50 protein-coding genes (1 of these 50 running past the window's edge) are annotated in these 57,671 nt (G+C 68.0%); 17 read left to right on the plus strand and 33 right to left on the minus strand.

Annotation, left to right across the window (positions count from 1 at the left end):
* The 5 genes from LW840_RS05400 to LW840_RS05420 form a co-directional block, all read right to left on the minus strand.
* Positions 1–299: DUF2281 domain-containing protein (locus LW840_RS05400; protein WP_291276555.1), on the minus strand; the 299-nt coding region annotated here is incomplete at its 3' end.
* Positions 300–338: 39 nt separating this feature from the next.
* Complete coding sequence (locus LW840_RS05405; protein ID WP_291267455.1) at positions 339–1,331, minus strand: D-Ala-D-Ala carboxypeptidase family metallohydrolase; 993 nt, start codon at positions 1,329–1,331, stop codon at positions 339–341.
* 25 nt (positions 1,332–1,356) lie between these two features.
* The gene (locus LW840_RS05410; RefSeq protein ID WP_291260754.1) at positions 1,357–2,358 is read right to left on the minus strand and encodes a D-Ala-D-Ala carboxypeptidase family metallohydrolase; all 1,002 of its coding nucleotides are present in this window, start codon (positions 2,356–2,358) and stop codon (positions 1,357–1,359) included.
* A 150-nt stretch (positions 2,359–2,508) separates the two neighbouring features.
* Positions 2,509–3,402: a L,D-transpeptidase gene (locus tag LW840_RS05415; RefSeq protein ID WP_291260753.1), complete on the minus strand. Its 894-nt coding sequence runs from the start codon at positions 3,400–3,402 to the stop codon at positions 2,509–2,511.
* Position 3,403: 1 nt separating this feature from the next.
* Positions 3,404–4,063 carry a hypothetical protein gene (locus LW840_RS05420; RefSeq protein WP_291276556.1) on the minus strand — a complete coding sequence of 220 codons (660 nt, stop codon included), beginning with the start codon at positions 4,061–4,063 and terminating at the stop codon, positions 3,404–3,406.
* Positions 4,064–4,192: 129 nt separating this feature from the next.
* Between LW840_RS05420 and gpmI the strand changes: the two genes are divergently transcribed.
* From gpmI to LW840_RS05455, 7 genes are all read left to right on the plus strand, one after another.
* Positions 4,193–5,752: a 2,3-bisphosphoglycerate-independent phosphoglycerate mutase gene (gpmI, locus tag LW840_RS05425; protein WP_291276557.1), complete on the plus strand. Its 1,560-nt coding sequence runs from the start codon at positions 4,193–4,195 to the stop codon at positions 5,750–5,752.
* Entirely contained in the window at positions 5,752–6,468 is a 717-nt protein-coding gene (locus tag LW840_RS05430; protein ID WP_291267453.1) for a hypothetical protein, read from the plus strand. Before gpmI ends, LW840_RS05430 begins: the two co-directional genes overlap by 1 nt.
* A 6-nt stretch (positions 6,469–6,474) precedes the next feature.
* Positions 6,475–6,903: a 6-carboxytetrahydropterin synthase gene (locus LW840_RS05435; protein ID WP_291260749.1), complete on the plus strand. Its 429-nt coding sequence runs from the start codon at positions 6,475–6,477 to the stop codon at positions 6,901–6,903.
* Positions 6,903–8,465: a D-alanyl-D-alanine carboxypeptidase/D-alanyl-D-alanine-endopeptidase gene (gene dacB, locus LW840_RS05440; RefSeq protein ID WP_291276558.1), complete on the plus strand. Its 1,563-nt coding sequence runs from the start codon at positions 6,903–6,905 to the stop codon at positions 8,463–8,465. The genes LW840_RS05435 and dacB overlap by 1 nt, the downstream gene beginning before the upstream one ends.
* On the plus strand, positions 8,462–9,787 hold the full coding sequence (gene glp, locus LW840_RS05445) for a gephyrin-like molybdotransferase Glp (protein ID WP_291276559.1): 1,326 nt from the start codon (positions 8,462–8,464) through the stop codon (positions 9,785–9,787). Before dacB ends, glp begins: the two co-directional genes overlap by 4 nt.
* Positions 9,784–10,500, plus strand: a complete 717-nt coding sequence (locus LW840_RS05450; protein WP_291276560.1) for a methyltransferase domain-containing protein — start codon at positions 9,784–9,786, stop codon at positions 10,498–10,500. The genes glp and LW840_RS05450 overlap by 4 nt, the downstream gene beginning before the upstream one ends.
* A 174-nt stretch (positions 10,501–10,674) precedes the next feature.
* On the plus strand, positions 10,675–10,920 hold the full coding sequence (locus LW840_RS05455) for a hypothetical protein (RefSeq protein WP_291260745.1): 246 nt from the start codon (positions 10,675–10,677) through the stop codon (positions 10,918–10,920).
* 9 nt (positions 10,921–10,929) lie between these two features.
* Here the strand turns inward: LW840_RS05455 and LW840_RS05460 are convergent, their stop codons facing one another.
* The 7 genes from LW840_RS05460 to LW840_RS05490 all read right to left on the minus strand — a co-directional run bounded on the left by LW840_RS05460 (position 10,930) and on the right by LW840_RS05490 (position 21,899).
* Complete coding sequence (locus LW840_RS05460) at positions 10,930–12,969, minus strand: (Fe-S)-binding protein (RefSeq protein WP_291276561.1); 2,040 nt, start codon at positions 12,967–12,969, stop codon at positions 10,930–10,932.
* Positions 12,970–13,111: 142 nt separating this feature from the next.
* Positions 13,112–14,101, minus strand: a complete 990-nt coding sequence (locus LW840_RS05465) for an electron transfer flavoprotein subunit alpha/FixB family protein (RefSeq protein WP_291267448.1) — start codon at positions 14,099–14,101, stop codon at positions 13,112–13,114.
* Between the two features lie 2 nt (positions 14,102–14,103).
* Positions 14,104–14,859 (minus strand): electron transfer flavoprotein subunit beta/FixA family protein, encoded by a 756-nt coding sequence (locus LW840_RS05470; RefSeq protein WP_291260742.1) that lies wholly within the window; start codon positions 14,857–14,859, stop codon positions 14,104–14,106.
* Between the two features lie 194 nt (positions 14,860–15,053).
* On the minus strand, positions 15,054–16,292 hold the full coding sequence (locus tag LW840_RS05475) for a RagB/SusD family nutrient uptake outer membrane protein (RefSeq protein ID WP_291276562.1): 1,239 nt from the start codon (positions 16,290–16,292) through the stop codon (positions 15,054–15,056).
* Positions 16,293–16,297: 5 nt separating this feature from the next.
* Positions 16,298–19,363 (minus strand): SusC/RagA family TonB-linked outer membrane protein, encoded by a 3,066-nt coding sequence (locus tag LW840_RS05480; RefSeq protein WP_291276563.1) that lies wholly within the window; start codon positions 19,361–19,363, stop codon positions 16,298–16,300.
* Between the two features lie 197 nt (positions 19,364–19,560).
* Entirely contained in the window at positions 19,561–20,535 is a 975-nt protein-coding gene (locus LW840_RS05485) for a hypothetical protein (protein WP_291276564.1), read from the minus strand.
* Positions 20,536–20,660: 125 nt separating this feature from the next.
* A complete protein-coding gene (locus LW840_RS05490; RefSeq protein ID WP_291276565.1) occupies positions 20,661–21,899 on the minus strand; it encodes an acyl-CoA dehydrogenase family protein in 1,239 nt (412 codons plus the stop codon).
* A 208-nt stretch (positions 21,900–22,107) separates the two neighbouring features.
* On the opposite strand from LW840_RS05490, the gene LW840_RS05495 reads away from it, so the two are divergent.
* A complete protein-coding gene (locus tag LW840_RS05495; RefSeq protein ID WP_291267774.1) occupies positions 22,108–22,623 on the plus strand; it encodes a hypothetical protein in 516 nt (171 codons plus the stop codon).
* A 198-nt stretch (positions 22,624–22,821) separates the two neighbouring features.
* Positions 22,822–25,029, plus strand: coding sequence for a hypothetical protein (locus tag LW840_RS05500; RefSeq protein ID WP_291276566.1), 2,208 nt, complete (start codon positions 22,822–22,824; stop codon positions 25,027–25,029).
* 46 nt (positions 25,030–25,075) lie between these two features.
* On the opposite strand, the gene LW840_RS05505 is transcribed toward LW840_RS05500, so the two are convergent.
* Positions 25,076–25,909 (minus strand): SprT-like domain-containing protein, encoded by an 834-nt coding sequence (locus LW840_RS05505; RefSeq protein WP_291276567.1) that lies wholly within the window; start codon positions 25,907–25,909, stop codon positions 25,076–25,078.
* Between the two features lie 111 nt (positions 25,910–26,020).
* On the opposite strand from LW840_RS05505, the gene LW840_RS05510 reads away from it, so the two are divergent.
* Entirely contained in the window at positions 26,021–27,895 is a 1,875-nt protein-coding gene (locus LW840_RS05510; protein WP_291276568.1) for a serine/threonine-protein kinase, read from the plus strand.
* Here LW840_RS05510 and LW840_RS05515 read toward each other — a convergent pair.
* Positions 27,852–28,718 carry a metallophosphoesterase gene (locus tag LW840_RS05515; RefSeq protein ID WP_291267778.1) on the minus strand — a complete coding sequence of 289 codons (867 nt, stop codon included), beginning with the start codon at positions 28,716–28,718 and terminating at the stop codon, positions 27,852–27,854. The two genes, LW840_RS05510 and LW840_RS05515, sit on opposite strands and share 44 nt — an antisense overlap.
* Positions 28,711–29,724 carry an isocitrate/isopropylmalate family dehydrogenase gene (locus LW840_RS05520; RefSeq protein ID WP_291276569.1) on the minus strand — a complete coding sequence of 338 codons (1,014 nt, stop codon included), beginning with the start codon at positions 29,722–29,724 and terminating at the stop codon, positions 28,711–28,713. The genes LW840_RS05515 and LW840_RS05520 overlap by 8 nt, the downstream gene beginning before the upstream one ends.
* A 148-nt stretch (positions 29,725–29,872) precedes the next feature.
* Between LW840_RS05520 and LW840_RS05525 the strand changes: the two genes are divergently transcribed.
* The gene (locus tag LW840_RS05525; protein WP_291267780.1) at positions 29,873–31,945 is read left to right on the plus strand and encodes a carbon starvation CstA family protein; all 2,073 of its coding nucleotides are present in this window, start codon (positions 29,873–29,875) and stop codon (positions 31,943–31,945) included.
* 25 nt (positions 31,946–31,970) lie between these two features.
* On the plus strand, positions 31,971–32,210 hold the full coding sequence (locus LW840_RS05530) for a YbdD/YjiX family protein (RefSeq protein ID WP_291262506.1): 240 nt from the start codon (positions 31,971–31,973) through the stop codon (positions 32,208–32,210).
* Here the strand turns inward: LW840_RS05530 and LW840_RS05535 are convergent.
* Complete coding sequence (locus tag LW840_RS05535) at positions 32,180–33,328, minus strand: MFS transporter (protein WP_291276570.1); 1,149 nt, start codon at positions 33,326–33,328, stop codon at positions 32,180–32,182. The two genes, LW840_RS05530 and LW840_RS05535, sit on opposite strands and share 31 nt — an antisense overlap.
* A 71-nt stretch (positions 33,329–33,399) precedes the next feature.
* On the opposite strand from LW840_RS05535, the gene LW840_RS05540 reads away from it, so the two are divergent.
* Positions 33,400–34,596: a M20/M25/M40 family metallo-hydrolase gene (locus LW840_RS05540; protein WP_291276571.1), complete on the plus strand. Its 1,197-nt coding sequence runs from the start codon at positions 33,400–33,402 to the stop codon at positions 34,594–34,596.
* A 3-nt stretch (positions 34,597–34,599) separates the two neighbouring features.
* Here the strand turns inward: LW840_RS05540 and LW840_RS05545 are convergent, their stop codons facing one another.
* The 11 genes from LW840_RS05545 to LW840_RS05595 all read right to left on the minus strand — a co-directional run bounded on the left by LW840_RS05545 (position 34,600) and on the right by LW840_RS05595 (position 43,125).
* A complete protein-coding gene (locus LW840_RS05545) occupies positions 34,600–35,988 on the minus strand; it encodes a galactokinase family protein (protein ID WP_291267783.1) in 1,389 nt (462 codons plus the stop codon).
* Position 35,989: 1 nt separating this feature from the next.
* The gene (locus LW840_RS05550; protein ID WP_291267784.1) at positions 35,990–36,799 is read right to left on the minus strand and encodes a nucleotidyltransferase family protein; all 810 of its coding nucleotides are present in this window, start codon (positions 36,797–36,799) and stop codon (positions 35,990–35,992) included.
* Positions 36,800–36,833: 34 nt separating this feature from the next.
* Positions 36,834–38,237, minus strand: a complete 1,404-nt coding sequence (locus LW840_RS05555) for a Gfo/Idh/MocA family oxidoreductase (protein WP_291262501.1) — start codon at positions 38,235–38,237, stop codon at positions 36,834–36,836.
* Entirely contained in the window at positions 38,234–39,223 is a 990-nt protein-coding gene (locus LW840_RS05560) for a sugar phosphate nucleotidyltransferase (RefSeq protein WP_291267785.1), read from the minus strand. The genes LW840_RS05555 and LW840_RS05560 overlap by 4 nt, the downstream gene beginning before the upstream one ends.
* Before the next feature lie 178 nt (positions 39,224–39,401).
* Entirely contained in the window at positions 39,402–39,779 is a 378-nt protein-coding gene (locus LW840_RS05565; RefSeq protein ID WP_291262499.1) for a cupin domain-containing protein, read from the minus strand.
* A gap of 44 nt (positions 39,780–39,823) precedes the next feature.
* Positions 39,824–40,381, minus strand: coding sequence for a F0F1 ATP synthase subunit delta (locus tag LW840_RS05570; protein ID WP_291269807.1), 558 nt, complete (start codon positions 40,379–40,381; stop codon positions 39,824–39,826).
* Positions 40,381–40,980, minus strand: coding sequence for a F0F1 ATP synthase subunit B (gene atpF, locus LW840_RS05575; protein WP_291262497.1), 600 nt, complete (start codon positions 40,978–40,980; stop codon positions 40,381–40,383). Before atpF ends, LW840_RS05570 begins: the two co-directional genes overlap by 1 nt.
* Positions 40,981–41,045: 65 nt before the next feature.
* Positions 41,046–41,315 carry an ATP synthase F0 subunit C gene (gene atpE / locus LW840_RS05580; RefSeq protein WP_291269806.1) on the minus strand — a complete coding sequence of 90 codons (270 nt, stop codon included), beginning with the start codon at positions 41,313–41,315 and terminating at the stop codon, positions 41,046–41,048.
* Between the two features lie 203 nt (positions 41,316–41,518).
* Positions 41,519–42,493, minus strand: a complete 975-nt coding sequence (gene atpB / locus LW840_RS05585; RefSeq protein WP_291267787.1) for a F0F1 ATP synthase subunit A — start codon at positions 42,491–42,493, stop codon at positions 41,519–41,521.
* A gap of 18 nt (positions 42,494–42,511) precedes the next feature.
* Entirely contained in the window at positions 42,512–42,868 is a 357-nt protein-coding gene (locus LW840_RS05590) for a hypothetical protein (protein ID WP_291276573.1), read from the minus strand.
* Positions 42,869–42,903: 35 nt separating this feature from the next.
* Positions 42,904–43,125 carry an AtpZ/AtpI family protein gene (locus tag LW840_RS05595; RefSeq protein ID WP_291276574.1) on the minus strand — a complete coding sequence of 74 codons (222 nt, stop codon included), beginning with the start codon at positions 43,123–43,125 and terminating at the stop codon, positions 42,904–42,906.
* A gap of 326 nt (positions 43,126–43,451) precedes the next feature.
* Between LW840_RS05595 and LW840_RS05600 the strand changes: the two genes are divergently transcribed.
* The 3 genes from LW840_RS05600 to LW840_RS05610 all read left to right on the plus strand — a co-directional run bounded on the left by LW840_RS05600 (position 43,452) and on the right by LW840_RS05610 (position 48,575).
* A complete protein-coding gene (locus LW840_RS05600) occupies positions 43,452–43,901 on the plus strand; it encodes a BsuPI-related putative proteinase inhibitor (protein ID WP_291262802.1) in 450 nt (149 codons plus the stop codon).
* Positions 43,902–44,016: 115 nt separating this feature from the next.
* Positions 44,017–45,015, plus strand: a complete 999-nt coding sequence (locus LW840_RS05605; protein ID WP_291269803.1) for a MoxR family ATPase — start codon at positions 44,017–44,019, stop codon at positions 45,013–45,015.
* A 302-nt stretch (positions 45,016–45,317) separates the two neighbouring features.
* Positions 45,318–48,575, plus strand: coding sequence for an AAA family ATPase (locus LW840_RS05610; protein WP_291276575.1), 3,258 nt, complete (start codon positions 45,318–45,320; stop codon positions 48,573–48,575).
* On the opposite strand, the gene LW840_RS05615 is transcribed toward LW840_RS05610, so the two are convergent.
* The 6 genes from LW840_RS05615 to argF form a co-directional block, all read right to left on the minus strand.
* Positions 48,572–49,903, minus strand: coding sequence for an HD-GYP domain-containing protein (locus LW840_RS05615; RefSeq protein ID WP_291267791.1), 1,332 nt, complete (start codon positions 49,901–49,903; stop codon positions 48,572–48,574). The two genes, LW840_RS05610 and LW840_RS05615, sit on opposite strands and share 4 nt — an antisense overlap.
* A 301-nt stretch (positions 49,904–50,204) precedes the next feature.
* Positions 50,205–51,125 (minus strand): hypothetical protein, encoded by a 921-nt coding sequence (locus LW840_RS05620; RefSeq protein ID WP_291269802.1) that lies wholly within the window; start codon positions 51,123–51,125, stop codon positions 50,205–50,207.
* Positions 51,126–51,285: 160 nt separating this feature from the next.
* The gene (locus LW840_RS05625) at positions 51,286–52,947 is read right to left on the minus strand and encodes a sigma-54 dependent transcriptional regulator (RefSeq protein WP_291276576.1); all 1,662 of its coding nucleotides are present in this window, start codon (positions 52,945–52,947) and stop codon (positions 51,286–51,288) included.
* Entirely contained in the window at positions 52,944–54,056 is a 1,113-nt protein-coding gene (gcvT, locus tag LW840_RS05630) for a glycine cleavage system aminomethyltransferase GcvT (protein ID WP_291276577.1), read from the minus strand. The genes LW840_RS05625 and gcvT overlap by 4 nt, the downstream gene beginning before the upstream one ends.
* Positions 54,057–54,159: 103 nt before the next feature.
* Entirely contained in the window at positions 54,160–54,624 is a 465-nt protein-coding gene (gene bcp / locus LW840_RS05635; RefSeq protein ID WP_291276578.1) for a thioredoxin-dependent thiol peroxidase, read from the minus strand.
* A gap of 17 nt (positions 54,625–54,641) precedes the next feature.
* Positions 54,642–55,580: an ornithine carbamoyltransferase gene (argF, locus tag LW840_RS05640; protein ID WP_291262746.1), complete on the minus strand. Its 939-nt coding sequence runs from the start codon at positions 55,578–55,580 to the stop codon at positions 54,642–54,644.
* 229 nt (positions 55,581–55,809) lie between these two features.
* On the opposite strand from argF, the gene LW840_RS05645 reads away from it, so the two are divergent.
* Positions 55,810–57,671 carry the 5' portion of a CocE/NonD family hydrolase gene (locus LW840_RS05645; protein WP_291276579.1) on the plus strand. The gene runs 223 nt beyond the window's last position, so the window shows 1,862 of its 2,085 coding nt (coding positions 1–1,862); its start codon is at positions 55,810–55,812; its stop codon lies beyond the right edge, outside the window.

Here is a 57,671-nt window from a genome sequence, read left to right on the forward strand (position 1 = left end):
CGCGCGGTGGAGACCACATCGGTGGCGACCGTCTTCGTGGTCTGCGCCACGTTGTTGAGCACGCCCATGGCCTTGTTGAGAAATCCCACGGCCTCGGTCACGGTACTGGCCGCGAGTCCGCCGGCCCGCAGCGTGTCCTCCACGCCGTCGGTGAATTTCTGGAACACGTTGGTCACCGCGGCGGGCTTCTCCGCGTACTTCGATTCGAGAAACTCCACGTAGTCGAGCACCTGATACAGGCGCTCGTCTGACAGGGTCTCGAGCTTGCGATTGATGCGATCGCGAACGTACGGATTCATGGGCTCCTCGTGGCGTGCCGTGTGGCGTGCCCTACGTGGTCATCCACGCCAACGTTTCCGCTCGCCACGCGCGTCGATGTGGCAGTAGGGCGTGGCATACCGGCGACTGCTGTACACGCCCAGACCGCCGGCCAGCTCGGGGTGCGCCCGCTCGACCCAATCCACCGCCTGCTCCACCCGGTACGCATCGAACAGGGTGAGCTCTCCGTCGCCGTCGGCATCAATGGCGACATCGGCAGCGTCTCCATACAAGTGGCGCGAGTCGCGCGCGGAGCCCTCCACCCCGGCGTTGTGCAACGGTGTGCGGAAGCCGCTGTGCACCTCCAGCATGAACGAGGCGCTCTCCTCACCACGACGCCGAGCCAATTCGCGCAGCACCAGTTCGATCTTGTCGAGCACGCGCGGATCGACGGCCACGTACTTGGGCCACATGGTCTGCCGGTCGTGCGTGACGAAGTCGCGCACGCGCAGGTGCTTGGTGAGCGGCAGGTCGAGGTGTTCCTCGTGCACTTCGGCGAAGCCCAGCGGCTTTTCCGCCGCTTCATCGCGCGACCACTCGGCGGGGTAGCGTCCAATCTGGTAGCCGTTGAGGGTGCTCCCCAGCTTGAGTTCGAAGGGCACCATCACCGCCAGCCGCGGCTCCTCGAGACGCTGCGTGACGCCATGGCGCGTGACCTCGAGCTCGTAAATGCCGGGGGTGAGCGGCGCGAGCAGCGTGTCGCCCTCGAGGGGACGCACGACGTCGCCCGACTCGCCACTGCCGACGGCCACCCACTGATACTCGAACCCGAGCGACCCCGACGCCCCGCGGATCTCGAGCGGCAGCGCAACCCGCTCGCCGGCGCGCACGAAGTGCATCTTGATTTCGCCACTCACCCCCCGCGCCGCGGCTCCCACTTCCACCCGGGGCACGGCGCGGCGGAAGCTCTCGGCCGACGAGTCGGCGAAGAGCTCACCGGGCGGCTGGTAGAGCACGGCCGCCGTGATGGCAATGAGACCGCTCAGCACGAGCGCTGTACGGCGCTGGATCATGGCGCACCTCCCAGGATGGCGCCGCTCACTGCGCCCCCCACCGCGCGCGACTGCCGCGCACATCGATGTGCACGAAGGGCCCGTGTGCACTCGTGGCCTTGTACACGCCAATGCCGCCCACCAGCTCCGGATGCGCGCGCTCCACCCGCTCGGCCGCCTGGGCCAGCACGCGGGCGTCGTGCGTATCGACACGCCCATCCGCATTGAGATCGCTCATCCAGTCGCGCGCGCCGTTCACGACGTACACATCGGCGGCATCACCGTACTGGTGGCGGCTGTCGTTGGCCCGACCGCCGGTCCCCACGCCCTGCTGGTTGTATTGCGGCGTACGGAAGCCGGACATGACCCGCAGGGTGGCCGCGTGCACGCCCATCGTGCGCAGCTCCTGCAAGACCAGTTCGAGCTTGTCCACGAGCGGCTCGCGCAGGACGAGGTACTTGGGCCACACGCCCGTCTGATCCTTGGTGAGGAAGTCGCGCAGACGGAAATGCTCGGAGATGGGCGTATCCGCGTTGCCGGCGGTGACTTCCAGGAACCCCTCAGGATTGCCGTAGCTGCCGCCGCGCGCCCGCTTTTCGGCCGGAAAGAAGCCAATGCGATAGGCGCCGATACGCCCGCGCACCTTGTCGGCGAAGGGGCGCATGGTGATGAAGTGAAAGGCGCCCGTTGAGTCGTTGGCGGCATATACCCCGGGCCGCGTGGCGGCCGAGTCCCCGAAGAGCTGACGCAGCACCGGAATGCTGGCGGCGCGATGCGGGGCGAGGAACCGGGCCCGAAGCTTGCGGCTCACCCCACGGAGGGTGTCGAGCCCCGGGAACGACGCGGCCCGCGGCACGTCCGCCCGGACAGTGGGCGACAGGTCGCGGGCTGTCGTGGCCGCCATGCCCGTGGGGCGCACGACCACCGCAAGCGCGGCAACGGTCAGGGCCACGACCAATGCCCCGCGGCGGCGCGGATGCGCGCCCCGCCCGACCGGTACGACGGGATTGGCTGAAGACGCCTGGGCGTCGGAGGATGTCTGAATCACGAGTTCGGAGATGGCGCCCGGTCACGAACGACGGCTGCCCCATGGCAGACGACCCAGCGCCCGTGCTGGAAATATACTCGACCCCGATCCGTCCGTTCACCCGGCGAGGATGAACGCCTACGGAAATCGCATCTGTAAGTGTGTGTGGCTTCAGTAGATGAAGACCGGGGTCCCAACGGCCACGCGGTGGTACAGCTCTGCAATGTCTTCGTTCCGCAGCCGCACGCATCCGTGGCTCACCGCCTGCCCCACCGACGCCGGGTTGTTGGTGCCGTGCAGGGCGTAGCCGTCCCCCAGATAGAGTCGGTAATGGCCAAGCACGTCCGCATACTTGCGCTGGTTTGTTCCGAATGGCGGAATAATGATCTGGCCATCGGCAACGATCTCACGGCCGTCCGTGGCCGCCAGCGGGCGGACTGCACCATCGGCGGTCACACGCACGACATCGTTCCCCTTCACGGTGATGAGCCCGCCGTCGCGCAGCGGCAGGGGCTTGCCGCGCACCAGCTGGGTGAGACCGAGCCGCCGCTTGTTGGCCTGCTCCTGATAGTGCCAGTCGGGCGGGATCCAGGCGGGGGCGGAGTCGCGACGCTGCACCACCAGCCGGCCGCGCGGCGTTTCGAAGCGCAGGACCTTGGTGCCGCCTCGTACGACCAACTGCTTCCCCGAACCGGTGGCCACCCGCGCCGTGAAGAGCACACTGTCGCCGCGCTTGTACCAGAGGCGACGGTCGGTGATGGACACCACGATGTACGAAGAGTCCGCCGGCACCGGGGGTGTGGCGGCCAATTCGGCACGCAGGCTGTCGGCGCTGAGTCCGGCCTGCAGGGTGAGCTGTTCGAGGGCCTCGGAATTGTCGTTGAACACCAGCCGTGCCACGTCGCGCTCGAAGCGCGTGCGCAGGGTGATGACGGTCAGCCACCCGGTGAACCCGAGGGTCAGTCCGGTAAGCGCCAGAAGCCAGAGCGGCGTGCCGCGCCAGCCACGTCGCAGCGCGCGTGACCGGGCCCGACCTTCCGCGGGGTGTACCGCGCGCGTGGTCATGTCAGTAGAAGTACACCCGGGTACCCGGGGTCAGGTTTTCGCGAATGGCCTGCAAGTCACCGGCATCGAGGCGCACGGAGCCGGGCATCACATAACTGCTGTCGGCAAGCGGCCCGATTCCGGGCACGGCGTACAACAGGGTTCCCCCCGTGGTCACGATCGCGTGCGTCCCGGTCCATCCGGGCGCCGCCCGCTCGGCCACAGGGGGCAGACCGCGGTCGGCCCACAGCCAGTCCGGCAGGGACCACGCGTCGGCCGCGCCAAGCAGGCGCTCGATGCGGCGCACCCCCCGGGGAACGACCACGCGAACGGTATCGGCGCCGCTTCCCACCCGCCGCTCCGGGCCAATGCGGGCGGGCATCGTGCGCAGCCGCGCGCCCCCCCGGTCGAGGGCCACGTAGCCCGAATCCGTGTTCACCGCCAGGTGGATGCCGCCGTCGCCCCGGGCCTGCCGCCGCATGATTTCGATCATGAGGGTGGCCTGGTCGACATTCGCCGCCATGATGGCATCGGCACGCTGCTGCTCGAGTTCCGACATGCCGGCCCGCAACCGCGCCGTCTCCTCCCGGTAGCGTGCGCGCCGCCACAGCAGCAAACCATCCAGGAGGAGCAACGTCACCAATGACAGGGCCAACAGCAACGTCCGACGACGAACACGCATGATCCGGCACGGTTTAGATTGCACCGGCTGACCCCACCGCCCTCGCGGTGGCCCCCGATGCCCGACGAACGTACCGCCCCGGCCGGCATGCGGCCTGAGCGGTCACCCTGAAGCATATCCCGGAGACCGATGTCTGCACGCGTAGATCGCGCGGTGGCGCTCATCATTCTAGATGGGTGGGGGTACCGCGAAGAATGTGAGGCGAACGCGATCTGCCTCGCCGACACGCCCAACTGGGACCGCATCTGGTCGCACGGCTCCCGCACGCTGCTGACCGCATCGGGGAAGGCGGTGGGGTTGCCCGAAGGCCAGATGGGCAACAGCGAAGTGGGGCACCTCAACCTCGGCGCGGGGCGCGTGGTGATGCAGGACCTCGTGCGCATCGGCAGCGCCATCGAGACCGGCCGCTTTTTCGAGAACCCCGCGCTGCTTCAGGCGTGCGCGCATGTGCGCTTCAATCACGGCACCCTGCACCTCCTGGGCCTGTTGGGCGACGGTGGGGTGCATGCGTTCCAGGCGCACCTGTATGCCCTGGTGGAGCTGGCGGTGCAGCAGCAGGTGCCGCGGGTGGTGCTGCACGCCCTGCTCGACGGACGCGATACCCCACCGCAAAGCGCGCTGGGGTTCCTGCGCGAGACGCTCGCCACGATTGCGGGCAAGGCCCAGTTGGCCAGTGTGTGCGGTCGCTACTACGGCATGGACCGCGACAACCGGTGGGAGCGCACGCAGCGCTGGTACGACGCGGCGGTGCGTGGCCAGGCCCCGGTGGAGCCGGACGCACTGGCCGCGCTCGAGCGCTCGTATGCGGCGGGGGTGCACGACGAGTTCGTGACGCCGTGGGTCATGCCGGGTCCGGACGGTAGCGCGCTGGCGCCCATGGTCGATGGCGATGCCCTCGTGAGCTTCAATTTCCGCAGCGACCGCATGCGCCAATCCCTGCGCGCGCTCGCGTTTCCCGACTTCGACGGGTTCGACACGGGGCCGCGGCCGCTGGTGCAGATCGTCACCATGACGCAGTACGACGACACGTTCCCGTTTCCGGTGGCGTTCGGCCCGCAATCGATGAACAACCTGGTGGGCGACGTCATTGCCAAGGCGGGGCTGACGCAGCTGCGCACGGCGGAGACGGAGAAGTACCCGCACGTGACGTTCTTCTTCAACGGCGGCCACGAGCAGCCGCTCCCCGGCGAAGACCGGCGCGTGGTGCCAAGCCCCAAGGTGGCCACCTACGACCTGCAGCCCGAGATGAGCGCCGGGGCGGTGTGCGCCGTGCTCTGTGACGCGCTGGCCAACCGCACGCATGACTTCATGCTGTGCAACTTCGCCAATACGGACATGGTGGGGCACACCGGGTCGCTCGAGGCGGCCATCACGGCCGTGGAAGCCGTGGATGCCTGCCTCGGTCAGGTGCTGGAGGCCGCAGCTGCCGGCGGCGCGCGGCTCATCATCACGGCCGATCATGGCAACGCGGATCTCATGATCGATCCGGTCACGCACCAGCCGCACACGGCACACACCACCAATCCGGTCCCCCTGGTCATCCTCGATCCCGACGAGACCGCGCCGCTGCGCAGCGGGGGCGCCTTGTGCGACGTGGGGCCCACGGCGCTGGCGCTGCTCGGGCTTCCCCTGCCTCCCGACATCACCGGTCGCGATCTTCGCGTCCGTCCTTCCGATTCTCCGTCCTGATGCGCTCCATGCATGTATTCCCCGTTCGTTCCGGTGCGGCGGTGGCAGCCGCCCTTGCCTTCCTGCTGCCCGTCGCGGGGAGTGCGCAAGTGGGATACCTGCCCGAGAAGAGTCCCTACGAAGACTTCAAGATCGGCCAGTCGGCGACACTCCTGGGCGGATGGCTGGCCGTGAGGCCCGATCCCGCCAATGTCGCCCCGGCGCCGAGTTGGCTGGCCGGCGTGCGGTACGACATCGGCGTGGGCGGCCCGGCCTCGCTGTTCGCGCGGTATGTGTTTTCGCCGAGTGAGCGCAACGTGCTGGTGCCGACCAATCCGCGGGCCACACGGGTCGTGGCCACGCCGGGCACCACGACGCACCTCATCGATGCCGGGCTCGATGTGTCACTCACGGGACGCAAGACCTGGCGGCATCTCATGCCATCGGTGAATGTGGGCGCGGGACTGGCCAGCGACTTCGCCCGCGCCGACACCGGCGGCTACCAGTTCGGCACCAAGTTCGCGTTCAACTACGGCTTCAGCCTGCGCTACCTGCCCCGCCGTGGCCCGCAGCTGCGCCTCGACGCCGTGAACTACCTGTGGCAGTACCAGTATCCCGACCGCTACTTCGTGAAGGCGGCCGACACCACGAGCATCCTCACCGACACCCGCCGACGCGAAGCGTGGCGTGCCAATTGGGCGCTCACCGCCGGTGTCACGTTCCCCCTGTTCCGGTAGGCCGGCATGCCCCGCACGTCGCTCACCCGTCGCGTGACCTTCGCCGCCGCCCATCGGTACCGTCGCCCCGACTGGAGCGACCAGGAGAACGCCGAGGTGTTTGGCGCCTGTGCCCACCCGCACTACCATGGGCACACGTATGTGTGTGACGTCACCGTGGCCGGACCGGTGGACGAGGAGACGGGATTTCTCGTGGATCTCGGCTTCCTCGACCACGTGCTGCAGCGGGAGGTGCGCGACCGGTTCGACCATCGCAACATCAATCTCGATGTGCCGGAGTTTGCCGACGGCAAGATGATCCCCACGGGAGAGTTGCTGTCGCGCTTCATCTGCGAGCGGGTGCAGGCCGCGCTGGCGCACACTACCGCCCGGGTGATCAAGGTGCATCTGGCCGAGGATGCCACGTTGAGCAGCTGCTACGAGGTGGACGCCTGATGCGGCGCCTGCTCGCCGTGACGCTGTGCGCCGGTGCCGCCACGGCCTGTGCGGCGCGACCGCCGCAGGCGGTGCTCGAGCCGCATCAGCCGGAGCCGGTGGCCCCCTACATGATGCCGGTGGCCACGGTGCCGGCCCCCACCCTGCGGGACCGGGTCCGCCATACCGTGGACTCCGTCGTGGCAGCCCCCATGTGGCGCAACGCCCGCCTGGGCATCCTGATTGTCGACCCCGAGTCGGGGGACACGCTCGCCAGCCACGATGCCGACCGGTTGTTCATGCCCGCCTCCAACCAGAAGCTGCTGACCGGCGCCATTGCGACGACGCTGCTGGGGCCCGACTTCCGGTGGCGCACGCCGGTGTTGCTGCACGGGGTGCAGCGCGGCGCCACGTGGCATGGCAACGTGTACTTGCAGGGAAGCGGTGATCCGAGCATCAGCGACGCCCTGCGCGGTGGTCGTGCCAGTTCGGCGTTCGACGCGGCCCTGGATGCGCTCTCGGCACGTGGGGTACGCCGCATCGCCGGACGCGTCCTCCCCGTGGGTGATGCGCTCCCCGGGCTGAGCACCGGCTTCGGGTGGGCCTGGGACGATTTCGACGCGGCCTACAGTGCGGCGATCGACGAACTGCTGTACAACGAAGGGGAGCTGTACGTCACCGTGCATGCCGGTCGTCGTGTGGGGGCTCCGGTACGGGTGCAGACCGCCCCCACGCGGCGCTACCCGGCGGTGGTGGTGGATGCCGTAACGCGCGACAGCGCCCCGCTCCCCGCCGGCACCCGCCCGCCGCGCCTGCAGGCGGCCTACGACAGTATCGGCCGGGCGCTGATCGTGTCGGGGACGCTCGCGCTGGGCGACAGCGCGCGGTTTACGGTGGCGTATCGTCACCCCAACGATGCCGTCGTGGCGGCCTTCACCGAATCGCTGGCCGAACGCGGCATCACGGTGCAGCAGAAGCGGCTGGCCAGGCGCGACACCGCGTCGCGGGCACTCGACACGCTGGCCGTGATCACCTCGCCGCCCTTTGCCGACGTGCTGCGACGCATGGAGAAACCCTCGCAGAACCAGATGGCCGAACTGTTCTTTCGCACGGTGGCCCTGCAGCAAACGGGCAACGGGTCGGCCGACAGTGCGCAAGCCGTCGGGGCACGCGCGCTGGCCGCGTGGGGGGTGACGGCGAACGACGCCGCGTATCGTGATGGCAGCGGGCTTTCGCGCCACGACTACGTGACGCCGCGCGCGATCGTGAAGGTGCTCGACGCCATGCGCCGTTCGCCGCACTTCACGCTCTTTCGTGACGCGCTCCCGATTGCCGGCGTGGACGGCACCATTCGGAGCCGCATGCGTGGCACGCCGGCCGAAGGCAATGTGCGCGCCAAGACCGGCACGCTCGACAAGGCGCGCGCGCTCAGTGGCTACGCGACCACCGCCAACGGGCGGGTGCTGCTCTTCTCCATGATGATGAACAACTTCACGGTGCCCACCCGTGAGGTGGAGCGCGTGCAGGATCTGCTCGCGGCGATGCTCGCGGGCGGCACGCTCGCGGCAGGACGCGGTTCGTGACGGCAGGCACGGGGATGGGTCCGGCGTCGGGGCTCTCCTTTGCCGACGCACTGGCGGCGGTGCTGGCCGCGGTGGGCGGGCGCGCCACTCCCACGGAGCGCGTGGGCGTGGCGGACGCGTTGGGCCGCGTGCTGGCCCAGGACATCACGAGTCGGCTGGCGCTCCCCGCGTGGGACAATGCCGGCATGGACGGCTATGCCGTGCAGCGTGCCGATGTGCTGGGCGCCACGGCTGCGTCACCGCGTGTCCTGCCGGTGATCGGCACCAGCGTGGCCGGCAGCGATCCCACCGGCCTGCCATGGGTGCAGCAGGGAACGGCCATGCGCATCATGACGGGCGCCCCGCTGCCGCCCGGCGCCGACGCGGTCGTTCGCCTCGAGGATTCGGACCGGGGTGAAGCCACGGTGTGCATCACGAGTGATCGCGATGTACAGGGGCGCGGCAATGTCCGCCCACGCGGCGAGGACATTGCGGCCAACGCGGTGCTGTTCGGGCGTGGCACGTCGTTGCGGGCCGCGCATCTGGGCGCCCTCGCGTCCATAGGCGCGGCAGCGCTCCCGGTGTTTCGGCAGCCGCGGGTCACGATCGTGTCGAGCGGCGATGAGCTGGTGCTGCTCGATCGCTTCGACGAGGTGCTGGCGGGGCACCGCCTGGTATCGTCGAGCAGCTATGCGCTGCCGGCGCTGCTGCGCGGAGCGGGGGCACAGGTGACCATGGCCCCGCTGGTCTCCGACTCGCTCGAGGCCCTCACGGCGGCACTCGCCGACGCGCTCGACACCGGATGCGACCTGCTGGTGACCACCGGCGGCGTGTCGGTGGGGGCGCACGATTACACGCGGGATGCGCTGGCGGCACTGGGAGGCACCCAACGGTTCTGGCGGGCCCGCATTCGCCCTGGCGGCCCAATTGGCACCGGCATGGTACGCGATGTGCCCTGGCTGGGGTTGCCGGGCAATCCGGTATCGACGCTGGTGACGGGGGTGCTGTTCGCGTGGCCGCTCATTCGGGCGCTGGGTGGGCACGCCGGTGTCCACCACGCACGCATCCCGGTCCGCATGACAGACCGGGCCGATACGCCGGCCGCGCTGCGCTACTTCCTGCGCGTGGCACTCGGCGTTGGCAGCGATGGGCTGCTGGAGGCTCGGCTCTCGGGCGCGCAGGGATCGAATCTGTTGCGGTCCATGGCGCTCGCCGACGCGCTGCTCGAGGTGCCCGAGGAAATGACCCGCGTGGAGGCCGGCACCATGATGCACGCCATCCTGCTTCCCGACGCGCCCCCGCTGTTGCCCACGGCCCCGGCCCCGCCGGACACCGCCTCGTGAGCGACGCCGCGCATCCCTTGCGCGCCTTGCACGGCGCGGCGCTCGACGCGGCCTTCACGCAGAAGTGGACGACCGACTTCGAGACGGTGCCGGTGGGGTCGGGCGCACAGGCCCGAACCTTCACCCTGTTCAAGCCGGCCAATGCCGATCACCTGATCAGCGAAGCCGACTACGTCATGGACGAGCGGCTCCCCTACTGGGCCGACCTCTGGCCATCGGCGCGCGTGCTGGCCGGCGCCCTGCTGTCCATGCGTGGCGAGGGGCGCACCCTGCTGGAACTGGGGTGCGGTCTTGGGCTCGACACCACGGCCGCCATGGCCGCCGGCTTCTCGGTCACCGCCACCGACTATTACGAGGACGCCATTCACATGGCGCGTGGCAATGCGGCGCGCAATCTCGGCCGGGAGCCGCAGGCGCGGCTGGTGAACTGGCGTGCCTGGCCCGACGACCTCGGCACGTTCGACGTGGTCATCGCGGCCGACGTGCTGTACGAGAAGGAGTACGCCTCGCTGGTGGGCGCGTGTGTGGCGCGCGCCCTCGCGCCGCAGGGCGAGGCGATCATCGCCGACCCCGGTCGGCTCGCTCTGCCCGCGTTTCTGGAGCACCTGCCGACGGTGGGGCTCGAACTGGTGCACCGGTCGCACACGCCCTACGAGAACGGGGCCGTGAAACAGGTGGTGCAACTGCTGCATCTGCGGCACATGGCGCGCTGACGGGCCCGGCGCCGGCCCCCCAGCCGTCGTCTACCGTCTCTCCCACCATGGCGCCTTGGGGCACCCCTGCGACAGTCCGTGTGGCGCCCCCCCCACGGTTTGCCCTGCCATGACGGCATTCCCGAGGCACATGACCGGGCGCTCCGTTGGCATCATCCTTCCGTACGGGAGGGCATGCGCCCAGACCGAATCTCGCCCTTCCGCGGCCCGCTCATCGTGGTCATGACCTTCCTGTGCGCGCTGCTCGCGCTGTACCCGGGCGCGGCACGGCGCGGGCGGCCGGCACCGACCGCAGCCCGCGCCGTGCCCCCGAACGACGGTGCCGTCGACCTGTCGTTCAAGCGCCCGCCACGCGACACACCCTCCCGCCCCTCCGGGACGGTCGCCAGGGCCACGACCAAGGAGCCGCCGGGGCGCTGAGGCCGGCGGTCAGCGCAACCGCGCGGCCACCACTTCGGAGATGTCCAGCACCGGCACCTCGCTGCCGGCCCCGGTCACGCCGTCGGTGATCATCGTCATGCAGAACGGGCACGCCACGGCAATCTGATCGGCGCCGGTGGCCAGCAGCTCTTCGCTGCGCTCGACGTTCACGCGCTTGCCCACGTTCTCCTCCATCCACATGCGCCCGCCGCCGGCGCCGCAGCACAGGCCGCGACTCTTCGTGCGCGCGGGCTCCACCAGCTCCATGATGGGGAGCGCCTTCTTGAGCGTGTTGCGCGGCGCATCGTACACCTCGTTGTAGCGCCCCAGATAGCAGGAATCGTGGTACGCCACCTTGAGCCGCTGCCCGTGCTCGGTGTCGAGCGGCACGCGCCCCTCGTTGAGCAGCCGCTCGATGTACTCGGTGTGGTGAATGACCTCGTAATGCCCGCCCAGATCGGGGAACTCCTTCCCCATCTGATGGAAGCAGTGCGGACAGAAGGTCACCACCGTCTTGATCTCGTAGCCATTGAGCGTTTCGATCACGCCCTTGGCCATCATCTGGTAGAGGTATTCGTTGCCCATGCGACGCGCCGGGTCGCCGTGGCAGGTTTCTTCCTGGCCGAGGATGGCGAACTTCACGTTGGCCGCCTGCAGAATGCGCGCGAACGCCACCGTGATCTTCTTGCTGCGATCGTCGAACGAGCCGGCGCAGCCCACCCAGAAGAGCAGATCGGGCTTCTCGCCGCTGGCCGCCATTTCGGCCATGGTGGGGATGTTCATTCCCTCGGCCCACTGCTCCCGATCGGCCGCGCTGAAGGCCCACGGGCTGCCGTTGCGCTCGAGGCTCGTGAGCGCGGGCTGCAGTTCGTCGGGGAAGCGCGACTCCATGAGCATGAGATCACGGCGCAGCTCGTTGATGATATCGAGCTGATCGATGCTCACCGGGCACTCCTGCACGCAGGCGCGGCAGCTGGTGCAGGCCCACAGCTCTTCCTCGGTGATCCAGCTGTCGAGCAGCTTCTTGTCCAGCACCGCCTGCTGTTCGGCGGTGGCGGTACCACCGCCGGCGGCCACGGCGTCGAGCACGGTGGCCTTCTCGGTGAGGCGCGCCCGCGTCTTGACCACGATCATGCGCGGCGACAGCACCTTGCCCGTGATGTTGGCCGGGCAGGCGGCAGTGCAGCGCCCGCACTCGGTGCACGAGTACCCATCGAGCAGGGCCTTCCAGCTCAGGTGCTCCACATCGCTCGCCCCGAACTGCTCGGCGTCCTCCGCCTCGAGGTCCATGGGCCGCATGGCCCCCACGCGTCCCGGCCCGTCGGTGTTGGAGAACCACACGTTGATGAGCGACGTGAGGACGTGCAGGTGCTTGGACTTGGGGAGATGATTGAGGAACCAGAGAATGCCGAGGGCGTGCAGCCACCAGGAGACCCGCGCCATGGTGTGCGCCGTCTCCACGCTCATCATGCCGGCGAAGAGCGGCAGGAAGCCGCGGGTGACGATGTGCCCCGATTGCGAGGCGCCGGGCTGCATCTGCTCCCCGATGTACAGCAGCAGCAGTGTGATCATGAGCCCGGCAATGACGCTCAGGATGAGCACGGCCTCGCCGCTGTGTACCGCATCGACCGTGAACCGGCGCGGGCGAATGACGAGGCGTCGGTACAACAGGTAGAACACGGGGAACAGCACGAACACCGCGAACAGCTCCTGCGACGCCACGAAGGCCGTGTAGAGCACGTCGGGGAGGAGCACGTTCCAGGTGAAGGGCGTGTAGAGCCCCTGGATCATGATCTCGATGGTGCCCAGCCCCAGCACGCAGAACCCCCAGAACACCAGGGCGTGCATCATGCCGCCCAGGGGGTCGCGCAGGATCTTGGTCTGCGCGAGGCCGATGAGCAGGAAGTTCTTCGTGCGGATATCCGGGTGATCGGTGCGATCCTCGGGCTTGGCCAGCTTGAGCCATCGAACGAGCCGCTGGGCCTGCTGGCTGAACATCCAGAGGGCGCCGGCGAGGATCACCGCGAAGACGTAGTTCTGCAGGGTCATGGCGCGAAGCTAGGCCGTGGAATGGGCCGCGACAAGCGCGGCGGGGAGGCACGGAAGGGAGGAGGCACGGGGAACGCAGCGGGCCCCACCGCCTTGATGGCGATGGGGCCCGTCCTGTCCGACTGCGCGTGCCAAGGGGACGTCAGCCCTGCGCGCGCGCCGCCTTGACCGCCGCAGTGAGGGCCGGCATGACCTCGAACACGTCCCCCACGATGCCGTAATCGGCAATCTTGAAGATCGGGGCGTCCTTGTCCTTGTTGATCGCCACGATGGTCTTGGAGGTGCGCATGCCGGCCAGATGCTGGATGGCCCCCGAGATGCCCACGGCGATGTAGAGGTTCGGACTCACGTTCCGGCCCGTCTGCCCGATCTGATCGGAGTGCGGCCGCCAGCCCTCGTCGGTCACCGCGCGCGTGGCCCCGACCGCCGCGTTGCCGAAGGCGTCGGCCAGCTCGTCGCACAGCGTGAAGTTTTCCGGCGCCTTGAGCCCGCGACCGCCGGCCACGATGACCGGCGCGTCGTTGAGGTCGATCTTGCCGGTGTTGCCCTGCTTGAGCTCGACCACCTTCACCCGTGAGGCCGACGGATCGGTGGCGCTCGTAATGGCTTCGGTGGCCAGCGGCTTCGCATTCGCCACCGGCTGGAAGGCGGCGGGACGCACCGACAGCACCGCCGGCGAGCCGGTGAGCGTGAGCGTGGCGATGGTCTTGCCGTTCATGTTGAAGTGCTGCCCCACCACGTTCCCGCCTTCCACCGTGAAGCCGGTGAGGTCGGGGGCGAGGCCGCTACCCAGCTTGGCGGCCACGCGCGGCGACAGGTCACGCCCCTGCGCGGTGGCGCTGAACACCGCGAAACCGTACGTGCCACCCGACAGCCGCTGCGCCAACGTGGCCGCCAGCGCCTCGGGGTTGTACTGCGCGAAGCCGGCATGTTCGAGCACGAGCACACTGTCAGCGCCGTGCTCAGCGAGCGCACCGGCCTTGCCACCAATGCCGGCCTCGCCGGCCAGCACCGCGTGCACGCTGCCGCCGCCGGACAGATCGGCGAGCTGACGCCCGGCCGTCACGGCCTCCAGCGCCACCTTGCGCAGGTCGCCCGCACGGACTTCGGCAAAAACAAGAACGTTGGCCATGGTCAGAGCACCTTCGCTTCAGTCTGGAGGAGACGGACGAGTTCGGGCACCGCCGCCGCGCTGTCGCCGAGAATACGGCCAGCGGCGCGCTCGGGCGGGAGCACCATCTTCGTGACCGACACCTTGATGTCACCCAACTGCGCCGGCTTCACATCGAGCGGCTTCTTCTTGGCCGCCATGATGCCCTTGAGGCTGGGCAGGCGCTCCTTGTTGAGCCCGTCGTCGATGGTGAGCAGCGCCGGGAGCGGGAACTCCACCACCTCGCTGGCGCCTTCGAGCTGACGCTCGGCGCGGCCGGTGCCGCCGCTGATCTCCAGCTTGCACACGTTGGTCACGCAGGGCAGGTCGAGCAGCTCGGCCACCATGGGCCCCGTCATCTGGTTCATGGAGTCGATGGCAATGCGCCCGAAGAGCACCAGATCGTAGCCACCCTCCCTGAGCTCGGCCGCCAGCGCGCGCGCCACGGCCAGGCCGTCGGCCGGCACCGCCGCCGCCTGCAACAGCACGCCGCGGTCGGCCCCCATGGCCAGCGCCTTGCGGATCTGCTCCTGCGCCGCATCGGGGCCGAGGCAGATGGCGACCACTTCGCCGGTGTTGTTGTTCTTCTCCTTGAGCTGCAACCCCGCCTCGATGGCCCAGAGGTCGAAGTCGTTCACGTCGTACTTGAGCCCCGCCTCGTCCACTCGCGTGCCGTCGGCCGCGATCGCGAACTTGGTTTCCATCACGGGGACGCGCTTGATGCACACGGCGATCTTCACCGCGGTCGCTCCGTTCGAATGTCAGGTAGGATTGGGAGACTACGTGTCCGCAAGCTAAGGGACGGGGACAGAGGGGGGCAATGCGCCGCGACCGTCCGAAAACAGCGCGGGTCGGACCCGCCCGCAGGCACGTCCGACCCGTCCGTCCCACGGGGCACCGGTACGGCGACCGGTTCCCGTTTACTCTGCCCGGCTCAGCGCCCGAAGTTCGGATTGGCCAGCTTTTCGGCGTCCGGCAACGGCCAGCAGCGCTGGTCGCCGTACACGCCGCCCTTGGCGTACAGCGCCCCGGCCGCCGGCACCTGCGGCAGGTTGAAGCGCTTCACGTCGAACCAGCGGTTCCCCTGCAGGAACAGCTCGCGCCGGCGCTCTTCCGCCACCGCGGCATCCACGTTGGCCGATTCCTGAGCGGTGAGCGGCGGCAGCGCCACGCCCGTACGGGCCCGCAGCGTGTTGAGAATGGCCACCCCGGCGGCCCCGCCCCGCGCTTCGGCCAGGATGAGCTGCGCCTCGAGACCCGTGGCAATCGGGTACGTGGCCACCAGGCTGCTGTACTTGTTCTGGTTCCAGAGCCGATTGATCTGGTCCGGCGCCGTACGGTTGAGGTCCGTGACCGACACGCGGGGATCGTTCAGCGTGCGATAGGCCGGCGCCACGCTGGTGGCGTTGGACTGGTTCACCTGCTGGAAGATGCGATTGTTGCGGCGGCCAATGGTGGCGTCGGCGGTGGCGTTGTACACGAAGCCCACCGGTACCCGGGCGGCATCGTCGGCCGCGCCGGGCTTCGCCCCCTTGTTGATGCGCGCGCGCGCCCGGCCCACGTAGGCCAGGTTGAGCACGTTGGCATCGCCGGCGGTGGTAGCGGCGGCAATGGCCCGCGTGAAACGCACCTCCGCCGAATCGAACAGCTGCGTGGGCGTGAGCGCACTGCCCAGACCAATGACGCCCTCACAGAAGCCTTCGCCGAGCAGCAGCAGGCTGAAGCCCGCCATGGCCGAGTTCAGGGCAATGAGCCGCTGCCGGTTGGGCACCTGCGCATCGGTCCACTCGGAGAGCCGCTGCACCGCCTGGTCGTTGGTGTACCGGGCCGTATTGATGGGCGTGTACACGCCAATGCCCTCGCAGCCGCTCGTGGAGTAGAGCGCATCCACGGCCTCCACGTTGCGGCGGTCGTAGTTCCAGCGCGCCGCCGTTTGCGTGGCGTCCACGAGCTCACCGGCGGCCAGGCCGCTGGCCACCACGTAGCCGCCCAGGGCGCATTCGTAGTCGGCCACGGCGCTGGCCGAAATGAGTGCCGCGTTGGCCGGCACCAGAAATGCTTCTTCGGCCAGACGGCTGGGGGTCTGTACCGTGAGCAGGCGATCGAAATTGCCGCAGGCGGCGGTGAGGCCGAGCGACGCGACCGCCGTCAGGACCTTCATCGTGTTTCGCATGATGGTCAGAAGTTGAAGTTGACGGTGGTCACGAACTGACGAAGCTGCGGCAGCACGTTCTGCTCCCACTGACCGAAGGCACCACCGCGGGTGCCGCCGTTGAACGACGCCTCGGGCTCGATGCCCGGGAAGTTCGTCCAGAGCCCCAGGTTGCGGCCGGCCACGGTGATGGACGCGCGCGTGGCGCCCACACGACGTGCGAAGTTGCCGGGCAGGGTGTACGTGGCCGAGAGCTCGCGGAAACGCGCGAAGCTGGCGTCGTGAATGAGGTGATGCGTGAACGCGGTACCCGCCTGCACGGCGGCCAGCTGCGCCCGATCGGTGACCTCGTCGGGGTAGTACAGCTCACGGCAGAGCACGAACGCGCCGCAGCGCACGCGGTAGTTGCCGTCGAGCTTCTTGTAGCCACCGCGCCAGTCGACGAAGGCGTTCACGCGGAGGTGCTTGAACATCGTGAGACCGGCCGAGAACGAGCCTTCCTGCATGGGCACCGAGTTGCCGAGGAAGACGCGCGGCGCCTGCGCGCAGGCCACGGTGCCGCCCGCCCCGTTGTCGCAGAGCACGTTCGTGGCGCGGCGGGTGGTGGCGTCGTAGTCGGCGCTCACGATGCGGCGGTCCCACCAGGCACCCGGCGCATAGCCCACGCGGTGCCCGATGTTGCTGGACAAGGACACGAACTGGGTGGACCCACCCAGTGACGCGATGTTGTAGGCGGTCGTGGAACCGCTCAGCGTGAGATCGAGCGACAGGTTGTCGCGGCGCAGCGGCGTGCCGCGCACCACCCACTCGAGCCCCTGCCGATCCACCTGGCCGGCGTTGAACAGCTGGAAGCCGGGGAAGCCGTTCGACGGCGGGGCCTGGCGCGACAGAATGGCGTCACGGGTGGAGCCGCCGAAGTACGTGACCTCCATGCCCACCCGGTCATTCCACAGCCCCGCGTCGAAGCCCAGTTCGAGCTCGGTGCTGCGCTCCGGGCCCAGGTCGGCGTTACCGGCCGAGGAGGGGGTAAGAAAGCCGCCGGCCGCCGTGTACGTGCGAATGGCGTCGAAGGCGCCCGGCTGGAGCCCCGAGGCACCGTACGCAGCGCGCAGGCGCAGCTGGTTCATGAACGCCGGAATGGGGAGCGACGGCTCCTCGCTCACCACCCAGGAGGCGCTGAGCTTGGGATACGTGACAGCATCGAAGTTGGTGCCGAAGGCCGAGTTATCGTCGGTCCGCACCGCCGCCGTGACGAAGAGGCGATCGTTCCAGACGAACTGCTGCTGGATGAACGCGCCCACGGTGTTGTTCTGCGTAAGCTCGTCGCCGCCCACGTTGCGAATGCTCGCCGACGAGATGGAGGTGAGCCCCACGGCGGGGAACGTCGCCCCGCTGATGGCACGGAAGCGCGTCTGGCGCAGATAGATCTGCCCACCAACCGACGTCACGCTCTTGAGCGCCGACGACGGCTGGAATTCGGCGTTGGCGACGTAGTCGTACGACGTGAGCGTCACGTCGCGCGTGCTGGCCGAGATGGCGCCGGCGGTCGGCAGCCCCGACCCGGCGAACGCCGCATACGTGGCGGCGATGAGGTCGTTGCGCGGCGTCCGGTCCTCGTTGTTCTCGGCCAGCCGGTCGAGCCCCACGATGAGCCGGTGGTTGAGCCACTTGGCCGGGCGGTTGGTGAACTGGAAGCTGCCGGTGAAGCGGTCGGCGTCCTGGAAGACGTCGTACGCCTCGTAGTAGGCGTTGGGCGGCCCCGAGCGGAAGCCCAGCTGCGGATTGCCCGGGGTGCGGGAGTTCACCCCCACACCGCCATACAAGAACGAGGGAGACGAGAAGAGCGTGCCCCAGACGGCCCCGCCGCCACCCGACTCGAACGGCAGGTACGTGCGCCCCGTGGTGTAGCCGAGGCTCGTCTGCACGTCGACGCTGGGCGACGGGTTGGCCTGCAAGTTGACGCGCAGATTGGTGCGACGGAGACGATTGACGCGTTCGGCGCCCTGGTTCTCCTCGTACCCGCCGCCCACGTAGTAGCGCACGGCGTTGGTGCCACCGGACACCGACATCTGGATGTCCTGCAGCTGCCCGCTGGTGAACACATCGTTGCCGAAGCGCGCGTTGAGCGAGTCGTTGAGCTGGCGCGTGGAGATGCTCACCGTATCGAGCGCCGTGGCGCTGCCGGCGCGCGGCACGGTGCCGTAATTGTCGTCGAAACGATTGAGCCAGTTGGGCACCCAGCTGGAACCGCCGCGGGCGGTCAGGTTCCATACCGGGCGGCCGGCGGCACCCTTCTTGGTGATGATCTGGATGACGCCGTTGGAGGCTTCGGTGCCGTAGAGCGTGGCCGCGGCCGGGCCCTTGATGACTTCGATGCTTTCGATGTCATCGGGGTTGAAGTCGTTCCAGCGCGAGATCGAAGCCGAGCCGAACCCCTGATTGCTCGGCCCGGAGGCCTGCGTGTTGTCGACGCGCACGCCGTCGACGTAGATGAGCGGATCGTTGGCGAGCGACAGCGAGGACGCGCCGCGCACGCGGATGCGCGACCCCGTGCCGACCTGGCCGGAGCTGGCGACGATACTCACGCCGCTCGCACGACCATTGAGAAGTTCCTGGAACGAGTTGACCGGCTGAGTGGCCACGATTTCGGCCGCATTCACGGTGCTGACGGCGTTGCCGATGGCGCGCTTCTCGGCCACACCGGCCGTTCCGGTCACGACCACCGACGTGAGCTCCATGGCGCGCTCGGAGAGGGCAATGCGCACATTGGCGTCGCCAATGGTGGCCCCCACGGTGCGCGGCTGGAAACCGATGCGCCGCACGGTAATCTGGACCTGTCCGGTGCCGGTGAGCCCGGCCAACCGGAAGCGGCCGGCGTTGTCGGAGGTGGTGCCCACGTTGCGCCCTTCGACCGCGATCTGGGCGTCGCCAATGGGCGATCCGTTCTTGTCGTTCACGACCGTACCGGCAATGGTGCCAGTACCCTGCGCGTGCAGGGGGGCGCGTGGGGCCAGACTCGCTGCCACGAGCCCGAGCGCCACACCGAGGGTGCGCGACCGGACCGCGACCAAGCGGGCGGCGGAGTGCAGCATGTGCGTCATCTCCAGGGGATTGAGGAGGAAACCACTGTTGCGGCGGAACCTATGCGCGCAAACATCGGAGACAAGCGTGCGGTCACACCTTCCTGCGGCTGGGCACGCATCAGGCCGGGTGGGCGGTGGGTCTCCACGGCAAGGGAGGCGGCAGGGGGCTGGCGGTCAGGAAGCGGGAAGCAGGGGGCACCAACGCGTCAGGGCGAGAGACGCGTCAAGGTGCGCTCTGTACGCACCACGCGCAGGCGCCGGCCATCGAGCGACACGCGCATCTCCGACGGTGAGACCGTTTCCACGATGCGCAGTGGCACCGCCAGCAACTCCGCGCCCTCGGCGTACCGGCCGACCATGCGCGCCTGCCCCGGTGCGCCTTTCGGCGGGCGCAGATAGTCCAGCGTGTCGCTGTGCAGGCGGCCGGTGCGCTGGTCCACCACATAGCGTCCGATCAGCTGCGGGCCGGCCAGATCCTCACGCGGCATGAACCGCACGACGCTCAGGCTGTCCGGGGCGTACTCGGTGATGCTCAGGCAGTGCGTCTCGAGAAACCGGTTGCTGGTGAGGTCACGCAGCGACGGGCGCCGCACGACCCAGTCGCCGTCGATGCGCTCCATGGCACGTCCCGCCTCGTACGGCCGGTTGGACGGCAGGACCGGCATGGTCACCGTGTCGCTCTCCCCCTCCAGACGCCGCCCGTCTTCGGTCTCGAGGATCGTTTCCACGGCGAACGAGAAGCCCGTGCGCTCCTGACTGGCCAACTCGCGGCGTTCGGCATACTCGGCAAACACCGTGCGGACCGCCTCGACCACGCCGGCGGATGCCTGGGCCGCCACGTCCTGCGCCGTACACCGCGCGGCGTCCTCCACGCGATAGGCCGAGAGCAGCGCGGGTAGGCGTGACATCACGATGCGATCGGCGGCATTCGTGCTGCGCGCCGGCCGATACCCGATGCGACGGGCGAGCCACGGGCCGTCCGCAGGTCGGGCTTGCCGGGCCATGCCGGCGGCGTCGGTGACCACGCGCTGCCCCGAGGGCGATTCGAGAATCGCGTACGGCACCGCGCCGCCAAGGCTGTCCACCACCTGGATTTGCGCCAGGGCCGGGCGTGGTACGATGCCGGCGAGCCCCGCCAGCGCCAGCAGCGCGCCTACGACATACGCACGACACACGGGCATGCCCCACCACTGGTTGCTTCACATTGGGTGCGTCCCCTACCACGGGGCCACGGCGGCACAGCCTGCATGGCCCCGGGGACCGCGGGCGTGAACGGCAACGCCCCGGCCCCCGTTGCCGTTGGCCGTTACTTGAAGGCGTTCAGCCCGGTAATGGCCTGACCCAGAATGAGCGAGTGCACATCGTGCGTGCCTTCGTACGTGTACACGCTCTCCAGATTGGCCATGTGCCGCATGGCGGCGTACTCGGCCAGGATGCCGTTGCCGCCCAGCAGGCGCCGTGTTTCCCGCGCAATGTTGGTGGCAATGTCCACGTTGTTGCGCTTGGCCAGCGACACCTGGGTGGGGGTGAAGTTGCCCGCGTCCTTGAGGCGGCCCAGGTGCAGCGACACGAGCTGCCCCTTCACGAGTTCCGTGAGCATGTCGGCGAGGCGTACCTGCTGAATCTGGAAGCCGCCGATGGGCTTGTCGAACATGATGCGCGTCTTGCCGTAGCTGACCGCTTCCTCGAAGCACGCCATGGCCGCGCCGAGCACGCCCCACGAGATGCCGTAGCGGGCCTGCGTGAGGCACATGAGCGGGCTCTTCAAGCCCTTCGACAGCGGGAGGATGGCGTCGGCGGGGACGTGCACATCGGTGAGCACCAATTCCGAGGTGTGACTGGCCCGGAGCGACAACTTGCCGTGCTGATCCTTGGCGTGGAATCCGGGCAACGCGGTATCGACGACGAAGCCGCGGATGCTGCTGTCATCGGTGCTGTCGCCGGTCTTGGCCCAGATGATCGCGATGTGCGCCTTGGAGCCATTGGTGATCCACATCTTGCCGCCGTTCAGAACCCAGCTGCCGTCGGCCTGCTGACGCGCCCGCGTGATCATGCCGGAGGGGTTCGATCCGTAATCGGCCTCCGTAAGGCCGAAGCAGCCGATCATCTCCGCCTTGGCCAGCTTCGGCAGATAGTGGCGCTTCTGCTCTTCACTGCCGAACGCGAAGATCGGGTACATCACCAGCGCGCCCTGCACCGAGGCGAACGAGCGGATGCCACTGTCGCCACGTTCGAGTTCCTGCATGATGAGCCCGTACGCGACACTCGAGAGCCCCGCGCAGCCATACTCCTCCGGCAGGTTCGCCCCGAGCACGCCCAGTTCGGCGAGCTCGGGGATCAGCTCGTCCGGGAAGCGCCCCTGCACGTAACAGTCGCCGATGATCGGCAGGATCTTCTCGTTGACGAACGCGCGGATCGTGTCACGAATGGCGCGCTCTTCTTCGGTGAGCGCCGCATCGATGTTGAACAGGTCGCCCGGGTGAGCGGTGAGTTCCACGGACGGGAGCGCAGGGATCGCGCTCGCCAGCAGGGTATCGAGGGCCATTGGGCGCTGCGGGAGAGGGGGAAAAGGTCGACCCCCCTAATGTAGCAAGGCGTACGGCAAGGGAGGCACCCGGGCAAGCCCGAGCTTGGTTGCGGTGAGCGCCTTTGCACGATAGCAGGGACGAGTGGTTTCCTGGTTCTCATCGTCCCTTCCACTCTCCCGCACCGAGCCGGCCAGACTCCGTACCACAGCGCTGCTTCCCTGGTCTTTGCCGCCTGTTCGGGTGGCGGCGGAGACGACGCGGGCCCCATCACCGCGCGCCCCAACGCCCACCATTGGCGTCACCACCGCGGCCAGCGCCCTCACCGTGACGCAGGGAACGAGCGGCACCGGGGGCGCATGGAATGCCGTGACGCCCAGCGGGACCACCACCCGTGTGTATTCGTTCAACATCAGCGGCCGGGCGGGCCGCGTGGCGTATGCCATTCCGCAATCGGGGCGCGGAACGGTAGGTGTTTCCTTCTTCCAGCAGGCGCAGACGTCGAACACGTGGACGGTCACCATGTCGCGCAGTTACTCCGGCAGCGGCGCAACCTGGACGCTCGCGGTGCCCAATGTCGCCGGCGTGAGCGGCTTCAACACAGCGTGGGGGCTCGCCAACGCCAGTACGAACTGGTCGCTGACGGGGCTTGGTGGACTCTTCGCCCCGGGGAACAACGCCCTGGGGTTTGGCGAAGGCGGCACGTTCCGATCGGCCGCTCGCACCGGCACCGTGTCGCCGTAACGGCAACCGGCGTCGTGCGACGGTGAAGTCGGGGCGCCAGTGCCCGGGCAGTGGCGCCCCGCGCTGCTTTTCGCGCTCCGTGTGTTTGCGTGCAGTGTGCGCTGCGTCACGATCGTGACCAACCGGGGGATCTCGCCGCCGCGCCCGTTTCCGTCAGATTGCTTCGCGTTGGTTTCCGGCCCGTTCTCCCTTCCCTGCATGCGCCGCACTCTCGCCCTGTTCAGCGTGCTGCTTGCCGCCTGTGGCGGGGGCAGCGACTCCCCTGCCCCGGTGACGCCGCCCCCCGCCCCCAGCATTGCGCTGGCGCTCGCACCGTCGGCCGCCACCGCCTCGCGCGGTGCCACCACCACCACCACCGTGACGCTCACGCGCGGCGGCAACTACGCGGGGACGGTCACGCTGGCGGCCGAGGGGGTACCCAACGGGGTGCAGGTCACGTTTTCCCCTGCGTCGCTCACCACGTCGGTGACCAGTGCCACGGTCGCCATTGCCGTGGGCGCCACGGCCGCCGTAGGCACGTCGTCCTTCACGATCACGGGAACCGGCGCGGGCGTCGCGACCACGAGCATCCCGTTCGCCCTCACGGTTGCCACGCCCCCCGGCGTCACGGTGTCGGCGATCACGGCACAGCAGCTGTCGCAGGGCACCTCATCGGCCACCGCCATTCCGCTGGTGCTGACACGCACCGGCGGGCTGGCTGGTGACCTCACGCTGGCGCTGGAGGGGGCGCCGACGGGGCTCACGGCAACCTTCACCCCGAACCCGGTCGCGGGCACCGGCGCGCAGATGACGTTGAACGCGGCCGCCACCACCGCGCCCGGCAGCTACGCGCTGGCGGTGCGTGCTACGGGCGCAGGGGGGGCGAGCGGTACGAGCCCATTCACCCTCACGATCACCGCAGCCGAAGCGGGCAGCGTGAGCATCAACACCGTGCCCGCGACGCTCTCGGTGGTGCAAGGACAGACGGCACTGACCACGGTGAACATCGCGCGCGCCGGCGGGTTCACCGGCACCGTGACGCTCTCGGCCAGCGGCTTGCCGGCGGGGACGACGGCCACGTTCACGCCGGCGGTAGCCGCCGGCACGCAGGCGCAACTGGGCCTTGTGGTGGGGGCCGCGACGCCGGCGGGCAGCTACCCCGTGACCGTGCGCGCACAGGGCGCGGGCGTGCGGGAGGCCACCACCACGCTCACCCTCACCGTGACCCCTGCCAGCAGCGGCGGCAATACGGTGAACTGGACCTTCTGTGCGCCCGAGCGGTTCCCGGTCTGGTTTGCCTATCAGACGGGCACGAGCGGCGCGTGGACCGCGCTGACGCCGACGGGGAGCAGCACGCGCGCGTACGCCGTGCCGGCCAGCACCGTGGGGGCGGTGGCCTACGCCATACCGCGCGCGGGGGGCGGTGCCGATGTGTTCGTGAGCTACCTGACGGCCGCGGAGCTGGGCTTCCAGGCGAGCAACGAGTGCGTGGGGAGCCGCCGCACCAAGTCGCTCACGGGCACCGTGACGAACGTGCCGGCCGGCGCGCTGTCGTTCGTGAGTGTTGGTGGCAGCGGCACACTCATCGCGAGCCCGGCCACGACCTTCACCCTGTCGGGGGTGGCCGATGGCCTCACCGATCTCGTGGCCTTTCGCAGCGCGCCCAGTGTGGGCAACGTGGGCGTTCAGGCCGACCGGGGCATCCTGCGGCGTAATGTGGACTACACAGCGGGCAGCAGCATCCCGACGCTCGACTTCAACGGCAACGAATCGTTTGCGGTCGCGACGGCGAATGTGTCGGTGCTGAACGCCGGCGGTGATCAGGTGTCACTCGCCACGCTCCTCCTGACCACCAATGGCGTGGCGGGGCCCCTGACCACAGCCACTCAGCCGGTGGCGATTGCCACGCAGCGCGTCTTCGGCGTACCGCGCGCGCAACTGCTCAATGGCGACCAGCATCAGATCCAGGCGGTCGCCGTGAACAGCGCCGGGCCCACCACGTCCACCCGATCCGTGACGCAGTTCAATCGCGAATTGAGCGATCGCACCGTGGCCCTCGGTGCCGTGCTGCCCACCTTCGTTCCCGCCATCGCGGCCACCGCGCCGTATCGCCGGCTCTCGCTGAGCGGGCTGTGGCAGGCGGACTATGGTGATGTGATGGCCGTGCAGTATCTGCAGCAGCCCAACACGTGGACGGTATCCGTGTCGCGCGGCTACACAGGCGGCAGTGCGAACTGGACGCTCGCGATGCCCGATCTGTCGGGCGTTGCCGGATTCAATACCGCCTGGGGGCTGGGCAGTGGGTCCACCGGCTACACGGTCATTGGCAGCGGTGGGACGCAGGGTGGGTTGAGCGGCGGCGGGGGCACCTTTGCCGAAGGGGCCAGCTTCCGGCAGGCGTTGCGCACGGGGACGCTCCCGCCCTGATGGGGCACCCGTGCACGAACGCGGCGACGACGGGCGCGCGCTATGCTCAGCGCGCGTGTGCCTGTCGCTCGCGCCGGCGTTCGAGTGGCGTGACGTCGCGCCGCGCCGCGGGCGTAATGCCCACCTCGCGCGCCTTCCGGCGAAACTCGGGGCCATGATCGACCGGGCGTCCGGTCTCGTGCTGCCACTGGTGCACCATTTCGTGCAGCAGGGTGTGCATGGCTTCCCGCCAGCCATGCCGCACGATGTGGGTGCGTGACATGACGATTTCCGCCGCCAGGTGCCGCGAGCCGGGGTCGTAGTGCCCGAGCCGCGTGGCCATTCGACCGGAGAGCCGCAGCGGAATGCTCTTGAGGGTGCCGCCAAACCACTGCGCGTTGAGCTGGCGATGCGCCTCGGTGAGTTGCGTGAGCAGCGCCGCATCGCCGGGGCGTGCCGGCTCCTGTCGCCGGGCCACCGGCGCCCGCTCCACATCGTGCGCCAGAATGACCTCGCGGGCCGCCAGGCGCTCGGCCCTGGTGCGGGCCGTGGCGAAGGCCACGATGGCCCGCAACACCGTCTCGGGCGCTTCGGAATAGCCTTCATGCACGCGCAGGGTGCGCCCAATGAGCGACACCATGACGGTGCGTGTCCGCATGAGGACCAGCTGCTCCACACCGCGCAGCCCCATGTCCTGGAGGCGCGAGAAGAGCACGGCGGTGCGTGCCCGCAGCGCCGACCGGCCGCGGACCTGACGTCCCCTGTCCGACTCCGGCAGCTGCGACGACGACGGCGACGGTGACGGTGACGGTGACGACGATGGCGAAGACGACGGCACGGCGGGGGCCGGGGCCGGCGCCTCGGTGAAGAACCCGAGTTGCAGATCGTCGAAGAGGGACACGACAGCAACTTGGACGTGCCCCCCCGTTCGGGCAACGCCCACGCCACGGTCCGCCGGTCTCCCGACCCCAACCCTTTGCCAAGCGCCACCCGACGCACCTACCCTTCTTGCATGACACCGCCCTCCGCGACTCCGCTTCCCCCCGCCCTGACGACGAGCTTCGACACCGTGCGCCTCCTGGGTACGGGCGGCATGGGGGCCGTGTGGCTGGTGCGTGACCGCTTCCTCGACCGTCTGGTGGCCCTGAAGGTGCTGCGGAGCGAACACGCCGACCCGGCAATGCGGGAGCGGTTCCTGCGCGAGGCGCGCACCAGCGCCCGTCTCGAGCACCCCCACATCATCGACGTCTATCGCGCCGACGAGACCGACGGGGTGGTGTGGTTCACGATGCGGTACATCAACGGCGAGTCGCTGGGTGATCGACTCCGGGATCGCGGCGCGCTGCCCGTGGCGGAGACATTGCGCATCCTGCGGGAGGTCTCGTGGGGGCTGGCCTACGCGCATGCCCGCGGAGTGGTGCACCGCGACATCAAGCCCGACAACATCCTGCTCGACCGTGAATCGGGGCGGGCGGTCATCACCGATTTCGGCATCGCGCGTGACGCCACGTACGACTCATCGCTGACGCTGCTGGGGAACGTGCTGGGCTCGGTGCACTACATGAGCCCCGAGCAGGGCGTGGACGAGGTGGTGGATGGTCGCAGCGATGTCTATGCGTTGGGGTGCGTGGCGTATCACATGCTCACGGGCGCCCCGCCGTTCGAGGGGACGGCCCAGTCGGTGTTGGTGGCGCACGTGACAAAGCCCGCGCTCTCGCTGGTGGGCACGCCCACGGTGCCAACCGGGCTCGCGGCGCTCATCGACAGCTGCCTCAGCAAGGCCCCCGACGACCGCCCCGCGACCGCGGATCTGCTGGCGAGCACGTTCGACGACCTGCTGCGGGAAGTGGAAGCGGCCCAGCAGGCGCAGGCCGACGCGTCGCCGGCTGGAGTCCTTTCGGAAGACGAGGCGCGGCTGGTGTGGCAGCGCGCGGCGCAATTGCAGGCCGAGGCGGCCCATCGCATGGAACGGCACGCGGCCCTCGAGGGCGCGCGCGTGGCGCGGAGTGGGTCCAACCGGCCGGCGGACGACCGGCGGCCCTCATCGTCCGCGGATGTGCCGCTACCTGACGAGTCCTATCGGGTGCGAGACGTGGAAGCGGCCGCGGTGGAAGCCGGGATTTCGCGGCAGTACGTGGCGATTGCGTTGGCCGAGCTGCGGGCCGGGGGAACGTCGACTGCGCTGGCGGCCCCGGTCTCCGACCGTGACGACCGACGCATGACCCGGCTGCTGGGCACGACCGACCGCGCCATTTCGGTGTCGCGGGTCATTCCGGCCTCACCCAAGGCCACGCTGCAGGCGCTCGGCGCCGTGTTCACGAGTGCGCCGCACCAGTTCACCCTGCAGGACACGATCAACGGGCACCCACTCGACGGCGGCATCATGCGCTTCAAGGTGCCGCGCCTGCTGGAAGCCTATGCGAATCCCTTCGTCGGCTTTGCGTCGGAGAAGCAGCTTCGCTTCCGGCTCGAGCAGATCGAGCTGTTCGACGTCAACGTGACGCTGCATCCGCGCGGTACCGCCGCCACCCCGGCCTGCGAAGTGGTGCTCACCGGCGACCTGCGGGCCGGGCTCGCCCGCAACGTGGCCCTCGATCTGGTCCTGATGGCCATGACCGGCGTGTTCGCGTTTCTCGGCACTGCCGTCGGATTGGGCGCGACGCTGGGCGTCCCCGTGCTCAGCGCCGCCCCACTCATTGCGGGAGCCGGGGCCGCGGTACTGGCGGGGGCCGCCGAAGGGGCCTGGTATCGGTGGCTGTTCCGCAGGGCGCTGAAGGGCACGATGGACGAGTTGCAGCAGCTGCTGCAGCAGATCGAGCGGCAACTCGCCCAGCAGGCGCTCTTCAGCGGGGAGCCGGTACTCCCGGAGCGGAGCGAGCCGCGGTGAGCTGCATGGCTCCCCGCGTGAACGCGCCATCCCGATAGCTCCACGCCTGCACGGTGACCGTCTCGGCACTCGCCTCGATCACGTTCAGGGCACTCGGGCGCCTGCCCCGCATGCGGCTGGAGAGCGTGTTGGCGGCACTCACCAGCACACGATCGGCCACCAGCTCCACCCGCTCTTCATGGTCGTGCCCCGTGCAGACCACATCCACCGGCATGGTGGCGAGGGTATCGAGCACACGCCGCGGCTGCTTGAGCCCCCAGCGGTTGGAGAGTCGGCCGCGCACGACGTTGTGATGCACCACGAGGAGGCGCAGGTCGCGCGGCGGCGCGGCGGCAAGGCGGGCGTGTGCCTGCTGCAGTTGCGCGTCGGTGAGCCCGCCCTTCACGCGCCAGTCGCGCGGATACCAGGTGAGTGACTCGGGGTGGGTGCCCCACGCCGAGTTGAGCCCCACCATGGTCACCCCCGGCACCTGGACGGTGGGTTCGGTGTCCTCGCAGATGTATTCGCGATAGCGCGCATGCAGACGTGCGAACTCGCCGAATCCGAAGGGCGCGTGCCACCAGGCCGTATCGTGGTTGCCGGGCACCGTGATGACGGGCGCGACCGCGCGAAACTGCGCCACGATCTCGCGCGCCTGCTCGAACTCGTGCACCCGGGCGCGCTGCGAGAAGTCCCCCGACACCACGATGGCGTTCCAGCGCTGCGCGCGGGCCAGCACCAGGGCGGCGTCCACATGGGCCTGAACGAAGGGGTGCCCGCAGTGGATGTCCGACAGGTGCAGCACCCGCACGGTGGCCGGCGTGGAGAGCGCGGGCTCAGCCAAGCTTCGCAATCACGGCGTCGGCGAACGCGTCGGTGCCCGCGGTGCCACCCAGATCGCGCGTGAGCACACGCCCCTCCCGGATGGTGCTCTCGAATGCGTCGCGAATGCGTGTCGCGTTGTCGCGGTCGCCGATGTGCTCGAGCATCATGCAGGCCGCGAGGATGAGCGCCCCGGGGTTGGCGATGTTCTTGCCGGCGATATCGGGGGCCGTGCCGTGCACCGCCTCGAAGATGGCCGTGTTGCGCCCGATGTTGGCGCCTGGCGCGAGCCCCAGCCCACCCACCAGCCCGGAGATCTCGTCGGAGAGGATATCCCCGAAGAGGTTCGTGGTGACCACGACGTCGAACTGTTCGGGGCGCATGACCAGGTGCATGGCCATGGCATCGATGATGCGCTCCTCGAACAGGATGCGCCCCTCGTACTCGCGGGCCACCATGCGCCCCACGTCGAGGAAGAGCCCCTGCGAGTACTTGAGGATGTTGGCCTTGTGCACCAGGGTGACCTTCTTCCGCCCGTGGGCCAGGGCGTACTCGAAGGCGTAGCGCACGATGCGCTCGCTCCCCTGCCGGGTAATGATGGCCACCGACTCGGCCGCCGCCCGCGGGTCGTCGCCGATGCGCACGTAGTGCTCGACGCCGATGTACAGCCCCTCGGTATTCTCGCGCACCAGCGTGATGTCGATGTTCTCGAAGCGGCCAGGCACGATGGTGCGCGCCGGCCGCACGTTGGCGTAGAGATCGAACGTCTTGCGCAGCGCCACGTTGATGGAGCGGAACCCCTCGCCGACCGGCGTTTCGAGCGGCCCCTTGAGCGCCACCCGTGTCTGCTTGATGGAATCGAGCGTGGCGTCGGGAATGGGGTCGTTCCAGCGGGCCACCCCCGCCATGCCGGCCACCTGCCGGTCCCAGGCGATATCGCACCCGGCCGCGTCGAGGATGCGAACCGTGGCGTCGGCAATCGAGGGACCGATGCCGTCGCCGGGGATGAGCGTGACGGGTGTGGGCATCACGAAGAATAGCCACTCCCGGCAGCGGGCCGATAGGAACGGGGAGTCCGACAGCGGGACAACGCCCCCCCGTGGCTGCGCGTTCATTGACAAGCCGCCGCCCCATGCTGCATATGGGCACGTCGGTTCCCACCTTTCCCCCCTCCGCGTGACTCGACTGCTGAAAGTCCTCCCCTGGCTGGCCCTGGCCGCCCTCGGCGCGGGTTCCCTGGCCTTCGTGGCCGTGAACCGTGGTGAGCAGGTCAGCGCGGCCTGGCTGCTGACCGCTGCCGTGTGCACGTACCTCATTGGGTACCGGTTCTACAGCCGCATCATTGCGCACGACATCTTCAACCTCGACGCCGAGCGGGCCACGCCCGCCGAGCGGCTCGAGGACGGGCGCGACTACGTGCCCACCAACAAGTGGGTGGTATTCGGGCACCACTTTGCCGCCATTGCCGGCCCCGGCCCGCTCGTGGGGCCGACCCTGGCCGCCCAGTTCGGTTTCCTTCCGGGAGCGATCTGGATTCTGGTGGGGGTGGTGCTGGGAGGCGCCGTGCAGGACTTCGTGATCCTGGCCGCCTCCGTCCGTCGCGACGGCAAGTCGCTGGGACAGATGGCGAAGGAGGAGATCGGCACGGTGGCCGGTAGCACGGCCCTCATCGCCGTGCTGGGCATCATGATCATCCTCATCTCGGTGCTGGCGCTGGTGGTGGTGAATGCGCTGCGCGACAGCCCCTGGGGCACCGTCACGATCGGCCTCACCATTCCCATCGCGCTGCTCATGGGGCTGTACATGCGCTACGTGCGCCCGGGCGCGGTGCTCGAGACCACGGCCATCGGTCTCGTGCTGCTCGGCGTGTCGCTGTGGGCCGGCAAGTGGGTATCGGAGTCGGCGGTGTGGGCGCCCGTCTTCACGCTCGACGGCACGACGCTGTCGATCGCCATCATGATCTATGGCTTCGCGGCCTCGGTGTTGCCGGTGTGGCTGCTGCTGGCGCCGCGCGACTACCTGTCGGCGTTCGTGAAGGTGGGGGTGGTGGTGGCCCTGGCGATCGGCATTCTGTGGGTGCTGCCGCCGCTCGAGATGCCGGCGGTCACCAAGTTCGTGGACGGCACGGGCCCCGTGTTCTCCGGCAAGCTCTTCCCGTTCGTGTTCGTCACCATTGCCTGCGGCGCGATTTCGGGGTTCCACGCGCTCATTTCCAGTGGTACCACGCCCAAGATTCTCAAGCGCGAGTCCGATGCCCGCCTCATCGGCTACGGCTCCATGCTCACGGAGTCGCTGGTGGCCACCATGGCGCTCATTGCGGCCTGCGTGCTCACCCCGGGCATCTACTTCGCGATCAACTCGCCCGCCGGCGTGATCGGCACCACGGCCATGGCCGCCGCCGATACGATCAACAACTGGGCCCTGTTCAAGCCCATCACGGCCGCGGAACTCGATGCCCTGGCGAAGGCCGTGGGGGAGAACTCGCTGCTGTCGCGCACGGGTGGGGCACCGTCGTTGGCGGTGGGCATGGCGCACCTGTTCTCGCAGGCGCTGGGCGGCGAAGCCACGATGGCGCTCTGGTACCACTTCGCCATCATGTTCGAGGCGCTGTTCATCCTCACCACGCTCGACGCCGGCACGCGGGTGGGTCGGTTCATGCTGCAGGACATGCTGGGCAACATCTGGAAGCCGCTTGGCAAGGTCTCGTCGTATCCCGCCGGCATCTTCGCCAGCGCGCTGTTCGTGTGCATGTGGGGCTACTTCCTGTACCAGGGCGTCACCGACCCGCTCGGCGGCATCAACTCGCTCTGGCCGCTCTTCGGCATTTCCAACCAGCTGCTGGCCACGGTGGCGCTGTGCGTGGGCACCACGGTCATCATCAAGATGGGGAAGGCGCGCTACGCCTTCGTGACGCTGCTGCCCATGGTGTGGCTGGTGATCGTGACGATGACGGCGGGGCTCACCAAGATCTTCTCCAGCGACCCGAAGCTGGGCTTCCTGTCGCACGCCGCGCTCCTCAAGCAGCAGATCGCGTCGGGCACGTTGCCGGCCAACATCAAGACCGTGGAAGCGGCGCAGCGCATGATCTTCAATGATCAGCTCGACGCGGGTGTCGCCGCCTTCTTCCTGGTGTCGGTGATCGTCATTCTGGGGGCGTCCATCAAGGAGTGGCTGGCCGTGACGAGCGGCCGCAAGGCCACGGTGTCGAGCGAGACGCCGTTCGTGCGCACCCAGCTCACGGGCGCGTGATGTACGCGACGTGGAGTCGGCGCTGATGCCCGCTGCTCCCGTCGGGACGGGGGCTTCGCCGTCCGCGTCGCCCGTTCGTCGTTGGCTCGCCGCCTGGCGGCGGGCCGCGGCGGTGGTGCGACGCATGATCGGCGTGCCCGACTATGACACCTACCTCGTGCACATGCGGCACCGCTACCCGGGGTGCGCACCGCTCGACCGTGAGACGTTCGAACGCGAGCGGCTCACGGCGCGCTACAAGGCCACCGGTTCTCGCTGCTGCTGAGGGGGGGCACTGCCGGTCGCGGCCATCCACGCCGCGGCCGCCAGCGCCACGGTGGCGCCCATGCCGAAGGCGGTGCTGGCCGACCAGCCATCCCATACCGCGCCGAAGAGCACACTGGCCGGCAGCGCCGCCACGCCCACCACACCGTGATACCAGCCGAACGCGGTGCCCCGCCGCCCCGCCGGTACGAGGTCGGCGACCAACGCCTTCTCGGTGCCCTCGGTGAGTCCGAACACCACGCCGTACGTGGCAAAGAGCGCCCACGCGTGCCACTCGGCGGTCGCGAGGGCAAAGCCGGCGTAGACCGCGGCATAGAGCAGCCATCCGGCAATGAGCAGCGGTCGTCTGCCGACCGTATCGGAGAGTGCCCCGCCGGGGGTGGAGGCGGCGCTCTTCACCAGATGCAGTACGACCCACAGCAGCGGGATGAGGGCGGTGGACACCCCCAGCTGCGAGGCGCGCAGCAGGAGGAACGCGTCGGTGGAGTTGCCCAGCGTGAAGAGCACGATGGGGGCCATGCTGCGCCAGAAGTCGCGCGGCAGCGGTGCGGCCGCGGGCCGCGGCGCCACCGGGCGGGGCGGCGTCTCGAGGGGGCGCTCGCGGACCCACACGGCGGCCACCAGCACGGCCAGCGCGCCCGGCACGGCGGCCACCCAGAACACGTCACGCACGGGCATCCCCGCCCACTGCAGACAGGCCAGGGCCACCAGCGGGCCCACCACGGCACCAGCATGGTCGGCGGCGCGGTGGAAGCCGAACGCGCGCCCCCGTTGGCGGGCAGGCACCGATGCGGCCAGCAGCGCATCGCGCGGCGCCCCGCGTATGCCCTTCCCCACCCGGTCGGTGAGCCGAATGGCGAGCACCTGCCCTCCCGTCTGGGCCACCGCCACCAGGGGCCGCACCAGTGAGGCGAGCGCATACCCGGCCACGATGAGCGGCTTGCGGCGAGCGACCCTGTCCGACCACCATCCACTGGCCACCTTGAGCAGCGCCGCCACCGCCTCCGCGGCGCCCTCGATTACCCCCACCATGCGCACCGACGAGCCCAGCGTGCCCACCAGAAAGAGCGGGAGAAGCGGGGCGATGATTTCGCTCGAGGCGTCGGTGAGGAAGCTCACGACGGCGAGCGCGAGGACGTTCCCGCGTGGGCGCCACGCGGCATCGGCAAGATCGTGGTGAGGGGCGGCTGATGGCACAGGGACCTCGAGGCGCCGATGGCATGTCGGCGGCCGGTGATGCGTGGGGCTCTGCGCTCACCGATGTTGCCGTGGCGCACCGGAGCTGGACACTCGACCAGCAGATCCGGTTGACGCAGACGCCCGCTCCTACCGGCAACGAAAGTGCCCGGGCGCGTCTGGTGCAACTGGCACTGCGGCGCGCCGGCGCCTCCACCGTGCGCCTCGATGCGGCCGGGAACGTCTGCGTTGTGCTCGGCGAGGGAACGCGGCCCCCGCTGGTGTGCATGGCGCATCTCGATGCCGTGTACGAAGACGGCGCCCCGATGGACCTGGTGCCGGTGCACCGCGACGGCCCCGTCATCCGTGCCCCCGGCATTGGCGACAACGGACGCGGGCTGGCCGCACTGCTCACACTGGCTCGGCTCCTGCGCGCGCCGGAGCTCGCCGCACGCCTGACGCGCCCCGTCCACCTGGTGGCCACCGTGGGCGAGGAGGGAGACGGCAACCTGCGCGGGGCGCGCGCCTGGTTCGACGACGCCGCCCGGCAGGGGATGACGCCGCACGCCGTGATTGCCATCGATGGGCCGGGGGACGAGTCCATCGTGCATCACGCGGTCGGCTCGCATCGTCTGCGCGTCACCCTGCACGGAGAAGGTGGACACAGCTGGGTGCAGGCGGACGCGGCCAATCCCATTCACGCGTTGGGCGGGTTCATTGCGGCGGCCGCCCGTCTTGGCAACGTACGATCCCGCGACGCGGTCGTGCATGTGACGCGCATGCACGGCGGGGAATCGCTCACCGCCATTCCGCAGCAGGCGTGGGTGGAGATCGATGTGCGCGGCACCTCCTCCGCGCGCATCGAACAGGTACGTCACGATCTGCGGCGACTCGTGGCGTGGCATACGCTGCCAGGGTTGCGGGCCGAGGTCACGGTGCTGGGTGACCGGCCGGCAGGGACACTCGATGCCGCGCACCCGCTGGTCGAGGCGGCCGCGCACGCCACGGCCCGTGTGGGGTGCACCCCACGCTCGGCGGTCGCGAGCACGGACGCCAATGTGCCACTGGCGCGCGGCATCCCGGCCATTGCCGTTGGTGCCGGTGGACGCGGCGGTGGTGCACACTCCCGCCACGAGTGGTACGACGACGCCCATGGCGCACGCGGCATTGAGCGACTGCTGCGCCTCGTGCTGTTGCAGGCGGCGGGGTAACGGCTACTCGGCGAGGTGGGTGGCGGCGTCGAGCAACTCGAGGGCCGGTGCGCTGGGGGCCGTGCGGAAGAACACCGACCGGTGTGACGCGTTCGGATGGACACGCAAGTACTTGTCGCGCCATCGCGCGGCGAAGCGCTCGGCATCGACAGCGGGCACCATGGCCCACACCGCGCCGCCGAATCCCGCACCGAAGGCGCTGGCGGCCGTGGCCCCAAGGTCCCGCGCATACCGCTGCAGGTGCACCGTTTCGGCGATCTGATTCTCGAGCGCGCGCTCGGCGCCTGCCTGTGATTTGTCCACCAGCCGCCCGAACTGCGTCAGCTGCCCGGCCGCGAGCGCCTCGGCCGCCTGCGGCACAATGACGAACGTTTCGTCGAAGAACTGCCCGAGCCGCGCGGTGAGGTGGCCCGCCGAGAACTCCGCATCGGCGGCGGCTTCGGCAGCCGTGAGCAGCGGCGCGGGCACCTCATCAAGCGGCGTGTCGCCGGCGGCGGCAACAAACGCCTCGCGCAGCGTGCGCACCGGCAGCTGTCCGGTGGCGTTCCACGCGTCCACCAACCGGCGTGCCGTGCGGGCCGCCCGGTTGTAGCGCTCCTTGGCCGCACCGGTCTTGGCCGCCACGACGCCACTGACGCCGATCACGAAGGTGTGGGTGGCAGGCCACCCGACCGATTGCTCGAAACGCACCGGCGCCCACGAGAAGACATCCAGCCGTGCCCGCTCGCAGCAGAGAATGGCCGTCTGATCCTGCGCGCCACCCATGGTCCCCACCCCCTTCTCGCCGGAGAGCACGCCATAGTCCATGCCGTTCTCCAGCGCCCCCACATAGCCGGCAAGCGCCGCGCGGTCCGTGATGGCCTCGCGCCAGAGCGGATGCGATTCCAGATCGCCGAGCGCGGCGAACGCCAGCGTGAGGCCGACGGTCAGCGCGCTGGAGCTGGAGACACCGGCCGCCGGGGGCAGGTTGCTGGCCAGGGAGATGTCGGCGCCCTGCAGGCGGTCGCCGAAGTTGCGCTGCAGCCGGTTGAGCACCGTGCGCGGATAGATCACCCACGGAGCCGCCCCGCGCGCATTCGCATCGAGTGACAGCGAGATCGCCTCGCGACGGCGCGCGTCGCGCAGCACGACGTGCCGGTCGTCGCGCGGGCGCGCCACCAGGACGATGCCGCGCTCGACGGTGCACAGCAGCGAGCGGCCACCGGCATAGTCCACGTGCTTGCCCAGCACTTCGATGCGACCGGGGATGATCCAGCTGCGTCGTCCGTCCCGTGGGATACCTGCCTCATCGAGGACCCGGTGGGCATCGCGCAGCAGCGCCCGATACGCCTCGGCGGCGGCCACCGGAAACGCCGCGTCGGCAAGGGACCGGCGCACGAACAGTTCGTTCACGTCAGGGCCGGGGCTCGATGTCCTGCAGCCGTGCCGCCACCGCGGCAATGTCGCCGCGATGCGACAGGTCGAGCACGGGCGCCGCGAGGCGTACCGCCCGCACCGGGACTCCGTCCCGTACCGCCATGGCGACCGCCTCCGGCAACTCGTATTCGCCCCGCACCGAGCGCGGAACCCAACGGCACGCATTCACGATTGCGGGGGTGACGGCCCACAGGTTCATGCCCACCCATCGCGCCGCCTCCGAGCCCAGATCGAGTGTGTCGCCCGGCTTCTCCACGATGCCGTGCAGGTATCCGTCGTCTCCCACCTCGAGCACGGCAAAGGCGCGCACGCGCTCCGCATCGATATTGCCCGCGCGGACCAGCACGTCACGATCGAACGCCACCACGCCTGCCGTTGCCTCGGCCGCCAGCAGGCGGAATGCCTCCACCGGGTAGTAGTTGTCGGCATTGAGCACGAGGAACGGCTCCTCGCCGATGACGTCAGCGGCGCTGGTGACGGCGTTTGCGGTGCCGATGGGCTCGGCTTGGACGGCAAACCGGATACGGGTGCGGACCGGCGGCGCCTCCTCCACGAAGTGGCGACGCATGCCCTCATGCTCGGGGCCGATGACCAGCATGACGTCGGTGATCCCCGCGTCCGCGAGGGCCGAGACGACGTACTCGAGGAACGGGCGCCTGATGGGAATCATCCCCTTCACGCCGGATTCGGCGGCTGCCGATTGCGTTGCGCTCAGCGCGGCGTCGGCATCGGCGCGGCGCATGCGGGTGCCAAGCCCTCTGGCCATGATGACGGCGGTACGAATCATGGTGCGGAACGCAGCGGGTGGGAACGCGCAGGACTCAGCCGGCCGCGATCGCCGGGCCCTGCGGCGCCGTGCTCGTCCGCCATGCGCCGCGCGTGAAGTCGGGAAACTTCACCGGCGCACTGCCCTTCCGGATGGACTGTTCGCAGAGGGCATACGGCACACTCCACGCCGCGGCATCGTACACGTCGAAATCCGGCGCCACCCCTTCGCGCATGCACTGCACCAGCCGATAGGCCATGATGAAGTCCATGCCGCCGTGCCCCCCGTTCTTGCGCGCAAGTTCCCCCACTGCGGCCCAGAGCGGATGCTGGTACTTCTGACGGAACTCGGCAAAGGGGGTCCAGCGATGGCCACCGGGCTGGCCGTCGATGTACAGACGCGGGGGATAGTCGTTGAAGGCGGCCTTGGAGCCCTGCAGGTTGTTGAGGCGTGAGTAGGGGCGCGGGCTCGTCACGTTGTGCTGCAGCAGGATGGTCCGTCCCTTGGCCGTCTTGATGAGCGAGGTGTTCACGTCGCCCGTCTTGTACGACTCCCGCCACTTGGGGCTGTCGCGGGGCTCATGCTGCTCGCGCCATTCGGTCAGCCCCGCTTCCGGCGACGACATGGAGACCACGTACTCGAACCGGTCACCGCGGTGAATGCCCAGGTACTGCGCCACGGGACCGAGCCCGTGCGTGGGATAGAGATTGGTGTCGCGTTCGGTGTGCGGCTGACGCCGCCACAACCCCTCGTCCCGATTCTCGAAGAGGATGTCGCGCAGGTCGTGATTGTACGCCGCCTCGGCGTGCAGCAACGTGCCGAAGACCCCTTCGCGCACCATGCGCAGCACGGTGAGTTCGCTCTCCCCGTAGCAGCAGTTCTCCATCATGAGGCAATGCCGCCGCGTCTTTTCGGACAGCTCGACCAGCTCCCAGGCCTGTTCGGTGGTGAGCGCAATGGGCACTTCGCTGCCGCAGTGCTTGCCGGCCAGCAGAGCGGCGCGCATGACCGGCGTGTGCCACGGCCACGGCGTCGCGGTGTAGACGAAATCGATATCGGCCCGCTGCACGAGCCGCTCGAAGTCACGCTCCCCGTTGGTGAACACCGCCGGCGCCGGCCGGCCGGCCTTCGTGCACAGGGCGACGGCCATCTGCGCCTTCTCGGCGACGATGTCGGCCACCGCCGTGATCTCCACGCCGTCAATCGCGAGCAGTTCCCCGAGCACGCTGCGCCCGCGCAACCCGGTGCCCACGATGGCCACGCGCACCCTGTCGTGCTTCTCGAAGGGGATCCCGAGCATCGTGCCGTTTCCGGCGGGGGACGGTGGTACGAGGTCGGCGCGCCATGCATCGGTACTGGCAAGCAGCTGCGCCGGGGTGGCCGTGACGGCGGCAGCGGCTGCCGCCGCGGCACCGGCCAGGAGGTCACGCCGCGAGAGGGGAGTGCGCGATTCGCTCATCCTTCGCCCCGGATCTCCGAGTGATCACCGATGCTGAGGCTTCCGGCCACGCCCTCCACCCGGACATGATCGCCCAGGAAGCAGTCGTGGAGGGACGCGTTGGTGATGGTGACCTGATCACCGGCCACGGTGTCGCGCACCGTGCTTTGGCGCACGACGCTGCCCTTGCCGAGCGAGACGTTGGGGCCGACGGTCGCGTGTTCGATCGTGCAGCCCTCCTCGATGTACACGGGTTCCACAATCGTGGCGCCCTCGCCCAGCGCGGCGGGACGACGGGCGCGTCCCTTTTCGAGCATGACGCGGTTCGTATCCAGAAACGTTTCGAGCTGTCCGGCATCGTACCATCCGTCCACATCGACCACGCGGAGCTTCGCGCCCTGGTCGATCATGTACTGGAAGGCGTCGGTGAGATACCACTCCCCCTTGTTGGGCGGCGTGGTGAGGACGTGGGCGATGCCTTCGAGCAGGAGTTGCCAGTTGCGGATGTAGTAGAGGCCGATGTTGGCGCGCTTGCTGATGGGCTCTTTCGGCTTCTCGACGATGCGGGTCATGTGCCCATTCGCATCGGTCACCACGACGCCGAAGCGCTGATAATCCTCGACTTCCTTGGTCCAGATGATCCCGTCGTCGGTGCAATCCTTGAGCAGGCTGAGATCGGCGTCGAAGATGGTATCGACGAAGATGATGAGCACCGGCGCATCGATGAGCGCCCTCGCGCGCGCGACCGCGCCGGCGGTGCCGTCCTGCACATCCTGCTCGATGAACACCGACGGCACGTCGTAGGCGGCGGCGGCAAAGGCCTCGACCTTTTCCTTGAGGTGCCCGGTGATGTACACCACCTGTTCGACATTGCCGAGCTGCATCACGTCGTCCATCACGTAGCTCATGACGGGGCGGCCGGCCACCTTGAGCATGGGCTTGGGTACGACGTGCGTGTGCGGCCGCAGTCGCGTGCCTTTGCCGGCGAGCGGGATGATCACTTTCATGACGGCAGTCTGGGGGAGGGAGTCGGCGCCGCGCGTCGCCGTGCGCGGCCTTCAGCGTGGGGCAGTGCGGTGGCAATGCCCCAAAATGCAGAACGGCGACACCCCGGGGGAAGGGTAGCGCCGTATCGACTTTGCACGCCTTGGCGCCCCGCGTTCGGGGCCCCCAGCGGTTTGCGCCTCAGGGGGCGCTGGTACCTTCCCGGCCGTAGCGATCCTTGATGCGCACCACGTCGTCGAGCTCGGGCGTACTGGCCTCGAGCACGTCACAATCGGTGACCGCTTCCATGTAGTGGATGGTGCCCGGCGTGATGTGAAACGACTGTCCGGCCACGAGGGCCTGATCCTGCAGCTCCGGCTCGCCCGGACGCTGCACCCAGTACTTCATCTCGCCCTGCAGCAGGTAGACGGTTTCGTCCTTGCGCTCATGGTACTGCACGGAGAGCGCGTGGCCTGCCTTGATGTGGAGGATCTTGCCGACGTAGCGGTCGGTATGAGCCCAGATCGTTTCGTGCCCCCACGGTTTCGGCACGTGACGGACATCGACATAACCACTCATCAGCGTTTCCGGGGGCGGCGATAATGGAGGCTGCCGAGCGCCGCTCAGCGGCGCCCGGTACCCATGCGTGCGCGCAGCGTGGCCAGCCTGCGGCTCACCGAGCCGTCCATGACGGTGTCGCCCATGCGAACGACCACACCACCGAGAATGGTGGGATCGACGGTCACGTGGGGAACCACCGTGCGCCCGACCACCTTCGAGAGCCGCTGACCGATCATGGCCGTTTCGTCGTCACCGGCCGGGCGCGCGAGCGTGACCCTGGCGTGCACGATGCCCTGGGACGCATCGAGCAGCGTGTCGTACTCATCGGCAATGACGGGCACGAGCATCTGCCGCCGGTTGCGTACGAGTTGCTGCAGGAAGCGGAGGAAATGCCGGGGCACCCGATCGCCGAGGGCCTTGCTGAGCAGCGCCGACTTGGCGTCGGCGGCAATGCGCGGGGACTCGAGGAAGCGCGACAGGGTGATGTCGGTGGTCATGGCCGTGGCGACCTGCCGCAGCATGATGCCCCACCCCGCCGGATCCTCGGCCGTGCGCGCCAGCGTCAGCAGCGCCTCGGCGTAGTTGCGGGCAACCGACTCGCCCTGTACGCCGGCGGGCATCAGCGGGCCGCCTGCTGATCGAGCGAGGCCAGGAAGCTCTCGACGATCTTGCGGTTGCCGGCGGAGTCGAGGTTCTGCTCGATGACGCGCGAGGCGCCGGCGATGGCGAGATCCACGGCTTCCTTGCGCAGGTCGGCGATGGCCGCCGCCTTTTCGCCCTCGATGGTGCGACGGGCCTGCTCGATCATCTCTTCCTGCTGCTGCTTCGTCTGGGCGAGCAGGTCGGCACGCATCTTCTCGGCGGTGGCCCGGCTGTCGGCGATGATCTGCTGCGCCTCGCTGCGGGCGGCCTCGAGCTGCGCGCGCTGCTGGGCCAGCGCGTCTTCCGTGGCGGCACGGTCACGCTTCGCGCCCTCGATCGCGTCTTCGAGTGCCTTTTCGCGCGCCTCGACGGCGGCGAAGAGCGGCTTGAAGGCGAACTTGGACAACACGAACAGCAACAGCACGAAGATGATGAGCGTCCACGCCATCACGCCCACGTTCGGATCGAGCAGATTCGGCGGGCCGCCCTCGGCGGACTCGGACGCCAGCGCCGGCGTGGCGGAGATCATCAGGGCGGCGGCAAGTGCACCGACGCGGCGGGCAGAAAGAGCGAACATGGAAGAGTCCACGAAGAGAGAGAGTGCGGCGGGGCGCCCGGGAGGACGCCCCGCACGCGGACACATCAGAACGTGATCTTGCCCTGAATCAGGAAGCCCACGACGACGCCGAACAGCGCGGCGCCTTCGACGAGGGCGGCCAGGATGAGGGCGGCCGTCTGGATCTTGCCAGCGGCTTCGGGCTGACGCGCCATGCCTTCCACGGCCGACCCACCGATGCGGCCGATGCCCATGCCGGCACCGATGACCGCGCCGCCGGCGGCGATGCCGGCGCCGATCATCGCGAGACCCTTCGGATCCTGCACCACCGGAGCGGCGGCCTGGAGGAAACCCATGATTTCCATCGTATGACTCCAAGAAGAAAGTCTGTGGTTGCTGCGCTCCCGACGGACACTCAGGTCCGCGTTTTCCGCCAACGAACCCGGAGGCTCAGCGGAGTTCACCGGTCGCTCGACCGGCTACACGATCCTCGGCCCGGGAGTAGGGCGTGGGACGTTGGAGAAACTCAATGCGACAAACGCGGAACTCGCCGCCGCGGTTAGTGGTGCGCTTCGCGAATCTGCCCGATGAAGACCGAGGCGAGCAGCGTGAAGATGAAGGCCTGCAGGAACGCGACGAAGAGTTCGAGCATGCTGATGGCAGTGGCCATGAGCACCGGGACCGGTGCCAGCGCCCAGCTCTTGAACGTGAAGATGATGCCGATGAGGGCAAGCAACACGATATGGCCGGCCGTCATGTTGGCGAACAGACGGATCGTCAGGGCGAACGGCTTGGACAGCTTGCCCACGATTTCGACCGGCGTCATGACGAAGAACATGAGGACGCGCATGACGAGCGGCAGATCCTTGTTCCAGTAGAAGATCGTGTTGAGGTATCCGAGTCCATTGGCGCGGACACCGGCCACTTCCACGACGACGGCGGTGATGATGGCGAGCATCGCCGTCACCGCGATGTTGCCGGTCGCCGTTGCCCCCCACGGCAGCATGCCGAGCAGGTTGCAGACGAGGATGAAGAAGAAGAGCGTGAGGGCGAAGGGCACGAAGCCGTCGCCATGGTGCCCCACGTTCGGCAGCACCACCTCATTGCGGAGATAGAGCGCCATGGCTTCGATCGCGCCGGCAAAGCCGCTGGAGCGGCCCTTGGTGGCGTGCTGCTTCCGCGAGGTGTTGCCCGCCACGATGAGCAGGAGCGAGACGATGACCGCCGCCAGCAGCATGAAGACCACGTGCTTGGTGGGCGAGAGATCGATGGCCATGCCGCCAATGTGGATCGGCTCCCACTGCGGCAGCTCGACTTCCGCCGCGAGATGCGAATTGAGTGCGGGAATCTCGAGATGGCGACTGTCGGTGATGTGCGGCGTGATGAAATCCACCGGCTTCTCACCCGCCGGGGCGGCGGAATGCGCGGCGGCCTCGGCGCCATGCTCCTGCGCGCCCGCCACGAGCGGCGCCGCCGCGACGGTTGCCGCAGCGAGCGTGAAGACACGAATGACACGCGACAACGAACGGAGCATGTGCTGCATCCGGAGAGTTCAGTTCAGGAAGAGCGGCTCGACCAGGGTCGAGACGAAGTAGAACACCACGAGGGAGATGAGCGCCGGCCCCGACACGAGCCCCAGCGCCTTGATGCCGAGAAACGCCCAGAAGAGGAGCGAGGCAAAGCGCAGCAGCACGCCCAGCCCCCACCCTGCAATGACCTGCTCGCGCGCCACCAGCCGCGCGACGACGAACGTGAAACTCTGTACGGCGAACGCCAGCCACGCGCTCGCCCGCACCGCACTGGCCGCCGCCGCATCGGTCCAGATGAGCCGCTGCATCACCAGCATGGCGACGACGATGATCGTGCCCTGTGCGGCCGTGAACCCGAGCAGTGCCCGGCCCATCCTCATGGGTACAGCGGCGGCCGGCGGCATGGCGTGTTGCGTCATGTTGTCGGCGAGTCGTTGTCCCGTGAGTCCGAGCGTTTCGGCGCGGTAAGTCGCCGATAGCTCAAATAGAAGCTGCCACCTCCTCCCAGCAGCACACCGCCCAGCAGAAAGAGTGGCGTACTGTCGAACCGGCGATCGAGCCACCCGCCGATCCAGACGAAGAGCAGGATGGCGCCAAAGAACTGCGTGCCCAACCCCGCCAACGCCCAGGGCGACACGTCGCCGTCCGCTGGCCTGGATTCACGCGTTGGCTTTTCGGGGCTGTCTGCCATTCGCCGGCGGAACCTAGACGCTTGTGAAATTTTTCGCAAGCGAACCTTTTGACCGAAACCGCACGAACACCGAATATCGGAAGACCGCTCCGAAGGCCAATACCCACCGTCACTTAGCGGGTCACCGGGGTGTCAATTCACTCTTGACAGTCTGAAGGGTAGTTAATAACGTGGCGCAGTATCGAAATGTGATGCTCAATCGTCCAACCGTATGCAGGATCTACGGATTGGCATTGTGGCATCGCTCCCCCGACATTTCGCCCCGTTCCCTGATGCTTTCACGCATCACCGTTCCACTGCTGGCTGCTGCCGGACTCGTCTTTGCGTGCGGTCCCCGCACCCCGAGCCCGCTGGCCAGCGCGCGTCCCAAGGCCGGCGCCGACCAGGGAGTGATCTCCCACGTCATGGTGGATACGGCCAACGGGACGGTTCGCTTCGCGATCGAAGTGGCGAACGAGTCGCCCAAGCGGGTGGAGCTCACTTTCCCCGACGGGCGCACGCACGACTTTGCGGTGCTCGACAGCACGGGACGCGAAGTGTGGCGCTGGAGCGAAGGGCGCCTGTTCACGCAGGGGATGCAGAACCGGCTGCTCGACGCCCGCGACCGCACGGTGTACGACGAACGGTGGCGGGCGCCGGGGTCCGGGCGCTACACCCTGGTGGCGCAGCTGCACAGCGAGAACTATCCGGTACGACAGCAGGTGGAATTCGCCCTGCGCTGAACGGCGTGCCGCACATCCGCGGCCGCGCGGCTAGATTCCCGGTCACCACAACGGACGCCCCGCGGCGTCCGTTACTGTTTGCGACAGTGGCCACGCGACCCTCCACCCCACCCCCGTGACCTCGACCTCCGAGACCGCCGCGCCGGACAGCCAGGATCTGCAGTTACTCGACCGGCTCGCCCAGGCGCGCCGGCAGCTGACGGCACAGATCGCTCAACGGATCGTTGGCCAGTCGCACGTGGTGGATGACCTCGTGACCGCCTTGCTCGCCGGCGGTCACGCGGTGCTTGTGGGCGTGCCCGGGCTCGCCAAGACGCTGCTGGTGCAAACGGTGGCGCAGGCGCTCGACCTCAGCTTCTCGCGCGTGCAGTTCACCCCCGATCTCATGCCGAGTGACATCACCGGCACCGAGCTGATGGAGGAGGAGCCGGGCACGGGGAAGCGGGCGTTCCGTTTTGCGCCCGGTCCGGTGTTCGGCAATATGGTGCTGGCCGACGAAATCAATCGTGCCCCGCCAAAGACGCAGGCTGCGCTGCTGCAGGCCATGCAGGAGCGTACCGTTACGGTGGCGGGGCGCACCTATGAGCTGCCGCGCCCCTTCTTCGTGCTCGCCACGCAGAACCCGGTGGAGCAGGAAGGCACGTATCCGCTGCCGGAAGCGCAGCTCGACCGCTTCATGTTCGAGCTGAACATCGGCTATCCGACGCGCGAGGAAGAGGAGCAGATCGTGCGCGCCACCACGGGCGATAGCCAGGGCACGATCACACCGGTGCTGGGCGGCGAGGAACTGCTGCGGCTGCAGCGTCTCGTGCGGCGGCTGCCGGCGCCGCCAAGCCTGGTGAGCTATGCGGTGGCGCTCGTGCGCAGCACGCGCCCCGATGCGCCGGAGGCCACAGCGAAGGTGAAGAAGTACGTGAGTTGGGGAGCGGGGCCGCGTGCCTCACAGTACCTGGTGCTGGGTGCCAAGGCGCGTGCCGCGATGGACGGCCGCGCGATGCCCGACATTGCTGATGTGAAGAGCGTGGCCAGGAGTGTGCTGCGGCACCGCTTGGTGGTGAATTTCCAGGCCGAGGCCGATGGCATTCCCACCGAGTCGCTCATCGAACTGCCGTAAGGAGCGGCACCGCCGCGCGGTATCCGCCGCGCGGTATCCGCCGCGCGGTCGGCATGACATGGTACGGGCGACTGTTACGCGGGCGGCACTCCTGGCGAGTGCCGCCCGTCGTGTCTTGGCGGATCGCGCTTCACGGCTGGCACGCGCGCCTCGCGCTCGCGTTCTGACACGTCATTGGCGATGAGGCCGGGGCTGCCCACGCGACCATTCCAGATGACGCAGCGCTGACAGCACCGCTCGAAGTTGCGGCTCGTCCCACCGTGCTGCATCCTGTCTCTGTCGTCGGCCGCCGAGCCGGAACCATGCCACTGTCTTCCACCCTGCCGGACCTGACGGACATCGCGAGCGCCGTGCCCGATACCGACGAGGACGCCCTGCACGCCGTTTCCATTCAGCTGCAGACCTTGGGAGCGTCGCGTGTGCTGCTGGGTGAGCAGGTGCTGGGGATGCACAACGCCCTGCTGTTCCTGCTGGTGTTGCGCATGGCGTACACCCCCGGCATGGCGGTGGCGCGCGACACGCTGGTGCAGGAGTTCTGGCCCGATCAGGAGGAGTCACGCCAGCGCGGGAACTTGCGGCAGGCGTTGTACAAGCTGCGCACGATGGGGGTGCGCACGGCGCTGCGTGGGGATGTGGTGCACCTCGACCCCACGCAAGTCCGGCGGAACTTCGCGCTGGCGCCAAGCGCCGACCACTTCGATCGCGATATCACGCGCGGCACGGAACCGTATGGCAGCTTTCTGCCCGGTGTAACGCCACCGACGGCGCTGCTGCAGGAGTGGCTCGACGTGACGCGCGAGACGCTGCACGGAGCGATGCGTCGGGTACTGGTGGACGTCCTGCGTCAGCGCCGGGAGCGCGCCGACTGGAAGGGGACGCAGATGGTGGCGGCGTGGCTGCTGCAGCTGGATCCGCTCAACGAGGACGCGACGCTGGCGCTGGCGGAGTGTGCGGCGCTGTCGGGGTCGAAGGCGGAAGCCGTGGCCATCCTGGACCGGTATCTGCAGGAGCTGGGCCCGGCCGCCGGCGATATTCGCCTGCCGGCGACCCTGCTGCGGCGGCGCTTCGTGGAGGCGCCCACGCGTCGGCGCGCGGTGGCGCTGGTGACGGACAAGCATTTCCATGGCCGTGACGTGGAGTTGAGCGAACACACGATGTCGCTGCGCCGCGCGCGCTGGCACGACGGCAGCGCCGTGCTGCTGCATGGTCCGCCGGGCATGGGCAAGACTCGGCTGATGCTGGAGCTCCTCAAGGTGGCCCAGGTGGAGGGGTACCGTGAGGTGGTGATGGAGTGTCGGGAGAGCATTACGACGCGTCCGTTGGGGGCGCTGATCGAAGCGCTGCCCGACCTGTTGAGTGCCCCCGGGGCCGCCGGTTGTGCGCCGGAGAGCCTCACGGTGCTGCGCAAGCTGCTGGGGCCCAACCCCATGGCCGTGGGAACGGAGGAGGCGGCGGAGGCGGCGGAGGCCGACCCCGTGTCACACGACGCGCTGTCGGTGACGGAGCGGGTGGAGCTGGCGATTCGCACCATGCGGGCGCAGTCGATTCGTCACGCGGTCGTGGATCTCTTTGCGGCGGTGTCGGAGGAGCGTCCGATCTTCCTGCTGGCCGAGGATGTGAACTGGCTGGATGACGCGTCGTGGGAGGTGCTGGCGGACGTGATCCAGCGCGTGAACGAGATGCGGGTATACATCGTGCTGACCTCGCGTTTCGCGACGATTCGCGAAGAGCGACCGGCGCGCCTGCCGACGCCGCTCACCTACCGTCGCCTGCTGCCGTTGACGGAAGACGCGCTCGTGTCGCTGGTGCGCGGCGCGGCGGACGAGCATGGCGTGTCGGTGCCGGAGGATGTGGAGCGGTGGATCATCCGCGGGTGCGAGGGGAATCCGTTGATGTTTCGAGCGTTGCTTGAACACTGGGCCGCCACCGGGAACGCAGATGGGATCCCCCCCTCGCTGAATGCGCTTATCGATCAACGCATCGACCGGTTACATGCACACGCTCAACAAGCACTCAACGCGATCAGTCTACTCGGTGCGTTTGCTTCCCTTGAGCGCATTAGGGTAGTGCTTGAGTACCCCGTTCACGAACTAGTTCTTTCGCTAGATCAGCTAGAGCTATCCGGCTGTCTGTCAACGAGTAACGCTGGCCTTGTCGTAACCCACAGTCTCGTCAAGCAGGCAGCACTCCGTCGAATGTCCCCTCTAATCGAGGCCGCACTACGAGCATCAATTGGCGAGAAATTGGAGGCAGAGTACCTGCGTACTGGCGATTCCGTGACATTACATGAGGCGCTGATGCATGTGGAGTTCAGCGGAAGACCGGAAGTACTCCACCAGTTTATCTCCAAATACGACGAGTCTCTCATCGAAGGAGGTCGGCCTATTGGCGTAAAGCGCGCGATAAACACCCTCCTCTTTACAACACCGCGCCTGTTCGATGATCGACGCTTTGTGATTCTGCAGCGACGTCTAGACACTCAAGCAGGAGCATACCGCAGCGCAGTAAGCAGCTATCTCGGGACGATTGAGATGCCTACAGATATTCGTAAGCACAGCGTTCCTGATATCGAAGAACTAATCGCTATTGCGGCCTCCGCACTTCGTGCAGACCCATCGATCGATCGGGAGGAACTGGCTAGGTTTTCCAGCGACGTTGCGAATCAAGCGCGTCTGCCTCTAGCGACCCGCATACGAGCAGCAGAGGTTGGCCTAACCATCACCGCAAACACCTGCGACAGCAACACCGCAGCGATCTGCTATTCTGCGCTTCAATCGGAGTTACAAGGAAGCGAATACCCGGACGCTTCTTTGCGCCTTAGGATTTTGTATCACGCCATCTTCGGTGAACTATCTACCGCAGTAGCCGTTGCGCGAGAGATTGTCGATCGTTGCGAACGCAGGCCGTCCTCCACTACGGTTGCAGAAGACCTCAGCAGAGCTGCGTTCGCCTTCAGACTCTGTGGAGACTGGGAAAAGGCGACTTCGCTCTTCTCGAAGCACTTCGAGATGGCAGAGCAACTTGGCGCTCGGCGTCTAGGACTGTATTCCGCGTGGCAAATCGCTCAGATCGAGCTAGAGCGAGGCGATCGGTCTCGCGTTCTGTTCTGGAACAAGAAGCTTGCCGAGATCGTCGCGGAGGAGAACGACCCGATTTCCACGTGCTTCGTCATTGGTCACTTCTGCCGATGCGCAATCGACGAGAAAGATCAATCATCAGCGCGCCGCTACCTCGAAATCGCCAAAGCTGGTCAGCCGAAGCTTCCTGCGGTGAAAGCCTCTGCCTACGTGATTGCACTTGAACTAGGGTGCGAGCTCTTGAAAAAAGACTGGGAACCCAACGATGCGCTCTTGGAAGTAGCAATCCAGCGTCATCGGCGGACCTGCCGATTCGCTACTTCTGACTTTCTTACGGCGGTTCTCGCGGAAGCCATGCACCGACGTGGGTACAAGCTACACGCCGCCGAAATGATCGATGACTATACGAAGAACGCGCGACGAGAACGGGGTCCTCTATCGCGCGCACTGACTCTGATTGCGAATAAGCTTGCCTCTTCCTAGGCTACGGCAGGCGTTCGGACCTTCTTTCGAATCGACTCCATCATTTGCGTTAGGGAGAGAATCTTTCCGGAATCCGAATAGTCAAAGAGGCGGTTGAAATCAGGCGACTGAAGCAGCGCGTCACAGATATCCGGATCAAATTGTGTCCCCCGAAACTTTGCCAGCTCTGCACGCACCTCAGTCTCACCCAATGCCTTTCTGTACGGGCGGTCGGTTGTCATGGCATCGATGGTGTCGGCGAACATGATGATCCGCGAGGCCAAAGGTATTTCCCGTCCTTTCAGCCGGTCAGGGTACCCCGTTCCGTCCCAGTTCTCATGATGGTGACGAACTGCGGGTACGATGTCCTGTAGCTCGGAGATCTTCGCAACCAGTTCTGCGCTCTTTACAGGGTGCAGCTCCATGATGGCACGCTCCTCCGGGGTGAGCCTTCCAGGCTTCATCAAGATCGGAGCGAAGACTTCATGGATCTTTCCGACGTCATGGAGCAGCGCAGCTTTAGAGACCTTTTCGATCTCTTTGGCTGGAAGACCGATCACCTCGGCGATGATCCGGGAGAATCGTCGAACTCGCTGTGAGTGACCGGAGGTGTACGGATCCCTAAATTCAACGGTCTGCACGAACAGTTCGAGCAATTCCTTATTTGTGGTCTCTAACTGGTGCTTGGACTGGTAGGTGAGCCGGAGTCCGATGATCAAGGCACAGAGAGTTAACACTCCCCAACCGCCCCAATCCACGTAAGCGCGCGCAAATCCGTAAACGACGAACACTGCGACAACGTCGTAAAGCACCCCCGCGACGTTGCCTTCGTACCAAAGCCTGATGATGCTCTTGCCTTCCGCAAGTCCGACGGCTGCTGCGACAGCGAGGGTGTTCAGCAGCAGGAAGGCAACGACCGCAACGACGTGAGGTAGGGCACGGAACGTTGGATCAACCTGTAGTGCCTTCCCACCCAGAGCGCCATAGACGGCAATAGATACGCAACCTGCAAAGACAATCTGTCCAACGTTGAACGCTCGCTTGAGCGCCATCTTTGGCCGGAAGAACTCAGCAATGAGCCAACCGGCTCCGACCATGGCGACCGTGGCCCAAGACGGGTAGAGCACGAACGCGGTCAGGAATGGAATAAACGAAACCGCACCGAAAGTACTGCCACGTACTCGATAACTGAGCGCACTGCCGAGTATTGAAACCGCAGTCAACCAAGCGGAGCCTACGAGCAGCTTGAGCTCGACACTTGGTTGGTACCAATACAAGCCGACAAGCGCTGCCGCAGCAGCGGCAACGATCGCATAAACGTACGCGACTACGCTTGTCTTCATGGACATGGTTTTAGAGACGCCCCGTCAACCTTCTCAACTCAGGTCAACCCCAAATCTTGAGGTCAGCGTGCAGCATCGACCAAAGTGCATTCACGAGCTGGGCCATGAATTCCATCGAACGTCACCTCCCTTCGGGTCAGTCACGTGTGCCCCGCTCGGGACCCCACGTGCTCGATCTAGGTTGGCTCCGCTCCTACTGCTTGGCCTGCCCGCTCAGCTCCGCTCTAGACGGCTGACGGGGACGTTTGGGATGTCGTCGTGTCGATGACGAATAAGGGTGATGTGTATGGACGCGTGCGTCCGCGCTCTACCGATCGAGGTGCACCCACCGGTTGGTCGCGTCGAGTACGCTCAACACCGCACTCGTTTCCGCGCTCTCCCGGATCTCGCAGCTACCCGTGAGACAGACCGGCTCGCGACCGATACGCGCCGATACGCTCACGAACACGAACTCACGATCGAAGGCCTCGATGAGCTTGGCGCCCTCCAGCGACAGGCTCCGCTCGCCCCCCACCGTGGACTTCATGGCTGTACCGATGGCCAGCAACGTCGCCCGCGCCGCCAACTCGATGCGCGATCGCTCCGATTCCTGCCCCTCGGCCTCACCGAAATACTCCTGCCCGTCTCGCGACAACGTCACGCGGCACAGTACCCCGCGCGAACGCGAACGCCGCACCTCGACATCCTCGAAAATCAGCAGCCGACGGCCAGCCGACAGGTCGGGAGCCGTCGCCACCCCTAGGGACGATCGAGCGCGCCCAAAGGTACCAGACGTGAACTCGGCGGGGACGACATCCGGCGTCGCCGCCGGTGCACCCGCGGCAGCCGACCCGCCGGAGGGGGTGCCTCCAGCTACGAACGGCATGGGCGCGGACGGGGTGCCCGCCGCCGGCGCCCCGCCGGCGATGGCACTCAATCCCGCAACCGCCGAGGACTCAGGCGCCGTGTCCATGGCCCGCGGCGCATCGAGCGTGGTCGCCACCGAAACCTTCCGGTGGTTCACCCGCAACCCCAGCTGCGCCATCAGCGCGCTCTCGATGTTGCGCACCGTGTTCTTGGGCGGAACCTGGTCGGTGGTGAGCACGTGGATCTCCTCCACGGCCCCCGACTCGCCCGGCACAATTCGCACCGAAATGACCCCCGGCAGGGTCGCAATGAGCTCCTCGGCGCGACGGAGCGGCAGCACACTGCCGGCGATGGCACCGGGGGCCGCCGACGGGGTGCTCATGCCGATGTTGACGGGAATGGACAGATCAGGCTCCGGTGCAAGGGCAGACCGGTAGGAAGGGTCCGGCTTTCAATGGGGCCAATATGTGGCCAGGATCGGTTTCCGGCAAGGTTCAAGCGCGTCCAACGTCTTGTCCCGCATGAAGGTAACCCGCCCCACCTCAAGCTTCATCTTCGGGGAGGAACCCCTCGAGACCCTCCTCCCCCTCATACTCGCGCAATTTCCGGTACAGGGTGCGCTCGCCAATCCCCAGCAGATCCGCCGCCTTGCGGCGATTTCCGCCCGTGTCCCGCAGCGCCGCCTTGATGGCGACCCGCTCGATTTCCGCCATCGTCATCCCCGGACCCAGCGTGATGACCGTCGCCGGGGGCGTTTCGTCACGCGGTTCAATGCCGCGCACGAGGCCGTAACCGTGGCCTGGCATGATCTCCGTGAGCCCGGCCATTGGTACTGCCGGATGTGCCTCCTGCACCCACCCGGCAGGCGCCACCGGCCGCTGCTCCAGATCGATGCGACGACGCAGCTCTTCGACCTGCAGCTTGAGCTCCACCAGCGACCGCACGATGAACTCGAGCTCGCGCCCCTGCGCCCGCTCACTGCCCTGCACCAGCGGACCAACCGGCACGGGCAGCAGGCGACGCCCGCCACGCTCCCGAATGGCGCGCGGAATGTCATCGGCGCCGATTTCGCGCCCGTGCGCCAGCACCACCATGCTCTCCACCAGGTTGCGCAGCTCCCGCACATTGCCGGGCCACGGATACTCCACGAGCAGTTCGAGCGCCTCGCCCGAAATGCCATGGAACTCGCGATCGTGCAGCGCGCTGAACTCGGTCACGAACGTGCGCACCAGCAACGGAATGTCCTCCCGCCGCTCGCGCAGCGGCGGCAGGTACACACTCAGCACGTTCAGGCGGTAGAACAGGTCGGCGCGGAAGCCGCCGTCCTCCACGTGCTCCCGCAACGGTCGGTTGGTGGCGGCCACCACCCGCACGTCCACCGGAATGCTCTGGCCGCTGCCCACCCGTGTGACTTCGCGCTCCTCGAGCACGCGCAACAGCTTCACCTGGGTGGCCGAGGGGATCTCGCCGATCTCGTCGAGAAACAGGGTGCCCGTATCGGCCAGTTCGAAGCGCCCCAGCCGTCGCTCGGCGGCACCGGTAAACGCGCCCTTCTCGTGGCCGAAGAGTTCGCTCTCCAGCAGCGTCTCGGGCAACGCGCCCACGTTCACGGCAATGAACGGTTTGCCGCGCCGAGGACTGAGCCGGTGCACCGCACGCGCCACGAGCTCCTTGCCCGTGCCGCTTTCCCCTTCGATGAGCACCGTGCTGGTGACCGGCGCAATCTGCTCGATCTTCACCAGCACTTCGCGAATGGCCGCCGATTCGCCCACCAGCCCCGTCTCGCTGGCGAGACGCAGCCGCTCGAGACGGCGGCGAATGCTGTCCACCACGTCGTCGAGCGGGACCGGCTTGGGCCACGTTTCGGCGTAGCCGATGTCACGCAGCCGCTCCAGCAGCTGCGGGTCGCTCACGTCGGTGAAGCCGATCACCGCCACGTTGTCCCAGAGCAGTTGCCGCACCAGTGCCACGGTGGCCGTATCCAGCAGCGCGCCGGTGAGCACCAGCACGGCGGGGCGTACCCGGCGCAGGTCGCCGCGCACGTCGTCCATGGGGGAGATGGTGACCGTGGCCATACCCAGCGCTTCGAGCGCGGCGTTGAGCCGTACCGCCGGCTCCACGTCGGTCATGAGAATGGCGACCACCGGCGCGCTGCCGTCGTCACCGCCGGCGCGCCGCCCCGTGGGGCGTGCGCGTGTGCTCACGCCTTCCCCGGGCGCTTGTAGAACGGGAGCGTCACCACGCGAGCGGGAATCATCTTGCCACGAATCTCCACGTCGAAGGTGGTGCCCTCCACCGCCGCGGCGGTGGGGAGGTAGCAGGTACCGACCGGAATGCCGAGGGTGGGGCTCATGGTGCCGCTGCACACCTCGCCCACCCGCACGCCGCCGTAGTACACGCCGTAGCCGTGACGCGGAATGGCGCGCTCGTCGAAGGTGAAGCCCACCAGCTTGCGGTCGGTGCCGTCCTGATGCTGGCGCACGAGCACGTCCTTGCCAAGGAACGGCTCGCTCTTGGCGAGTTTGACGAGCCAGTTGAGCCCCGCATCCAGCGGCGTGGTGTGGTCGTCGAGTTCGTTGCCGTAGAGCGCCATGCCCGCTTCCAGCCGCAGCGAGTCGCGGCAGCCGAGTCCTGCGGGGGTCACCGCGCCGGCCGCCATGATGGCGCTCCACACGTGCGCCGCCTGCGCCTGGTCGACGTACAGCTCGAAGCCCAGTTCGCCCGTGTAGCCGGTGCGCGAAATGATGGCCGGCACGCCCGCGATCTGGCCTTCGGTGAACCAGTAGTACTTGATGCCGTCCAACGGCACACTGGCCAGCGACGCCACGATGGCCGGCGCCTGCGGCCCCTGCACCGCCAGCAGCGCGGTGTCGTCGCTGATGTCGGTGAGCGTGCAGTCGAAGCCCGCCAAATGCGCGCGCAGATGCGCCAGATCCTTGTCGCGATTGCTGGCGTTGATGACCAGCATGAGATGGTCGGCAAAGCGGTACACGAGCAGGTCATCGACAATGGTGCCGTTGGCGCGCAGCAGCGTGCTGTACTGCACCTGCCCCACGGCCAGCGCGGCCACATCGTTGCTGGTGACGCTGTTCACGAAGCGGATGGCGTCGGGCCCCTTCACGAGCACCTCGCCCATGTGCGACACGTCGAACATGCCGCAGGCTTCGCGCACGGCCTTGTGTTCCACGGTGATGCCGGTGGGGTACTGCACCGGCATTTCGTAGCCGGCGAAGGGCACGATCTTGGCGCCGAGGGCAACGTGAATATCGTGGAGCGGCGTGCGCTTGAGCGCGCCGGAATCGATGGCAGTCATGGGCAGGAAAGAAGCGGGGTGCGGCCGTGATTGGCCGCACCCCGGAAAGATGCCCGCTCTGGCAGTCGCGTGCCAGCCATTGCGGCAGCCCTCGTGCCGCGGATCAGCCGATGACGGCCATGACCGCTTCGGCGTGGCCGGCGGGCTTCACCTTCTCGAACACGTGGGCAATGACGCCCTCGGGGTTGATGACGAAGGTGGTGCGCTCGACGCCCATGTATGTGCGTCCGTACATGCTCTTTTCCTTCCAGATGCCATAGGCCTGCAGCGCGACCTTGTCCTCGTCGGCGAGCAGTGTGAAGGGCAGTTCGTACTTGGCCTTGAACTTCTGGTGGCTCTTGACGGAATCGGGGCTGATGCCGAGCACGACGGCCTGGTGCTTGCCCTTCCTGAATTTCGGGAAGAGATCGCGAAACTCGCACGCCTCGGTGGTACAGCCGGAGGTGTCGTCCTTGGGGTAGGCATACAGTACCACCCACTGGCCGCGCAGCGAGGAGAGCGTGAGCGGCTCACCGGAGTCGGTGGGGAGGGTGAAGTCGGGGGCGGGCTGACCGGCAGCGCTGGGCATAGGGAAGGGACGAAGGTTCAGAGGGGAACGTGGCCCATGAGCGCGGCCATGATGGCCTTCTGGATGTGCAGACGATTTTCGGCCTCGTCCCACACCACGCTCTGGGGGCCGTCGATCACGTCGGCGGTCACTTCCTCGCCGCGGTGCGCCGGCAAACAGTGCAGGAAGATCGCGTGACTCCGGGCGCGGGCCATGAGGTCACCGTCCACCTGATACAGGGCGAACGCCAGCGCCCGCTTGGCCTGTTCCTCCTCCTGCCCCATGGAGGCCCACACATCGGTGGTCACGACATCGGCGTTGGCGACCGCCTCGCGCGGGTCGCGCAGCAGCTGCACGTTGGCCCCCTGCGACGCGGCGTGGGCCAGGAACTGCTCGTCGGGGTCATACCCCGCGGGGCAGGCGAGGCGCAGGGCAAAGCCCAGGTGCGCGGCGGCCTCGATCCAGGAGTTGGCCATGTTGTTGCCGTCGCCGATCCAGGCGACCGTCTTGCCGCGGATGTCGCCGAGATGCTGCTGCACCGTGAGCACGTCGGCGAGGATCTGGCAGGGGTGCGACAGGTCGGTGAGGCCGTTGATGACCGGAATGTCGGCGTACTGCGCCAGCTCGATGACATCCTGATGCGCGAAGGTGCGGATCATGATGCCGTGCACGTAGCGGGAGAGCACGCGAGCCGTGTCGCCAATGGGTTCGCCGCGGCCGATCTGCACGTCGCGCGGCGACAGGAAGTGCGCGGTGCCGCCCAGTTGAATGGCGCCCACCTCGAACGACATGCGCGTGCGGGTGGATGACTTCATGAACAGCATGGCCAACGCCTTGCCGGCGAGCGGCTTGTCGGCGTAGGCGCCCACACGCATGCGTTCAGCGAGGGCGAGCAGCGCGAAGGTGTCCGCCGGGGAGAAGTCGGCGATGTTGAGGAAGTCGCGGTGCGGGCGGTCGGCCCCGGACGGTACGTGCATGGATATGCGGCCCAGGCTGGGACGGCCACTGCTGGCGGGCGCCCCGGTGGGAAAAAACAGACGGCGCGACTGAAGGCCGCGCCGGGTGAACCGGGAAATTATGCGTTCGTGAAAGCCAGGGGAACGGGGGCGATGGACCGCCCGGCGCCCGCGCCGGCGCGGTAGCTTTGAGCCATCGGCCGCGGCCCTGCGTCTGCCCCCGCTGATCCCCCTCGGTGCCCACCTGACCATGCTCCGTCTCGCTCCGCTGGAGCCGTGCCTGCGCATCGCCGCAGGCGTCACGGCCGTGCTTGCCCAACTACTGTCGTGGGCGCCCCCTGCTGCCGCCCAGTCGGCCCCGGTGCCGCTCCCCCCTGCGCCCGCGACCCACGAGGTCACCATCGACCATGAGGTGCTTATCCCCATGCGCGACGGGACACGGCTGGGGGCCACCATCGTTCGCCCCCGCGCGCCGGGGCGCTACCCGGTCGTGGTGCGCTACGAGCCGTACGGGCGCACCGTCATGACCTACTTCGCCGAGCGCGGCTACGTGACGGTGCTGGCGGAGGGGCGCGGCACCGGCAGTTCCGGCGGCATCATGGCCGACTACTTCGATGCGATCTCGTTTCGCGACGGCTACGATGTGGTGGAATGGGCGGCCGCGCAGCCATGGTCCACTGGCAAGGTGGGGCTCTGGGGGATCTCCTACGGCGCCATCAACGCCACGCGCATTGCCGCCCTGCGGCCGCCGCATCTCGCCGCCGTCGCCGTCAACAGTTCGTACGCCAACTTCTTCGGCGATCATTTCTTCCCGGGGGGCGTGCGCTCCAACCATCCGTACGTCTGGCACGGCGGCGGGAACATGTTGTCCACGATGCTGCGCGGCCCGGTCTATCCCGGTGCGGACGGCCAGCCGGTGCTCGACCTCGAACGGTGGCGCCAGCGGATCCGCGACAACAAGTGGGAGGGGTATTACACGCCGCAGTGGACGCACGACCAGTACGATGCCTACTGGGAGGAGAAGGACCTGCGGAGCAAGTACGCCACCTACGAGGTCCCCACGCTGCAGGTGGGCAACTACTTCGATCACGCCCGCAATCATGACGAGGCGTACCTCACCTACCAGGTCCTCAAGGCCAAGGGGATTCCGCAGCAGCTCATCGTGGGCCCGTGGACCCACGGCGGGGGCGGTCCCGCCCACACCATCGATTTTCCGCGCACCGCGCTCATGTGGTTCGACCAGTTCCTGCGCGGGATCGACACCGGCATCACCCGCGAGCCGCCGGTCACGCTGTTCGTGATGCGGCAGAACATGTGGCGCACCGAGGACACCTGGCCCATCGCGCGGACGGTGCCCACCACGTTCCAGTTGGGCGGCGACGGGACCCTCGCCACGGCACCGCCGCGGGACACCTCCTCACGGCGCTTCGTCTATCGCCCCTGGGTGGGGAGCGCCGCGGGCCCCTACGGCACCTGGTTCAACGCGCAGTACGACGAGTACCTCGTGCTCCCCGACCAGCGGGCGGACGAGGGGGAGTCGCTGACCTTCACCACCGATCCGCTGAGCGCCGACGTGGAATCCACGGGGATGCCCGAGATCAGCTTCCTGGCCACGTCCACGGCCACGAACACCGACTTTTCGATCAAGCTCAGCGACGTGTTCCCCGACGGACGCTCGGCGCTGGTGACGCGCGGATGGATCAACTCCGCGCACCGCGAGTCCAATGTGAATCCGCGCACCCCGGGCGAATGGCGCGTGGCCCCCACCAGCGCCATCACGCCAGGGGTGGCCGCCCGGTACCGGGTCACGCTGCAGAACGTGTCGTACCGGTTCCGGAAGGGGCACCGGCTGCGCGTGACCATCGCCTCCAGCGACTGGCCGTCCAACTGGCCCAACCCGCTCCCCGCCACCAACACCGTGCACGTGGCGCAGGGGGGCACCATTGGCGTGTCCACCTTCACGCTGCCTGTGGTTCCCGCGTCCCCGACCCCGCGTCCGGCGCCGCGCCTCGCGTTGCGAACATCGGACGCGCCGCGAGCGCCCTCCCCCAACGGCCCGCGGATCCAGATCGTGCATGATCTCTCGACCAGCACGGTGTCCTACCAGTCGGA

The sequence above is a fragment of the Gemmatimonas sp. genome (assembly GCF_021298855.1).
Lineage (GTDB): Bacteria > Gemmatimonadota > Gemmatimonadetes > Gemmatimonadales > Gemmatimonadaceae > Gemmatimonas.

What these genes read in the sequence shown, in the direction of transcription:
- LW840_RS05405 (WP_291267455.1), bottom strand. Translation starts at nt 1,331, where the DNA reads ATGATCCAGCGCCGTACAGCGCTCGTGCTGAGCGGTCTCATTGCCATC.
- LW840_RS05415 (WP_291260753.1), bottom strand. Translation starts at nt 3,402, where the DNA reads ATGACCACGCGCGCGGTACACCCCGCGGAAGGTCGGGCCCGGTCACGC.
- LW840_RS05420 (WP_291276556.1), bottom strand. Translation starts at nt 4,063, where the DNA reads ATGCGTGTTCGTCGTCGGACGTTGCTGTTGGCCCTGTCATTGGTGACG.
- gpmI (WP_291276557.1), top strand. Translation starts at nt 4,193, where the DNA reads ATGTCTGCACGCGTAGATCGCGCGGTGGCGCTCATCATTCTAGATGGG.
- LW840_RS05430 (WP_291267453.1), top strand. Translation starts at nt 5,752, where the DNA reads ATGCGCTCCATGCATGTATTCCCCGTTCGTTCCGGTGCGGCGGTGGCA.
- LW840_RS05435 (WP_291260749.1), top strand. Translation starts at nt 6,475, where the DNA reads ATGCCCCGCACGTCGCTCACCCGTCGCGTGACCTTCGCCGCCGCCCAT.
- dacB (WP_291276558.1), top strand. Translation starts at nt 6,903, where the DNA reads ATGCGGCGCCTGCTCGCCGTGACGCTGTGCGCCGGTGCCGCCACGGCC.
- LW840_RS05455 (WP_291260745.1), top strand. Translation starts at nt 10,675, where the DNA reads ATGCGCCCAGACCGAATCTCGCCCTTCCGCGGCCCGCTCATCGTGGTC.
- LW840_RS05460 (WP_291276561.1), bottom strand. Translation starts at nt 12,969, where the DNA reads ATGACCCTGCAGAACTACGTCTTCGCGGTGATCCTCGCCGGCGCCCTC.
- LW840_RS05465 (WP_291267448.1), bottom strand. Translation starts at nt 14,101, where the DNA reads ATGGCCAACGTTCTTGTTTTTGCCGAAGTCCGTGCGGGCGACCTGCGC.
- LW840_RS05475 (WP_291276562.1), bottom strand. Translation starts at nt 16,292, where the DNA reads ATGCGAAACACGATGAAGGTCCTGACGGCGGTCGCGTCGCTCGGCCTC.
- LW840_RS05480 (WP_291276563.1), bottom strand. Translation starts at nt 19,363, where the DNA reads ATGCTGCACTCCGCCGCCCGCTTGGTCGCGGTCCGGTCGCGCACCCTC.
- LW840_RS05485 (WP_291276564.1), bottom strand. Translation starts at nt 20,535, where the DNA reads ATGCCCGTGTGTCGTGCGTATGTCGTAGGCGCGCTGCTGGCGCTGGCG.
- LW840_RS05490 (WP_291276565.1), bottom strand. Translation starts at nt 21,899, where the DNA reads ATGGCCCTCGATACCCTGCTGGCGAGCGCGATCCCTGCGCTCCCGTCC.
- LW840_RS05500 (WP_291276566.1), top strand. Translation starts at nt 22,822, where the DNA reads ATGCGCCGCACTCTCGCCCTGTTCAGCGTGCTGCTTGCCGCCTGTGGC.
- LW840_RS05510 (WP_291276568.1), top strand. Translation starts at nt 26,021, where the DNA reads ATGACACCGCCCTCCGCGACTCCGCTTCCCCCCGCCCTGACGACGAGC.
- LW840_RS05520 (WP_291276569.1), bottom strand. Translation starts at nt 29,724, where the DNA reads ATGCCCACACCCGTCACGCTCATCCCCGGCGACGGCATCGGTCCCTCG.
- LW840_RS05530 (WP_291262506.1), top strand. Translation starts at nt 31,971, where the DNA reads ATGCCCGCTGCTCCCGTCGGGACGGGGGCTTCGCCGTCCGCGTCGCCC.
- LW840_RS05540 (WP_291276571.1), top strand. Translation starts at nt 33,400, where the DNA reads ATGGCACAGGGACCTCGAGGCGCCGATGGCATGTCGGCGGCCGGTGAT.
- LW840_RS05550 (WP_291267784.1), bottom strand. Translation starts at nt 36,799, where the DNA reads ATGATTCGTACCGCCGTCATCATGGCCAGAGGGCTTGGCACCCGCATG.
- LW840_RS05555 (WP_291262501.1), bottom strand. Translation starts at nt 38,237, where the DNA reads ATGAGCGAATCGCGCACTCCCCTCTCGCGGCGTGACCTCCTGGCCGGT.
- LW840_RS05560 (WP_291267785.1), bottom strand. Translation starts at nt 39,223, where the DNA reads ATGAAAGTGATCATCCCGCTCGCCGGCAAAGGCACGCGACTGCGGCCG.
- LW840_RS05565 (WP_291262499.1), bottom strand. Translation starts at nt 39,779, where the DNA reads ATGAGTGGTTATGTCGATGTCCGTCACGTGCCGAAACCGTGGGGGCAC.
- LW840_RS05570 (WP_291269807.1), bottom strand. Translation starts at nt 40,381, where the DNA reads ATGCCCGCCGGCGTACAGGGCGAGTCGGTTGCCCGCAACTACGCCGAG.
- atpF (WP_291262497.1), bottom strand. Translation starts at nt 40,980, where the DNA reads ATGTTCGCTCTTTCTGCCCGCCGCGTCGGTGCACTTGCCGCCGCCCTG.
- atpE (WP_291269806.1), bottom strand. Translation starts at nt 41,315, where the DNA reads ATGGGTTTCCTCCAGGCCGCCGCTCCGGTGGTGCAGGATCCGAAGGGT.
- atpB (WP_291267787.1), bottom strand. Translation starts at nt 42,493, where the DNA reads ATGCTCCGTTCGTTGTCGCGTGTCATTCGTGTCTTCACGCTCGCTGCG.
- LW840_RS05590 (WP_291276573.1), bottom strand. Translation starts at nt 42,868, where the DNA reads ATGAGGATGGGCCGGGCACTGCTCGGGTTCACGGCCGCACAGGGCACG.
- LW840_RS05600 (WP_291262802.1), top strand. Translation starts at nt 43,452, where the DNA reads ATGCTTTCACGCATCACCGTTCCACTGCTGGCTGCTGCCGGACTCGTC.
- LW840_RS05610 (WP_291276575.1), top strand. Translation starts at nt 45,318, where the DNA reads ATGCCACTGTCTTCCACCCTGCCGGACCTGACGGACATCGCGAGCGCC.
- LW840_RS05615 (WP_291267791.1), bottom strand. Translation starts at nt 49,903, where the DNA reads ATGTCCATGAAGACAAGCGTAGTCGCGTACGTTTATGCGATCGTTGCC.
- LW840_RS05620 (WP_291269802.1), bottom strand. Translation starts at nt 51,125, where the DNA reads ATGAGCACCCCGTCGGCGGCCCCCGGTGCCATCGCCGGCAGTGTGCTG.
- gcvT (WP_291276577.1), bottom strand. Translation starts at nt 54,056, where the DNA reads ATGACTGCCATCGATTCCGGCGCGCTCAAGCGCACGCCGCTCCACGAT.
- bcp (WP_291276578.1), bottom strand. Translation starts at nt 54,624, where the DNA reads ATGCCCAGCGCTGCCGGTCAGCCCGCCCCCGACTTCACCCTCCCCACC.
- argF (WP_291262746.1), bottom strand. Translation starts at nt 55,580, where the DNA reads ATGCACGTACCGTCCGGGGCCGACCGCCCGCACCGCGACTTCCTCAAC.